This window comes from Rhodanobacter sp. MP7CTX1 (assembly GCF_014205795.1).
In the GTDB taxonomy this organism is placed as follows: domain Bacteria; phylum Pseudomonadota; class Gammaproteobacteria; order Xanthomonadales; family Rhodanobacteraceae; genus Rhodanobacter.
This window is the reverse complement of sequence record NZ_JACHCN010000003.1, coordinates 226659-284329: the sequence shown is the minus strand read 5'-3', so window position 1 is coordinate 284329 and position 57671 is coordinate 226659. Positions and strand designations below refer to the sequence as shown.

The window sequence follows — 57671 nt, the reverse complement described above, 5'->3', positions numbered from 1 at the left end:
CTTCACCGGCACCCTGGGCAAGGCGCTCGGCGGCGCACTGGGCGGCTTCACCACGGGCCGCAAGGAAGTGATCGAGATGCTGCGCCAGCGTTCGCGCCCCTACCTCTTTTCCAATTCGCTGCCGCCACACGTCGTCGCCGCGGGAATCAAGGTGTTCGACATGCTCGCATCGGCTGGCGAATTGCGTGAACGGGTAAAAGAGAACACCGCCTATTTCCGCGAACAGATGACGAAGGCCGGCTTCGATATCAAGCCCGGCGTGCACCCGATCGTGCCGGTGATGATCTACGACGCAAAGAAAGCACAGGCGATGGCGACGGCCCTGCTCGACGAAGGTATTTACGTCACCGGCTTTTTCTTCCCGGTCGTTCCACAAGGTCAGGCGCGTATCCGCACGCAAATGAGCGCAGCACACACCCGCGCGCATCTGGATCACGCGATTGCGGCGTTCACCAAGGTGGGCAAGCAGTTGGGTGTGATCGGCAACTGACGTCGACGCGTTATCGTGACTATTTATCCGGCCCGCAAATGGTTTCCCAAATGGTCCTTCGACTTCGCTGCGCTACGCTCAGGACGAACGGTTCATACGTGGTATTTGCGGGCCGGATTTATAGATTGAATCTCGAGAAACCGCACTTTGCTGGTCGTTCACGCCTTCGCAGGGACGACGAGCTCCGGTTAATCGGGGTCCCCTGAAGTCGCTTTTGCCGAGCGGCATGCTCACATCAACCGGGTTCTGGTTTACGCGCATCGAGCGCCCTAACCTCATCCTCGCTCAACAGACGCCATTGGCCTTTCGCCAATTCGCCGAGCGCCAGCGGCCCGATCGCGACCCGGATCAATCGCAGCACGTCCAAACCCAGTGCGGCCAGCAACCGGCGGATGTGCCTGTTGCGGCCTTCATCCAGCACCACTTCAAGCCAGGCGTTCTTCTCGCCGGCGCGGAGCAGTTGCGCCCGCTTCGCCCTCAGAAAATCGCCCGCATCGCTGACTCCCGTCTGCATCGCCGCCAGCATCGCGGCATCCGGCTGACCGGCCACTTGCACGTGATAGGTCTTGTCCAGATGCGTGATCGGGTCAGTGATGCCAGCTGCCCAGACCGTATCGTTACTGAGCAACAACAAGCCTTCACTGGCCTTGTCCAGCCGCCCCACTGGCCCTAACCATGGCAACCCGGCGTTGGCCAGTGCGGTGTAAACCGTCTGACGGCCGTGCTCATCGGCTGCGCTGACCACCAACCCGCGTGGTTTATTGAACATCACATAGACACGCGCGGCGGATTCCACCGGCTGGCCGTCGACTGATATCTGCTGACGGTCAATCAGCGTCGGGTGATAAGGATCACGCACCACGCGCCCATCAAGGCTGACACGCCCTTCGCGCACCCATTGCTCAGCCTGGCTGCGCGAACACGCGCCGAGCTTCGACAGCACTCGAGCCAAGCCATGTCGCGGCGCTTGAGTGGACGTTGTGGGGTGAGCGGAACGAACAGGTGGGCGCGGCATCCAGCTAGCGTATAGGCCGAGGCATAGCGCGACAAGGATCGTCTTGGCGGGCGCTGCATCGCGGTGACACGGCGAAGGTGGAGTTTGTCGCGAGGGCAAAAAAAAACCCGGCCGAAGCCGGGTTTTTTCATACTGCGTTACTGAGGTTCGATTACTGCTGAACCTGCAGTTCCGTACGACGGTTCTGAGCGCGACCGGCATCGGTGCTGTTGTCACCGATTGGATCGTTCATGCCGTGACCGATCGGGCCTTCCAGACGGCTGGCGTCGATACCATGGCTGGTCAGGTAGGTGTACACGATCTGTGCACGACGCTCCGACAGCTTCTGGTTGTACTCGGCCGTACCCACGCCATCGGTATAACCGGCGACGGTGACATGGACCTGCGGGTAACGCTGCAGGGTGTCGACAGCCTGGTCCAGGATCGAGATCGAGTCTGCACTCGGCTCGGCCAGCGACTTGGCGATGTTGGTCTCACCCTTCTTCGGGCGATCGAACTTGAAGTTCACACCACGCAGATCGATAACGACCTTCTGCGGGCAACCATCCGGACCAACGATCGTGCCTGGCGGCACGTTCGGGCACTTGACCTCCGGCGGCGGCGGCGGCGGCGGCGGAGCCGCAGGTGCCGGAGCTGCTGCAGGGGCGCCAAAGCGCGAAACGATGCTCAGACCCAGGAACTCATCACCGAAACCGTTACGGTTCGGGATGCTGCTGTCGTCAAAGTCGTAGCGATAGCCGGCTTCCAGACGAACGTCGGTGCTGTCGGTAATCGTCTTGGAAACGCCAACGCCCACCTCAACCGCCGGAGCCCAGCCGTGATCCAGCGAGCTGATGTGCTGTGCGCCCATCACGCCAGCCAGCAGATACGGACGCCATGCATTCCAGTCGCCGTAGTAGAAACGAGCGGCTACGCCGTAGTCGTTGCTGGCCCAGGAATTATCATTGTTATGGCCGCCACCCTTCAGGGGGCCATTATCGATATCACGCTTGGTACGGTCGACGAAAGCGTCGATCGAGATATTCGGCGTGAGGAAGGTGCCGAAACCGAGGCCGTAATAGAACTGACGGCTGTTGGTATCGCGCTTGGTATCGTTGTAATAACCGCCCACGGTCGGCGCGATGTACCAACGATTGTCATAACTGGCAATGCCTTCAGTCGTGGTCGTCGTGGTCGTCGTAGTCGTCGTGGTATCAGCCGGGGCTGGAGCCGTGGTGTCCTGCGCATGAACGGCACCTACGCCGCCCAGGGCCAGCGCTATCAGAAAATACAAGCCCTTACGTTTCATCAGGTGTCTCCTCTTTTTTAGGTTTTCGCGTCCGTTCCACCCTAACCGGAAACCGCGCGTCAGAACTTAAGTACGTGATTGAAGGCTCAATGCAGCCTAAAGCTTGGCATTTCTACAACAAGCGGTGGAGAGTGTAGCAAATTCGTTAAGTGGTTGGCACAGTAAAAACTGCAGGACTAAAAGATCTTGGTGAGACTCCGTTCAGGAAACCCGCGAAGGCAGTCTGCACCTACATTTTGGAGCTTGCAAGCTTGACTTGTGACACCCCCTATCCTCTTTCACATTATATTTCGGGTTACAGAGTAACCACGAAGTAGCGGCTTGGATGTGTTCAAAACCGCCACTTCGCTTCGCACGGTCTTAATCTCTCACTAACAAAGTCTTTACAATGTGAAGAGACCCAGAAACTGCTGTAACGGCATTGCATCGAGCTTCGCAGGATCTTGCGTGGCCGCCAGTATGGACTTCACCTGATGCGCCGGCAAATGCCCTCGCATCGCCGCCTCGAACTTCTTCAGCAATACAGGAATCCCCTCCGCACGGCGCTTGCGGTGGCCAATCGGATAATCGATCGAGACCTTTTCGGTGCTCGTGCCGTCCTTGAAGAAGACCTGCACCGAATTGCCGATATATCGCTTGGCCGGATCGAAATAGTCCCGCGTGAATTGCGGATTTTCGCTGACCACCATTTTGTCGCGTAGCGCATCGATGCGGGGGTCCGCGGCGACATCGTCGTCATAATCGCTGGCCACGAGGCGGCCGAAGATCAGCGGCACCGCGACCATGTACTGGATGCAATGGTCGCGATCGGCGTAGTTTGCCAGCGGGCCGGTCTTGTCGATGATGCGGCAGCCGGCCTCCTGGGTCTCGATCACGATCTTTTCGATCTGATCGACTTTGCCGGCTACCTGCGTGTGCAGCTGCATCGCGCATTCCACGGCGGTCTGGGCATGGAATTCGGCGGGATAGCTGATCTTGAACAGCACGTTCTCCATCACGTAGCTGCCAAACGGACGCTCGAACTCGAACGGTTTGCCCTTGAACGCCACGTCGTAGAAGCCCCATGTCTTCGCGCTCAGTGCCGACGGATAGCCGACCACGCCGCGGTAAACCGCGTTGATCGCGTGGGTCACCGCGCGACGGCAGGCGTCGCCAGCAGCCCAGCTCTTGCGCGGACCGGTATTCGGCGCGTGACGGTAGGTGCGCAGCGCACCGTTGTCGATCCAGCTGTGCGATACGGCAGTGACAATCTGCTCCTTGCTGCCACCGAGCATGGCGGTTGCCACGGCGGTCGAGGCCAGCCGCACCAGGATGACGTGATCCTGGCCCACCCGGTTGAAGCTGTTCAACAACGCATAGCAGCCCTGTATTTCATGCGCCTTGATCGCATGGCCCAGTACGTCGCGGACGGTCAGCGGGGTGCCGCCTTCGCGCTCGGCTTTGCGACTCAGGTAATCGGCAACCGCGAGAATCGCGCCCAGGTTGTCCGACGGATGGCCCCATTCGGCGGCCAGCCAGGTGTCGTTGAAGTCCAGCCAGCGGATCTGGGTGCCGATCGCAAACGCAGCCTGCACCGGATCCAGCTCATGACTGGTGCCCGGCACGCGTGCACCACCCGGCAGCGTCGCACCCGGTACCAGCGGACCCAGGTGCTTTACGCACTCCGGGAACTTCATGGCCAGCATCGCGGTGCCCAGCGAGTCGAGCAGCATGTAGCGCGCGGTGTCGTAGGCCTCCTTCGAATCGATCTGGTAATCGGCGACGTAGTCGGCAATATCTACCAGCGGCTGGTCTGGGTCGGGACGAACAGCGGATCGGATGTCGTGCGCACTCATGAAAGATCTCGCAACAGGGAAACCCCCATTTTAGCTGACTGCCACGCTCGACAGCAGCCCTGTCCCCTTGCTCGACGGGCACGCTTGATTCCGACGCGCAACACTGCCGCGCACTTTCCTGCCCGCGGAGCTGCGCTGAAGCACCATTGCTGGGTCACGACCGCCGGCGCAGCATCCCTGCTGCTGTTTGGAGCAAGTCCAGGTTGGACTTGTCCGAATCATCCCTAATACCTCATCGGCAGCCTGACCGTCATGTTCACATCCGGGGTATCGCGGGTGGCCCCGACGCCCAGCGTGAAGTTCAGGGTGCGCTTGTCAGAGAGCCGGTAGGCGCCACCGATGAGCAGCGTGCCTTCGGTCGTCTTGACTGAGCCGGGTACCGTCTTGTTGTTGACCTTGCTGATGCCGATCAGACTCTGGTCATAGCCGAAGCTGATGGAAGCCCGGTCATTCAGGGCCAGCCCCACGCCGATGCTGGCATCGAAGATATCGCCGACCGTGACCTTGCCGAGCGGCTCCTTGCCGCCATTGAGAATGTTCAGGCTGACGTTGTAGCGCGGGAAGTTATGCAGGTAGCTTATGTTGCCAAAAATCACGACCGGGTCGGATGGAAGCAACCAGGTCAGGCCCGGCTGCAGGGATTCGAATCCAGAACCGGTCGGTTGTTGCAGCGGTAAGCCAGTGCCCGTCGTGTTCTGCACACAGCGCACCACGCAGTCGGTGATGACTTCGAAGGGATCGGTGCCGGTACGCGACTTGTAGCGCAACCAACCTACATAGTAGGCGCTGTCGGCGCCGCCATCATTGAACTGGTAGCGCGCCGTAGCCTCGACATCACCGATGCCGCGACCGCTGGTCGTGAATACATTGTCCTCGGAACTGCCGGTGAGTATCTCGCGACTGGTCGTATAGCTGCTGGCATCGACATAGGGAACGCGAACTTCCACTTCCAGCCGATTGGTCAATCCGTAGCGCAGTGCCAACGTGGCCGTCTGCGTGGTGGTTCTGACCTCTCGCGCATCGATCAGGCCGATCAGGATCGCCGGAATGATCGTATAGCCGATCAGGTCGACGCGCTCGACCGACGAATACCCATACTGATAGCTCGGCTCCACCACCAGCACGCCGCGCGGTGTCAGCACACCGGGCTGATCGGAGATCTGCGCGACCGCTGGCGGCTTGTTGTCCGTTGGCGGCGGTGGCGCTTGACCCACCGGTTGTACAGAGGTTTGCTGGACACCGTCGGGGCCAGGCATCGGCAGCGCGCTTGCTCCACCACCGGAGGCATTGATGTTGCCGCCACGTTGCGCATCGAGCACATCCATCCCGACCGCATGACGCAAGGCGTGATAGTTCGCTTCCTGCGCAACCAGGGCGCGCTTCATCGCGTCGAGTTGTGCGGTATAGGCGTTGATCTGGCTGCGCATGGCATCCAGTTGTTCGCCCTGCTCTGCCAGTTTCTTGCTGACATCGGGCGGCATCGGTGCGGATGCAGCAGGCGTCGAACCTGGCGCCTGCGCGGATGCGGGCGTTGAACCCGATGCTTGGGGGGCTGCGGCGGTTGTCCCCGATTCCTGTGCGCTCACTACCCCGCCAAGCAGAACCAGGCCGGCGCAACCGGTAGTGCACAGACGTCGCCACGATTTTCGTTCCATCACGTTTCCTCGCAAATCGGACGCCAATCAAGGGAGCTGCACAACCACACTCTCAGCAGCCCGACAATCAGTGCCCTATCGAGCCGGCCAGTGCCGACTGCAGGGTGTTCTGCAAGTTCATGTTCTTGAACGCGTCCAGCGTGTTCACCGCCGTGCTGAGCGTCGTAAGGCTCTGGATGTTCTGGTTGCTCAAACTGTTCTGGACTACCGTTGCGGCTGTTGCGTGAGTAAGCGAAGCAGGATCGAAGCTGTTGTTTGGCCCGATCTGAACCACGTTGACGGTATTGGCCACGGCCGCAAGGGCACTGGCCTGTGCAGCATTCATCTGTCCGATATCGGGAATGTTCACGCTGTTGCTGGTCACCAGATTGCCGTTGACGTAAATGGCACGCTGGATACCAAATGAAATCTGCAGTCCCGTGTCCGTCTGGAAGCCGCCGCGCATGCTATCGAGGCGACTATTGCTGACCGCAACACCGAGGCCCGCCGTGATCACCCCGCCAACGTGTACGGCACCCACATCGATCTTCGATGTCGTGAGCGCCGCGTCCGGCACGGGGCCCGCGGCATACGCAGTGGACGCCCACGCGAACGCCACGATCGAAAAAGCGCAAAGCCCTGTGAAGCCGGGCCATGGAATGCTGAGGATCGTGTGTTTCATAGCAGTCATCCAGCCTACAAATTGAGATCGACCGGGCCATCCTTGGGTATCGTCAAGGTGCCGAGTCCGGAGCGGTCGATACCCTGACCCATGGGCGCGATCGGTGCCACATGCCAGTCGGCCGGGTTGTTGAAAACGGCCAGCGAGCGGCGGTTGTGGATCACGAAGACGAGATGGTTTTTCCACAGCTCGTTGAACTGTCGGATCGGCATGGTGCGCGTGCCTCGTGCCGGATCACCCACCAGCACGCGGTCGTCGCGAATACCCTTGATCACCACAAAATGGTGATAGCCCTTCTCGTCGATCAGCACGATGGCCGGCAAGTTTTCCTGCTGGAGTTTCGCCAGGGATACCTCGAAGCCGTCGGCGTCGAACCCGTTTGCCTCCAGGTATTCCTTGATGTCCAGCAGCGAGAAACCTTCCCTGCTGATTTTCTGCTGGTTGCCGTGGGCGTACATCTGCTCGAACGCCATTTGCTCGCTAACCGGGTAACCGTACTGATAGGTGAGCAAGGTGGCGACTGCCGCCGAACCGCAACTGAAATCGTACTTTTGCCGTATCGTGTTCCTGAAACGAGCCTCCTTGAGACTCATGATGTGAATGGCATACGTTCCGTCCTGCACGGCCTGCACCGGAATCACGGCCGCAGCGGACGTCTGCAACAAGGCCGGCAGAAGCAGGCCTGAAATCAGCAGTAGCAGGATCAACTTCACGGCTTGAATTGCACGTTGACGATCGTGGCGTTCTGGATCAGCACATTGTCGCCGCTGTTCTGGATCACCATCGGTATGCCGGCGCTGCCGGCTAAAGAACCACCGGCGATCGAATTCAGTCCGCTCATGACATCGACGTCGGTGTTGTTGCTCACGGTACCGTTGAGCGTCATGGTGTTCAGGGTGGTGGTGATGTTGGTACCCCCACTGAGCTTGGCCAGTTCGCTCGCCTTGATGGTCGGCCCAAACCCATCGACGTTGGTCGACTGGGTCGACGTCAGTACCTGGCTTGGAGCGGGCATGGTGCCGGCTGCCGGACGCTGAGGCGTCGATGCCGCGCTGGTCGAAGCTTGGGCCTGTGGCTGCGGCGGATCCGCACTCATGGCGGACAACGGCAGACAGGCCGCCAATACCATCAACAAAAGGTTTGTGACAGATCGCATGACGCTATCTCCCGCGCTGAACCGGGTATCGGTAGCTCACCCGGATCGCGTGAAGGTGGTTGTACCGGAAACATCAATCCTCTGACGCAGGAGTCAAAAACGCTGCGGGGTGCCAGCCGGCATCCCGCAGCGTCAGGACTCCACCTTATTGCGCTGGACCGACGTTCAGATTGGCTTGAACATTCACGCCCTGCTGAATCAGCGAACCGATGCCGCTGTTCTGCGAGATGACCAGAATGCCCGCTGCCGATTGCGCCGTGCCCGTCATGTTGTTGGACATGTCGAACGTGCCAGCGTCCACCGACACCATACCGCCCGCACCACCCGCGCCACCGGCCGCGCCAGTGCCAGCGCCGCCCACAGGCGAACCACCCGCACCACCGGCTCCGCCAGTGCCAGCGCCGCCCGCAGGCGAACCACCCGCACCACCCGCTCCACCGGTACCTGCTGTGGCGTCGGCCGTACCAGCTGCTCCGCCCGTAGCGGTGGAAGTACCGCCCGTTGCAGACGCTGCACCGGCTGTCGGCGAACCCGCCGTGCTGGAGTTGCTTCCAGCGGTCAGCGAGCCACTGTTGTAGTAGCCAGCACTGGCATTGCCGCCGCCCGCGTGCGAGTTACCACCGGATGCGCCACTGAACGCCCCGGAACCACCAGCGAAGCTGCCGGCGTCACCGCCGCCACCTGCGCCCGCAAACGCACCGCCAGCACCGCCGCCTTTCCCACCGCGACCACCAACAGCTATGCCACCGAGGCCGTCGCCGCCGGAACCGCCGTGCCCGCCAACAGCTATGCCGCCCAGGCCGTCGCCGCCGGAACCGCCGCGCCCACCATTGGCGCTACCGAAGTTGGCAGCAACATTGCCGATGCCATGAACATGAATGTCAGTAACCGTTCCATCAAGCGAGCTGACCGCAACGGCCTTGCTCGAGTCGAACGAATCGGATACCGATGCCGTCGCGGTGCCGCCATTGTTGGCAGCCGCGCTGCCGGCCGCGTCTGCGGCGGCGTTGGAGATCTGCTTTACTTTCGCATGGTTCTGCGCCGTCGCGGAGGCACCTGCCCCACCGGTGGCGGTCTGGCTGTTTTGCGCCATGGCTGGAAGAGTGAGTCCCAAACCAAGGCAAATCGCCGATACAAGTAGTGTCTTGCTCATCACGTTCTCCCAACAGAATAATTGCCCCCTGTTTACGGAATGCCTTTCGGCAGGAGAATCCAGCAACATCCATGCCGCTTAAGGCATGCAGAATTGCTGTGTGACTTTATGATTCGCAATCAATCGTTTACGGCACTACTTTGATGCCGGCCGAGCGCCTATTCGGGGGATTGAATGCGCGATCTGCATCAGGCGTGTAACAGGTATCCGGGCGATTTTTTCGACAGCGTCGAGAGCGCGGCGATAGTTCCTCGGGGTATTCAATGGGTTGCGTAGAATAAATCGGCGATACCCAGGAAAACACGGACTGTATCAACCCTGTTACACCTTTGCGCCACTTGTCTACACATCACTCGCTGATGCCGCGATCGACTCACACACGAAAAAGCCGGTCGGCATGCTGCCGACCGGCTTGGGCTGCGCTGATCTATCCAGCGCCTGACCTGGCGACAGGCGCCACTCAGTCGCGCTTATCGATCGCCACGTAGGCCTGATCCTCTGGACCGGTGTAGTTCGCGCTGGGGCGGATGATTTTGCCGTCCTCGCGCTGCTCGATCACGTGCGCGCTCCAGCCTGACGTACGGGCGATGACGAACAGTGGCGTGAACATGGCGGTCGGCACGCCCATCATGTGATACGCGCTGGCGGAGAACCAGTCCAGATTGGGGAACATCTTCTTCGTCTCGCCCATCACCTTTTCGATCCGCTCGGATACGTCGAACAGCGTTCGATTCCCGCCATCGATGCACAGCTTGCGCGAGATTTCCTTGATGATCTCGTTGCGCGGATCGGACACCGTATATACCGGATGACCGAAGCCGATGATGATCTCCTTGCGCTCGACGCGCGCACGGATGTCAGCCTCCGCCGAGGCGGCATTGCGATAGCGCGCGATGATCTCCATGGCCACTTCGTTCGCGCCGCCGTGCTTCGGGCCGCGCAACGCGCCGATCGCGCCGGTGATCGCCGAATAGATGTCCGAACCCGTGCCGGCAATCACGCGCGCGGCAAACGTCGAGGCGTTGAATTCGTGTTCGGCGTACAGCACCAGCGACTTGTCCAGCGAGTGCGCGTGCAGCTCACACGGCTTCTTGCCGTGCAGCAGATGCAGGAAGTGTGCAGCGATCGAGTCGTCGTCCGTCTCGGTTTCGATGCGCTTGCCGTTGTGGCTGAAGTGATACCAGTACAACAGCATCGAACCGAAGCTGGCCATCAGGCGATCGGCGATATCACGCGCGCCAGTGACATTGTGGTCGTCCTTTTCCGGCAGCACCGTGCCGAGCACCGAGCAGCCGGTGCGCATCACGTCCATCGGATGCGTGGCGGCCGGCAGCAGCTCAAGCGCGGCCTTGACCGGCGCCGGCAGGCCACGCAGACGCTTCAGCCGCGCGCGGTAGCTGTTCAGCTCAGTCCAGTTCGGCAACGTGCCGTGCACCAGCAGGTAGGCCACTTCCTCGAAGCAGCCCTTGGCCGCGAGATCGTGGATGTCATAGCCGCGGTAATGCAGGTCGTTGCCGCTGCGGCCGACCGTGCATAGCGCAGTGTTGCCCGCGGCCACGCCGGATAGCGCGACGGACTTCTTGGCCTTGGGCAAGGTTTGCGTGGTTTCGCTCATGGATGAACCCTCAATCGATGAATCTGCGCCGGCAACCCGACGAAGCAGTAGAAAAGGAATGCGGTGTCAACAGTCTTCGGCCTTGCCATTGGCAAACAGCTCATCGAGCTTGCGCTCATAAGCTTTGTAGTCGAGGAAGTCGTACAGTTCGTCGCGAGTCTGCATGGTCGGTACCGCCGCTTTCTGCGTGCCGTCGCGCCGCACGGTCTCGTAGAAATTCAACGCGGCCTTGTTCATCGCCCGATAGGCGCCACAGCAGTACAGGATGATGTCGACATTCGCGCTGGCGAGTTCCTCGCGGGTGAACAGCGGGGTCATGCCAAATTCGGTGATATTGGCGAGGATCGGCACCTTCACCGCAGCCTTGAACTGGCGATACTGCTCCAGCGTATAGATGGCCTCGGGGAAGATCATGTCGGCGCCGGCTTCGACATAAGCCTGTGCGCGTTCGATTGCCGACTCCAGGCCTTCCACTGCGATCGAATCGGTACGCGCCATGATGACGAATTGCTCGTCGGTCCTGGCGTCCACGGCAGCTTTCACGCGATCGGACATCTCGTCCTTCGACACGATCGCCTTGCCGGGGCGATGTCCGCAGCGCTTGGCGGCGACCTGATCCTCGATATGCAAGGCGCCCACGCCGGCCTTGATCATCGAGCGCACGGTGCGCGCGATGTTGAATGCGCCACCCCAACCGGTGTCCACATCGACCAGCAGCGGCAGGTCGCAGACATCGGTGATACGGCGGATGTCGGTGAGCACATCTTCCATCGTGCTGATACCCAGATCCGGCATGCCCAACGAATTCGCCGCGACACCGCCGCCGGACAGATAGATCGCCTTGAAGCCGGTGCGTTGGGCCATGCGCGCCGCGTAGGCGGTGATGGCACCGACGACCTGCAAGGGTTGTTCCTCGGCGACGGCCGCGCGAAAACGCGCGCCAGGGGATGCCATCTTCGTCATGGGGGCTGCTCCGCGTAAAACCGACATTTTAGCGCACCCGCGCGGATGAGGTCGGTTGACTTGACCGGATGGCCCGGCGGTGCGCAAAAGCTCAGCCGCCCAGCTGCGGCCCTCGCGCCAGTGCACGCCGTATCTCCTCCAGCGCCGCCGGATCGTCCAGCACGGACAGATCGCCCGGATCGCGCTGCTCGGCCAGCGCCTGCAGCAGGCGGCGCAGCAACTTGCCCGAGCGCGTCTTCGGCAGCGCGTTCACTACATAGACCCGAGACGGCTTCGCCACCGCTCCGAGCCGATTGACCACGCATTGCTGCATGGCCAGCGCGATGGCAGCGGCGCCGTCGCCGGCGTCCTGTTTGAGCGTGGCAAACACTATCGGCAACTGGCCTTTCAGCTCATCGTGGACACCGACGACCGCGGCCTCGGCGACCGCCGGATGAGTGGCGACTGACTCTTCAATTTCGCGCGTACCCAGCCGATGGCCGGCGACATTGATGACATCGTCGGTACGACCGAGGATCCAGATATAGCCCTCTTCGTCGCGGATCGCCCAGTCCAGCGAGTTGTACAACAGGTCCTTAAAGCTGCTGAAGTAGCTGACAACGTAACGTTCGTCGTCACGCCAAACGGTGGTGAGACAGCCCGGTGGCAGCGGCGGCTCGAACACCAGCACGCCCTTCTGCTGCGGAGCGACTTCTTCGCCGCTGTTCTCGTCGATCACCTTGATCTTGTAACCCGGCGCCGGCAGTCCTGGCGAACCCAATTTCACCGACTTCAGATCAAGCCCCGGCATCAGCGTGATGGCCGGCCAGCCGGTTTCGGTCTGCCAATAGTTGTCGATCACCGGCACGCCGATCGCTTCGGTAATCCATCGCGCGGTGGGCTCGTCCAACGGCTCGCCGGCGAGGAACAGCCACTGAAGACTCGACAGGTCGTACTTCTTCAGCCACGCCGGATCCTGCTTCTTCAACACACGCAAAGCGGTGGGCGACGAGAACATCGTGCGCACGCCATATTTTTCGCAGAGCTCCCACCAGATGCCGGGATCCGGCCGCGTCGGCAAACCCTCGTAAAGCAGCGATGTGGCGCCGCCAATCAGAGGAGCGTAGACGTTGTAGGAATGCCCCACTTGCCAGCCGATATCCGAGGTGGAAAACATCACCTGGCCTGGCGCGATGTCGAACACGGTACGGATCGACAACGCCATCGCCACCGCATAGCCGCCCACATCGCGCTGGATACCTTTCGGGTTGCCGGTGGTGCCGGAGGTATAAAGCAGGTAACTCGGTTCGTTCGATTCCAGCCAGGTGACCGCAACTTCGGCGCCTCTGCATTGCGCGCGCAGGCTGGCGTAGTCGAGGTCGCGTCCGGCCATGTGGGTCATCAGCGGATCCAGCTCGCGATCAACGATCAGCACATGCGGCGGAGGCGAGCGCGATTCGGCCAGCGCGGCGTCCACCAGTGGCTTGTACGAAATCACCTTGCCACCGCGCATGCCGGCATCGGTTGCGATCAGCAGCTTCGGTTGCGCATCATCGATGCGCAACGCCAGGTTGTGCGCAGCAAAGCCGCCGAACACGACGGAATGGATCGCTCCGATACGTGCGCAGGCCAGCATCGCGAACACCGCCTCGGCAATGTTCGGCAGATAGATCACCACGCGATCGCCCTTACCTACCGCCAGCTGTTGCAGCACCGCAGCGAATACATTCACCTCGCGATGCAGCTCCCGATAGGTGAATTCGCGGGTGAAGCCGGTTTCGCCGGAAATGGCCACCAGCGCAAGCTGCTCGGCACGGTGGGCAAGGTGACGATCCACCGCGTTGTAACAGAGGTTGGTGGTGCCCCCAACGAACCAGCGACGAAACGGTGGGCGTGACTGGTCGAGGATCTGTTGCGGCGGGGTTTCCCAATGGATCAGCCGCGCCTGCTCGGCCCAGAACTGCTCCGGCTGCTCGATCGACTGCCGGTAGAAATCCTCGTAGCGCATGGCCGCGTCCGCTCGTCGTGAGAGCTTCAAGCCTAGACCAGATGCAGTGCAGCAAGGCAGTCGAATTCAGCGCGCACCAATGAAAACGGGCCGGCATCAGCCAGCCCGTCGGATAGCCCCTCCCCCTGCATGCAGGGGAGGTTGGGAGGGGGTTGTCCGAGCTTGCGATACGATCAAAAGCACCCCTCCCCAACCCTCCCCTGCACGCAGGGGAGGGAGCACATCTTATTTCTGCGCGAACAGATGTTCGACGCCAGAGCGCTCTTCACGCAGTTCCTTGTCGGTGGCGTCCATGCGGGCGCGCGAGAAATCGTTGACCGCCAGGCCCTGCACGATCTCGTATTTGCCGTTCTTCACCGTCACCGGGTAGCCGTAGATCACGCCAGGAGCGATGCCGTACGAGCCATCCGACGGAATGCCCATCGAGACCCAGTCGCCCTCGGCGGTGCCGTACGCCCAGAAGTGCATGTGGTCGATGGCGGCCGACGCTGCGGAAGCTGCCGAAGAAGCACCGCGCGCCTTGATGATCGCCGCGCCACGCTGCTGCACGGTCGGGATGAAGTCGCTCTCGTACCAGCTCTGGTCGATCAGCGAGATCGCTGCCTTGCCGTTGACGGTGGCGTGGTGGATGTCCGGATACTGGGTCGAGCTGTGATTGCCCCAGATCGTCATCTTCTTGATGTCGGTGGTATGCGATCCGGTTTTTTCAGCCAGCTGGCTCAAGGCGCGGTTGTGGTCCAGGCGCACCATCGCGGTGAAGCACTTCGGATCAAGATCCTGCGCGTTCTGCTGTGCGATCAGTGCGTTGGTGTTGGCCGGATTGCCGACCACCAGCACCTTCACGTCGCGCTTCGCGTGCGCGTTCAGCGCCTTGCCCTGCGGGCCGAAGATCGCGCCGTTCGCTTCCAGCAGATCCTTGCGCTCCATGCCCGGGCCGCGCGGACGCGCGCCGACCAGCAGTGCGTAATCGACATCCTTGAAGGCGACATTGAGGTCATCGGTGGCGACCACGCCGGCCAGCGTCGGGAACGCGCAGTCGTTCAGTTCCATCACCACGCCCTGCAGCGACGGCAGCGCCGGGGTGATCTCCAGCAGATGCAGGATCACCGGCTGGTCAGGACCCAGCATGTCACCCGCGGCAATGCGGAACAGCAGTGCATAACCGATCTGACCAGCGGCACCGGTAACGGCAACTCGAACGGGGGCTTTCATCTTGGCAACTCCTTCGGGGAATAAGGCATGGTCCGCACCCTCACGGTGCGAACCTAAACGAATCGATCAGCTCAGCTCGGCAAAAAACTCGGTGATGCGTGCAAGTCCCGGCGCCAGCTGCGCGGTCGGACAGGTATAGGAAATGCGCATGGCTCGCGGCTCGCCGAATGCCGAACCCGGCACGCAGGCGACACCCTTGGCTTCCAGCAACGCCGCGCAGAAATCGACATCGTTGTTGATCTTCACGCCGCCATGGCTTTTGCCGAACGCCACCGAGATATCCGGGAACGCATAGAACGCGCCTTGTGGTCGCGGGCAGATCACACCGGGGATCGCAGCCAATGCTGCCACGACGAGATCGCGCTTGCCGGCGAACTCCCTGCATTTCGCTTGCGGGATATCCTGCGGGCCGGCGAACGCGGCCACCGCCGCGGCCGTAATCACCTCAGGCACGCTGGTGATGTGATTGGAGTTGAGCGTGGTAACCGCCGTGGCCACCGACTCGGGGCCGGCAATCAGACCGACACGCCAGCCCGGCATGCCATACGTCTTGGACACCGAATCGACGAAGATCAGCCGCTCGCGCAGTTCGGGCCGGGCGATCGCGAAGTTGTGGTAACCGATACCGTCAAACACCATCGAGTTGTAGATGTCGTCGGTGACGATCCAGGTGTCCGGATGCTTCAGGAGCACGTCGGCCAGCGCGGCGATTTCATCGCCCGTATAAACCATGCCGGTCGGGTTGGACGGATTATTGAACAGGAACACCTTGGGCTTGCGCGCCAGCGCCGCATCGAGCTGAGCCGGGGTGAGCTTGTAGTTCTGGTCGGAACCGCAGGGCATCACGTTCGCCTTCGCGCCCACGATGTCGGCAATGTCGCGGTAGGTGGTCCAGTACGGCGCCGCGAAGCAGATCTCGTCGCCTTCGTTCAACAGGGCTTCGGCCAGGTTGTACAGCACCTGCTTGGCACCGATACCGATGGAGAGATTCTTGCGGCCATAGCCAGTGAAGCCCAGCGCTTCGATGTGCTTGAGGAACGCATCCAGCAACGGTTCGGCACCGCGGTTGCTGCCGTACTGGCCGGAGTCGTGCAGCAATGCCTCGCGCGCCGCGGCGTATACGTGCTCGCCAGGCAGGAAATTCGGAACACCGATCGAGAAGCTGATGATGTCGCGGCCACTGGCCTTGAGTTGCTTGGCCTTTTCCGCAATCACCATGATCGCGCTGGGTTTGGCGCGGCCGACACGCTGGGCAAGCTGGGGCATGGTTCTCTCTGCAGTGGGGATAAAGGCAGCAAACCCGCGAATTTTAGCATGCGGTTATCGGATGTCTCGATCCAACCGCAAAAGTTTGCGAAGGCGCCTGGCATCGTCACTCGACCGGGATGGGCGTCATGGTGCATTCCGACTGCGCTGGTTGCATGATGCGGGCGCCAGCCGCGACTCACACTTGTTGCGGCGAGGGCGCGGGCCCGCAGGGATACCGGCCCATCATGTCCAGGGGAACTCACTCACCATCACATCTACAGAAGGACACCGTATATGCATTGGCTATGGGTAATCATCATCGGTCTGATCGTCGGCATCATTGCCAAGCTGATCCGTGGCGGCAGCGATCCCATGGGTTGCATCGTCACGATCATCATCGGCATCCTCGGCTCGATGCTGGCCACCTACGTGGGGGAGCAGCTGGGTCTGTGGCCCGCCACCGGATTCATTCACTTCCTGGCCTCGATCGGCGGCGCGATCGTGCTGCTGGCGATCTGCCACCTGCTGTTCAAGCCAAAAAATTCTTAGTGATTGCCTCGTCGGTGGAGCCTTGCGCTCCATCGACGCTCTCAACTCGCCGAGCAGCAGTTCAGGCTGCGTTGCCGAACAACTTGCCGGCCAGCCCAGCCAGCGAACCCAGATCAAAACCACCGGCCTGCCCCTGCGCCGGCACCTGCCCATCCGGCGTCAGGTGATCGACCGCGTGCGGCAGCACCTGCGAGAGCTGCGCGAGCAACTGGTTCGGATCCACGCCGAGCTTGCCGGCGGCTTCCTGCACCACCGAGCCCAACCCGCCATTCTGCAACGCCTGGCCGAGCTGATTGCTGGATACCGCCTGATTCGCACCGGTGCCGACCCACGACTGCACCGCGTCACCCAGACCATGCTGTTGCAGCATGCTGGTCAAGCCCTGCACGCCACCGGCACGCTCAATCAACTGGCCTGCCACTGAAATCAGCGAGCTGCCACTGACCGCATTACCCTGACTGTCGCCAAGCAGATTATCGAGAAATGACATCGCCATACTCCTTGTAGAGTGGAAGGTCAGTGGAACCTTACGATTCTAGGGCGGCAGCTACCGGGTCGTGGTGACAAATTTGTGAACAAGAAAAAGCCGCCGTTGTGACAACGGCGGCCTTTAACCGGCAACGCGACCCGCGGAAAGATCAGCCGCGCTGATCGAGCACCGCGTTCCATTCCTTCACACGATCGGACTGCGCAGCCAGTAGCGCGTCCACATCGCCTTCCACGGTGACTTTCTCGATCACGTCACCCTGCTCGATCGTGTTGACCACGTTCATGTCGGCCGCGTCGACCACTTCACCGAACACGCTGTGCTTGCCATCCAGCCACGGCGTGGGGCCATGCGTGATGAAGAACTGGCTGCCGTTGGTACGCGGACCGGCGTTGGCCATCGACAACACGCCCGGCTTGTCGTGGCGCAGCGACGGATTGAATTCGTCCTCGAACTTGTAACCCGGGCCGCCGCGACCGCTGCCTTCGGGGCAACCGCCCTGCACCATGAAATCCGCAATCACGCGATGAAACGACAGCCCGTCGTAATAGCCGCGCTTGGCCAGATTGACGAAGTTTGCGACCGTGACCGGCGCCTTGTCTTCATGCAGACGCAGATGGATCGGGCCGCGGTTGGTGGTGAAGGTGACATTGATGGTCATGGGGAATCCTTGGGTTCAAAATCTGCACCGCGCGATGGCACGGGCATGGGGCCACCAAGAATAACCCAGCGACTGCAGGCGAGACAGACCGCTCGGGAAATTGTGGCAGCGACTTCAGTCGCGATGCTTTTGACATCCGAGCAAGAGCATCGCGACTGAAGTCGCCCCCACAGGCCCCCGCGGCACGCTATGGCAAGCCCAGCTTGCCGAGATCGAGGGCGCCAGCACCGCGTGGCTGTGCTGTCGGCGTCGGTACCTCAGCTGGCCACGCGGCCCCTTCATATAGATGTGACCACAGCCGATCCAGCGCTGCATAGCCATACGGCAGCAACGGTACGTAGCGTTCGCCAAAACCGGGCAGCGACAGGAACGCGTCGAAATGCTGCGCGTACGGCACCTTCCAATAGATCGGGCGCCGCCCCTCGGCGCATAGCCATGCCACATAGGGCTCGGAACTGAACGCCGTCGGCAGCAGCCCATCGCTGGCCCCGTGCACCACCCAAACCGGCAGGTCGCGGCGCGGCAGCCGGGCCACCGTAGCGTCAATGGAGGCGTGCAAGGCCTGTGATTCATGATCATCACCCGTCCACAGCGCGCGCAGACATTCGCTGCCGATCAGGGTGGGATCCTTCGAAACGTTGATACCGCCGAACAGCCCAACGCCATTGCCCGGCGGAATGCCCGCGCCATCGGCCCACCAGGCCGCCTTGGCAGCGGGGTCGGCCACGCCCGGCTGACCATCGGCGCCAAGCGCCGCGTAGTGAAAGCCGCCTGGCATATCTGTCGCACTGCGACGCAGATAGGACGAAGCGTAACCTGCGGCAAGCACCCGCCACAGGTCGAATGCTGTGGTGCTGGCTGCCGTGCTCATCGCCTCGTCGGTCCAGCCCCGCGTGTGCAGATACTGCCAGGCCTGTCCGGCCTGTTCGGCCACGCTATTGCCCGACAGCTTGCCTTGGGCACGAAGACTGGCGCAGCGCAGAGGCCATGCCGGCGGTGGCAGGCCGTTCGGTCCGCGCGCGAATGGCGTGTTGGCGAAGCGCTCGTCGCTCAGTGCGCATGGCAACCAGATCGCCGCCTCGGTGGCGTAGTCGAACAACGTGCGGCCTTGTTCTGGCACGTGCACGTTCGGCTCCAGCGCAACCACGCCGGCGAACAGGTGATCATCATCGAGTCCGGCCGCCCGCAGCACCGCGCCACCGCCATTGGATAGGCCAGTGGCGATGATCTTCGTGTTCTGCGACGTGAACGGAGCTTCGGCCGGAAACGCGCGATCAAGCATGGCCAGACCAAACCGGGCCGCCTGGATCACATGCCGACCCCAGTCAGCCTCCGGGTTGTCTCCTGAGTTCATCTGCTTGACCGCGATACCGGCGCTGGCCGGTGCTGACGCTGGCGCGAACTCAAGCTCTGCGGTACCACGCCTGGCACGACGGCCGTCCAGCGCCACGCCGCTGTCGTCGGCGTAGTCGAAGTAACCGGCGCCGGTGCCCTTGTCGGTATACGCCACCGCGCAACCACGCGGCAGACCCCAGGCACCGGCCAGCGCGATCGCACCGTAGACGCCGCGCGAACCGGACGAGGCAGTCACCACCAGGCAGCGGCGGGTCTGGTCGAAATGATCGGGTACCTGCAGCAGCACGCGATGCGGCGAGCGTGCACCCGGAATGCGTGCGAACGCCTGATATTCGCGACCCGGCACGTCGGGTACGCCACCATAGACAGTGCCGTAACCACCCAGCGGCCCCAGATCGGCGATGCCTTTCCAGCTGGTCTGGATCGCGCGTCGACGTAGTTCGTCTGCGGTCGGTTGCAGCGGGTCGGCAAATGACGACGGTGCCCCGGCCAGTCCCTGCAGCCACAGACCTGCGCTCAACAGGTCATCGCGGCCACGATGCTCGGTGATACGCACTTCGCTGTAATCGACATCACTCATCGCGTGGTCCTTGAATAAGAGACGGCCGGCATAGGCCATGATCAATGCCGGCAGACTCAACCGACCGTGGCTAGTTTGATGCCATCGACACCAATAAAGGGGCCGACAAGGCATCTTGCGAACACCCGCCAGACGCCCCTACCTCGACGGCCGCGTCCTGGCTCGCTACTGTCCTGCTGAACCCCATGAACCGGAACCGCAGAAGCAAGCATGTCGGAAGCCAACAACAACGCCGTGTCAGAGAGCAACCTCCCGTGGCACATATCGTGGCCCGCAGATGAACTGGAGCACGTACCCGTGTGTCCCGTCTGCGGCGGTGCTGCGCGCCAGATGCTGCACGAAAATCTGGTGGACAACGTGTTCTTCGTCGCACCCGGTCACTGGACTCTCTATCGCTGCACGCAATGCAAAAACGCCTACCTCGATCCCAGGCCGGATCAAGCGAGCATCGGTAAAGCCTATGGCACTTATTACACCCATGCGGCCGGTGAAACACGGACGGGTTCGGGCAACTCCGGCCCGCTGCATCGACTGAAGCTCAGGTTGTCTAACGGATATGTGAATCAGCGCTATGGCACCCGGCGCGAACCGGCAAGCCCCTCGGGTAGCTGGCTAGCAAGGCTCTTGCCGAGACAACGGCAACGGCTGGATGTCGAGTTCCGCTATCTGCCAAAACCCCGCGCGGGTCAAACACTGCTGGACATCGGCTGTGGCAACGGCGACTTCCTGGTGAGCGCGCGCGAAGCGGGCTGGGATGTCGTGGGTATCGACCCCGACCCCAAGGCCGTCGCTGTCGCGACGCAACGCGGCCTCAATGTCAGTGTGGGCTCGGTCGAATCGCTGACAGGTCGATCGGGCTGCTACGACGCGATCACGCTAAGCCACGTTCTGGAGCATGTGCATGACCCCAGACTTGTGGTTCAGGCGATCCATCGCCTGTTGAAAGCGGGCGGCGTCATCTATGTCGACACGCCAAATATCGAAAGCAGGGGAGCGCAGTTCTGGGGAAAGAACTGGCGCGGCCTGGAAACGCCGCGGCACCTCGTACTTTTCAGCCTTCAGGGCCTGGTCGGGCTGCTTAAAGCCGGGGGATTTGAAAATCCCAAGATCAAGCGTCGGACCGCCGTGAGAAAATTCGTGTACCTGAGCAGCCTGCGCATGCAACTGGGTAAATCCCCCAATGGCCGCGAGCCCGCCAAACTTCCGTTGTTGCTGCGGATGAGATTGAAGTACACAGCCACGCGCGCTGAGCAGGAGGAATTCCTGACCTTGATTGCGTGGAAAAAGGAGGCTTGAAAGCGCCGCGTGGGTTGCAGCGATAGCTTCCGCCCGATGACCCCTGCCCCGGCCCGCCACACATGGACCCTGGACGGGGTAACTGCGATGGCCTCCCCGCGATGCGTCATCGGCTCGGCGAAAGCGCACTGGTGGTGCGGGAAGGGGCTGCCGGCAAGGCGGTCCATGAACGGAAATCGAAATGACGGGCAAGTTGTCACATAAGTCCGTATAATTGGTCGATTCACCCTTCAAGAATCCTGCGCGACGGCCACCGAGCCGCCCGAGTCGATCACATGTCTATCGAAAAATTGCGCAACATCGCCATCGTCGCCCACGTCGATCACGGCAAGACCACTCTCGTCGATTGCCTGCTCAAGCAGTCCGGCACGTTCTCCGAACGTACCGTGCTGGCCGAGCGCGTGATGGACTCCAATGACCAGGAAAAGGAACGCGGCATCACCATCCTGGCCAAGAACACGGCCATCGAGTGGAACGGCAACCGCATCAACATCGTCGACACCCCGGGCCATGCCGATTTCGGCGGCGAGGTGGAGCGCGTGTTGTCGATGGTCGACTCCGTGCTGATCCTGGTCGACGCGATGGACGGCCCGATGCCGCAGACGCGCTTCGTGACGCAGAAAGCATTCGACATGGGCTTCAAGCCGATCGTCGTGATCAACAAGATCGATCGCCCCGGCGCGCGCCCTGACTGGGTGCTGGACCAGACGTTCGACCTGTTCGATCGCCTTGGCGCGACCGACGAGCAGCTCGATTTCCCGGTGGTCTACGCGTCCGCCCTGCACGGCTACGCCAGCCTCGACAGCAATGCGCGCGAAGGCGACATGACCCCGCTGTACGAAGCGATCATGCAGCACGTGAAGGCGCCGGACGTGGACCCGGACGGCCCGTTCCAGATGCGCATCAGCCAGCTCGACTACAACAGCTATGTTGGCCTGATCGGCATTGGCCGCATCCAGCGCGGCAAGGTCAAGACCAATCAGCAGGTGTCGGTGGTCGATCGCCACGGCAAGAAGCGCACCGGCAAGGTGCTGCAGGTGCTGGGCTTCATGGGCCTTGAGCGCCGCGAAGTGCCTGAAGCCGAAGCGGGCGATATCGTCGCCATCTCCGGTGTGGAAGGCCTGAGCATCTCCGACACGGTTTGCCAGCTCGACACGCCGGAAGCGCTCGAAGCGCTGACCGTCGACGAGCCGACCATCAGCATGACGTTCCAGGTCAACAATTCACCGTTCGCCGGCAACAAGGACCGCAGCGGTGGCAAGTTCATCACCAGCCGCCAGATCCGTGAGCGCCTCGAGCGCGAGACGCTGCACAACGTGGCGCTGAAGGTTGAAGAAGGTTCCGACCCGGACAAGTTCCTGGTCTCCGGCCGTGGCGAGCTGCATCTGTCGGTGCTGATCGAAAACATGCGCCGCGAAGGTTATGAGCTGGCCGTGTCGCGCCCGGAAGTCATCATCAAGGAAATCGACGGCAAGCTGATGGAGCCGATCGAGCAGCTGGTGGTGGACGTCGAGGAAGTGCATCAGGGCGGCGTGATGGAGCGCCTGGGCATGCGCAAGGGCCAGCTGAAGAACATGGAATCCGACGGCCGCGGTCGCGTGCGTCTGGACTATGAAATTCCGGCGCGTGGCCTGATCGGCTTCCAGACTGAGTTCCGCACCCTGACCCAGGGTTCGGGCCTGCTGTTCCACGTGTTCGATCATTACGGCCCCAAGGCCGATGGCGCGATCGCCAAGCGCCAGAACGGCGTGATGATCGCGAACGCCGCCGGCGCTACGCCTGCGTACTCGCTCGGACCGTTGCAGGAGCGCGGCAAGCTGTTCGCCGCCGAAGGCGACCAGGTGTACGAGGGTCAGCTCGTCGGCATTCACGCCAAGGACAATGACCTCACCGTCAACGCGATCAAGCCCAAGCCGCTGACCAACATGCGCGCCTCGGGCAAGGACGACGCGATCCAGCTGACGCCAGCCACCAAGTACTCGCTCGAACAGGCGCTGGAATTCATCGAGGACGACGAGCTGGTCGAAGTCACCCCGAAGGAAATCCGCCTGCGCAAGCGTCACCTGACCGAGAGTGACCGCAAGCGCTCCTCGCGCGGTTGATTTGTAGAGTCATGTGATTAAGCAGAAGGCCGCCGCAAGGCGGCCTTCTGCTTTGTCCTGCTCCCTCCCCTGCTTGCAGGGGGGTGGGGTGGGGTCTCTCTTCGCCCAAGATCAAAAGCACCCCCTCCCAACCTCCGCCTACAAGCAGGGGGAGGAGCAAAGCAGTTGGCTTCACGCTACTTCTTGCTTGCCGACCTAGGGGAGATCGCCTTCTCGCCAGTCACCCGCAGCCCCGGCCGTTGCCGCGCCAGCTTGCGCAGCAGCTCGGCGAATGCCTGCAAATCGGTATGCCAGGGTGAGGCTTCGCGCCAATACAGCTCGATTTCACGGCCCGTCGCCTGCCCCTTCAGCTTGGCCAGCACGATGTTCGGCATCGAGGCCAGCCGCTCGTGCGCCAGCGCGGGCACGAGCGAGTAGCCGCCGCGAAGACTGACCAGCGCGGCAAGGCTCTCCAGGCTGACATCCTGCACATGGCCATGCTCGCTACCGTCGCAATCAAGACCTTCCGCGTGGCTCTCGGCCATCAGCGTCGCCTCGACCGGGTCAAGCTGATCCAGCGCAATGCTGCTCTGGCCCGCCAGCGGATGATCGGCACGCAACATCAGTTCCCACGGCTCGAAGAACAATGGCCGCATGGCAATGCCACTGACACCCGGCACCGGTGGTGCCAGCACCGCGTCGAGTTCGCCCTCGTGCAACCGACGCAACAGGCCGCGTGGTTTGCCTTCGGAAATACCCAATCGCGCACCTGGGAAATGCTGGGGAAACGGCGTGATCAGATGCGGCAACAAATACGGTCCCAGCGATGCCGGCACGCCAAGTCGCAATTCGCCACCAAACGCCACGGCGCCGGCACGAGCGACTTGCTGCAGATGCTCGGCGGCAGCGAGCACGGCATCGATCTGCTGCAGCAACTGCTGACCACCAGCGGTCGGCACGATGCGGCGACCACCGCGTTCGAACAACGGCGCACCCAGCGCCTGCTCCACTTTCTGCACCTGATGCGACAGGCCGGACGGGCTGATGTGCATGGCACGCGCCGCACTGTTGAAACTGCCATGGCGATGCACGGCTTGCACCAGCCCGAGATCGCGCAACGAGACAGCGGCGAGAGTCATCGAAATCATCGAACGCTGCATGTCATCAAAGGCGTTTGTGTGCGGTGGTCATCGGGCTCATCCTGTGCGGCGAGGTCACTAGCGTTGGCGCAGTTTACCCGCCGCACCATGCAGGCGTCCCGCGTGTCATTCGCGGGCGGTCTGCATCACCACCAGCGCATCGGTAGCGGGATGGGCGGATCGGTTCGCGGCCATCCGGCGTTTGCGCGATAATTGCGCTTTTGCCGAGCCAGCGAACACCCCATCGCGCATTGGCCATCGCCATTGTTCAGTTATCCCAGCCGCAGGATTCAGCCAGGAGCACTCCCATGAAAGATACCTTTTCCGTACGCGACACCCTTGAGGTCAATGGCCAGCGCCATGTCTTCGCCAGCCTGACCAAGCTTGGCGAGCGCTTTGACCTGAAGCGGCTGCCGTACTCGCTGAAAATCCTGCTGGAAAACCTGCTGCGTCACGAAGACGGCGTGGATGTGACCTCGAAGGAAATCGAGGCGATCGCCCAGTGGGACGCCAAGGCCGAACCGGCTGTCGAAATTGCGTTCATGCCGGCACGCGTCGTGCTGCAGGACTTCACCGGCGTGCCCTGCGTGGTCGACTTGGCGGCGATGCGCGATGCGGTGGTGAAGCTCGGCGGCGATGCCACCCAGATCAATCCGCTGGCCCCGGCAGAATTGGTCATCGACCACTCGGTGCAGGTCGACGTCTACGGTTCGGAAAGCGCGCTGGAGCAGAATGTCGCGATCGAGTTCGAGCGTAACCAGGAGCGCTACTCGTTCCTGCGCTGGGGCCAGAAGGCATTCAACAACTTCAAAGTAGTCCCGCCGCGCACGGGCATCGTGCATCAGGTGAACCTGGAGCATCTGGCGCGCGTCGTGTTCACCGGCGAGATCGACGGCGAGAGCTGGGCGTATCCGGATACCGTGTTCGGCACCGATTCGCACACCACCATGATCAACGGCCTGGGCGTGCTCGGCTGGGGCGTCGGCGGAATCGAAGCCGAGGCCGCGATGCTGGGCCAGCCCTCCTCCATGCTGATCCCGCAGGTGGTCGGCTTCAAGCTCAAGGGCAAGCTGCCCGAAGGCGTCACTGCCACCGACCTGGTGCTTACTGTCACCCAGATGCTGCGCAAGCTCGGCGTGGTGGGTAAGTTCGTCGAATTCTTCGGTAACGGTCTCAAGCACTTGCCGCTGGCCGACCGCGCGACCATTGCGAACATGGCGCCGGAATACGGTGCAACCTGCGGCATCTTCCCGGTCGATCAGGAAGCGCTGAACTACATGCAGTTGTCCGGCCGCAGTGCAGCGCAGATCAAGCTGGTCGAGGCATACGCGAAGGCACAGGGCATGTGGCACGACGAGAACAGCATCGAGCCGACCTTCACCACCACGCTTGAGCTGGACCTGGCCGAAGTGCGCCCGTCGATGGCTGGCCCCAAGCGCCCGCAGGATCGCGTGCTGCTGGAAGCCGTGCAGCAGAGTTTCCACGACGTTGTCGGTTCGCTCACCGCGAACCGCAAACCCAAGAGCAAAGCTTCCGACGACTTCGCCAGCGAGGGCGGAGCCACGGCGATCGGCAACCCGGCCAACGCAATCACCAATAATGGCGTGCGGGTCGAAAAGGACGGTGAGAGCTTCAGCGTCGGCGATGGCTCGGTCGTGATCGCCGCAATCACCTCATGCACCAACACGTCCAACCCGGCGGTGATGCTGGGCGCCGGCCTGGTTGCGAAGAAAGCCGCTGCGCGCGGCCTGAAGGCCAAGCCGTGGGTGAAGACCTCGATCGGGCCGGGCTCGCTGGTGGTCAGCGATTACCTCAAGAAGACCGGCCTGCTGGAGGAGCTAGAGAAGATCGGCTTCTACATCGTCGGCTATGGCTGCACCACCTGCATCGGCAACTCCGGTCCGCTGCCGGCGGAAATCAGCCACGCCATTGGCGAGGGTGATCTGGCGGTGGCCTCGGTGTTGTCGGGCAATCGCAACTTCGAAGGCCGCGTGCATCCGGAAGTGAAGATGAACTACCTGGCCTCGCCGCCGCTGGTCGTTGCCTACGCGCTGGCCGGCACGCTCGATATCGACCTTACCAAGGATGCGCTCGGCACCGGCAGCGACGGCAAGCCGGTGTACCTGAAGGACATCTGGCCGTCCAATCAGGAAATTTCCGACGCGATTGCCGGTGCGATCAATCCGGCCATGTTCGAGAAGAACTACGCCGACGTGTTCAAGGGCGACAGCCGCTGGAACCAGATCGCCTCGCCGGATGGTGCCTTGTTCAAGTGGGACGATTCCACCTACATCAAGAACCCGCCGTACTTCGATGGCATGAGCAAGGAAGCCGGCACGATCGAGGACATTCACGGCGCGAGCGTGCTCGGCCTGTTTGGTGACTCGATCACCACCGACCACATCTCGCCGGCCGGTTCGATCAAGAAGGACAGCCCGGCGGGCCGCTTCCTGATCAGCAAGGGCGTCGAGCCGAAGGACTTCAACTCCTACGGTTCGCGTCGCGGCAATGACGATGTGATGGTGCGCGGCACATTCGCCAACATTCGCATCAAGAACCTGATGCTCAACGGTGTCGAAGGCGGCTTCACGCTGCACGTGCCGAGCGGCGAGCAGCTGGCGATCTATGACGCTGCGGTGAAGTACAAGGCAGCGAAGACGCCGCTGGTGGTGTTCGCCGGCAAGGAATACGGCACCGGTTCTTCGCGTGACTGGGCGGCCAAGGGCACCCTGCTGCTGGGCGTGAAGGCAGTCATCGCCGAGAGCTTCGAGCGCATCCATCGCTCCAATCTGGTCGGCATGGGCGTGCTGCCATGCACGTTCAAGAACGGCGAGAACGCCCAGTCGCTGGGTCTGACCGGCAAGGAAACGTTCGACATCACCGGTCTGGACGACGGCAAATCGAAGGAGGCCACGGTCACCGCCACGGCCGCCGACGGCAGCAAGAAACAGTTCACCGTGCAGGTGATGCTGCTGACTCCGAAAGAGCGCGAGTTCTTCCGCCACGGCGGCATCCTACAGTACGTGCTGCGTCAGCTGGCCGGCAAGAAAGCGGCCTGAGTCTCGGCCACGCTATGTGCAAAACAAAAACGCCTCGGATTTCCGGGGCGTTTTTTTTGTCGACTAGACAGAATGCTTCCAGCTCGCCGTGTAGCAGCGCCACTTGCCGTCCTCATTGCGCCACGCCGACTCTATTTGATAGACGCCAAGCTGGTCGGGAAACAGATGACTGCCGCTGCTCAGCGTGACCGTAAACGTCGCCACCATCCGTTCGCCACGATGCTCGATCGCGATCGGCCCGATCGCCACGCCGATATGCTCGCCACGCAGCGCGATCAACCTGACCATATTGGCCAATGCGCGGTGGTCCAGTTCGCCGGCGTTGCCGTCGACATCGTTGCCAACGAAATCGTCGCTGAGTGGCGCGACAACGTCGCTCGCTACGTTCGCTTCGGCAGCAATGGCGATTGAGGCAATCCCCTGACGCACCTGCACCTCGTCCGGCGTACGTCGACAGCCCGGCAGTGCTATGGCGCACTAGGCGAGGACAATCAACAGGCGGGCGGCTTTTCTCAAACGGAACATATTCGATACTCGATACTCGATGCAGTGCGGCTTGCTGCTGTACGCAGGCGTATGCTCCAATGATCCACGCGCGTGGATCATGATCGAGCACTCACTTTGAAGCCATCATCGACCCGAAGTCATCGACAAGAACAGGGACCCCCAAGCATGAGCAATGAACGTCCGTGGCTGGCCAACTATCCGACGGGAGTCCCCGCACAGATCGACCTCGACACATACGCTTCAGTGGCCGCCGTCATGGAAGAGGCCTTTACGCGTTTTCGTGACCGCCCAGCCTTCACCAACTTCGGCAAGACGCTCGATTATGGCCAGATCGATACATTGAGTCGCCAGTTTGCCGGCTATCTCACTGGCGAGCTCAAGCTTGGCAAGGGTGACCGCATCGCGATCATGATGCCCAACGTGTTGCAGTATCCCATCGCGCTGTTCGGCGCGCTGCGAGCCGGGCTGGTGGTCGTCAACACCAACCCGATGTACACCGCGCGCGAACTCAAGCATCAACTGGAGGATTCCGGCGCCAAGGCGATCGTGGTGCTGGACAACTTTGCCGCGACGCTGCAGCAGGTCGTTGCCGAAACCCACGTGCAGCACATCATCACTACCGGAATCGGCGACCTGTTGGGTGCCAAGGGCGTGCTGATCAACTTCGTGCTGAAGCACGTCAAAAAAATGGTGCCTGCGTTTCATCTGCCGCAGGCCGTGCGCTTTAGCGATGCGCTGACGCGCGGCGCGGCGCATCCGCTGACGCCGGTAGCACTGACTCACGATGACGTCGCGTTCTTGCAGTACACCGGAGGCACCACCGGCGTAGCGAAGGGCGCCATGCTGACCCACGGCAACATGGTCGCCAACATGCTGCAGGCGGGAGCATGGTTCGCTTCGAAGATCCACCCTGGCGAAGAGATCATCATCACCGCGTTGCCGCTGTATCACATCTTTGCGCTGACTTGTAACTGCCTCATCTTCCTGCGCTTCGGCGGGCGAAGCATCCTGATCACCAACCCACGCGACATGCCGGCCTTCGTCAAGGAACTGGCCAGCATCAAGTTCACCGCAATCACCGGCGTGAATACCCTGTTCAATGGTCTGCTGCACACGCCGGGCTTCGACAAGGTGGACTTCTCGCGCCTGCGCATGAGCTTTGGTGGCGGGATGGCGGTGCAGCGCGCGGTCGCAGACAAATGGCAAAAGGTTACCGGTTGCGTCCTTATCGAGGGCTACGGCATGACCGAAAGCTCGCCGGTGGCCACCATCAATCCGCTGGTGGACGGTGCCCGCTTCAGTGGTTCGATCGGCCTGCCGATTCCTTCGACGGACATCAGTATTCAAGACGATGACGGTAAGCAGCTGGCGCTCGGCGAAGTCGGCGAGATTTGCATCCACGGCCCTCAAGTCATGAAGGGCTACTGGAATCAGCCGGTTGAGACCAGCAAGGTGCTGAGCAGTGACGGTTGGCTGCGCACCGGCGATATCGGTCGTATCGACGAGATGGGGCTGGTCTATATCGTCGACCGCAAGAAAGACATGATCCTGGTGTCCGGTTTCAACGTGTATCCCAATGAAGTCGAGGACATCGTCATGCAGCACCCTGGCGTGCTCGAGGTGGCGGCCATTGGCGTTCCCGACGAACATTCCGGCGAGGTGGTGAAGCTGTTCGTGGTGCGCAAGGATCCGAATCTGACCGAAGAAGCGCTCAGGCAATTCACCCGCGAGAATCTGACTGGCTACAAGCGGCCCAAGCTGATCGAGTTTCGCGATGCGTTGCCCAAGAGCAATGTGGGCAAGATCCTGCGTCGCGAGTTGCGCGACGAGAAAAAGACACCGGCTTGAGCGATGGTCCTGGGTGTCCGGGCGGCTCGCGTTGAGCCGCTCAACGGTTCAGACCGGATCTTTCTGATTCCATCCGGTGTGAATCATCATGCCACCTGCGGCACAGGCAGCATGGGTCGCCGCAATCAGCGGTCTTTCCAGTTCTCGAGGATGTCGGCATAGCCGCCCAGCAGGTTCCACAGAGGGACCTGCTTGTCCTCCGGAATGCGGCTGTACGAAAAACCGATGTAATGGTCGGAAATACGCACGACCGCTGCCTCAAGATGAATATGCAGGTTGTGTCCGAAAATCATGTCGAGCACCCAACTCTGTCCGACTTCGCCAGACCAGCCCAGCGGGCGCCGCAACAGCGCGCCGGTGGCGGAGATATCGACCAGTTCGGTCGGGTGCGACTCGCCGCGGCGGCTCATCAGTACCGTCGTTTCGATTTGCATGCGCGCCGGACGCAGCTGCTCCGGTTCCCCACCGCCCATTCCGTTTTTTTCGATCGTCATCGTCGTACCGTCCATTTACGCTTGCGCCACTGGCAAGACGCCAACCCAATCATCCTGAGTCATTCCGACACGTCACTTAACCGACGCACCAGCACTTCTCTCTTCATCAATCCTGGTCATCCAGAGCTCTAGTGAAGTCGCCAGAACGCTTCAAGATAGCCGCAAACGCGATCGCAACCATGCGTGCCCTACCCTCCCCAAGCAATACCGATGCCAGCGTTCGAATGGCGGCGCCAATGCTCGGATTTCATCATGTCGCCGTGTGCGAACGGAGCATCTTGCCCGGGCGGATTCGTTCCCTCGCGACCCGGTCTGGACCAGCCACCTCCCCGTAAGCATGCGTTTCCACCACAGTGCACAGCAAGCTGCCGCAAATCCGCCTGACCCATTCAACCCTGCCCATGCCGAGGGAATATTTGACTGGCTGCGGCTGGACGCAACGTGGGCTCACCCCACGACCATGCACGCCACCACGATGCGTGATGTCGTCGTACCCTGGACAGACACTTTAGGTCACATATCGCCACCTAGTGGCGACGCATTCGGACGGACATCCAACGATCAGCGGCTCAACTGCTAGACTTGTCGCCGCGCAGTCGCTACTCTTCGTCCACGCGTGGCTCCAAGGAAATACGTTTGTCGGTCAACCCGACAGCCCCATGGCGTCCACCCGATGCTCTCAAACCGACCCAATGAACAGTCAAAGGCGTCGCCTTTCACCTTTGACTTGCGCCTTTGCCGTGGCTGACAACCCGGAGCTGGCGTGGCATGGTCGCTCGCGGCCCGCCTGATCGAACCACCAACGAGTGGCTTCATCATGCCCGTTTCGGCGATGGCGCCCGATGCGCCTCGGTTGAAGATGTGAAAGACAGGGCTGTACCTTGGGAACGCCGCCTCACCGCTACGTTTCGAGCACGGACATTCCGCGGGTCGGGCCGACGGTGGAATGAATCCGATTGTGATGAACGCACTGCCAGCCGCTGAAGGCGGCCCAACGACATGTATTGATGAGCACTGAGCCAATCGAGTCTCAGCCGATCGCGGTAACGCAGGACGCGTTTGCGTCGGTACCGCAACAGCAGGAAATGCCGCTAGCCATGGTACGTGGCCAGCCGATGCTGCAAATGCCGCAGGATTTGTACATCCCGCCGGATGCGCTCGAGGTCATTCTCGAGGCGTTCGAGGGGCCGCTGGATCTGCTGCTGTATCTGATACGCCGCCAGAACCTCGACATCCTGGATATCCCGGTCGCCGAGATCACCCGGCAGTACATGACTTACATCGAGCTGATGCGGGACTTGATGCGGCTTGAGCTGGCCGCCGAATACCTGCTGATGGCCGCGATCCTGGCCGAGATCAAATCGCGGTTGCTGCTGCCGCGGCCGCCGACCGAGGAAGGCCTGGAGGACGACCCCCGCGCCGAACTGGTACGGCGTTTGCAGGAATACGAGCGGTTCAAGCGCGCGGCGGAAGACATTGAGGCCCTGCCCCGGCTGGAACGCGACACCGTGGTGGTGCATGCCGAGGTGGGCGAACGCAACGTGATCAAGTTGCCGCCGCCGCTGGAGCTGCAGGAACTGTTGCTGGCGCTGAAAGATGTGATGCATCGGGCCGAATTGTTCGGGCACCACGCGATCAAGCGCGAGGCGCTCAGCGTGCGCCAGCGTATGGGTGAATTGCTGAGCCGGCTCGACGACAACAGCTTCCATCGTTTCGAGAGCCTGTTCGACATCACCGAGGGGCGCCTTGGCATCGTGGTGACGTTCCTGGCGATGCTGGAACTGGGCAAGGAAATGCTGGTGGAAATTCTCCAGGAAACACCGCTGGGACCGATCTACGTGAAGGCAAAGGCAAGCCATCCCGAGGAATCGGTTGACCCAAATGACGACACGCAACCGGGCGAGCCGGCACTGATCGAATCGTCCAACGAATGAAGCTGCACCCATTGAATCGGCATCCGACCTAAGGCTTATGCAGATCGAGCAACTCAAACCGATTATCGAGGCCGCCTTGCTGGCCTCCAGCCAGCCGATGACGATTCATCAGCTGGGTGACCTGTTCAACGAAGCCGACGACGTCGGCCAGGAGCAGATCGCCAAGGTGCTGGAAGCGCTGACCGAAGATTGCGAAGGCCGCGGCGTCGAACTGAAGCAGGTCGCCTCCGGTTTCCGCTATCAGGTACGCCAGGAAGTACATCCGTGGATCTCGCGGATGTGGACCGAAAAGCCCAGCCGCTATTCGCGTGCGCTGCTGGAAACGCTGGCGCTGATCGCCTACCGCCAGCCGATCACCCGCCCCGAAATCGAACAGATCCGCGGCGTGGTGGTGTCCTCCAACATCATCAAGACGATGGAGGAGCGCGAATGGATCCGCGTGGTCGGTTACCGCGATGTGCCCGGCAAGCCGGCCTTGTTTGGCACGACTCGCGCCTTTCTCGACTACTTCAATCTGAAATCGCTGGATCAGTTGCCGCCGCTGTCGGAAATCCGCGACATGGAAGATCCGCAGCTGCGCTTCGAGCAGGAACCGCTGACCGTCCGCATTGCGCGCGATCTGCCGATCGATCCGGACGAAGAAACTCCGGCAGACGACGTCGATGTTGTCGACGCGGATACTGCCGAAATTGATATTGCTACTGACGACACCACCCAGATTACGGCCGACGCCCCTGCGACGGCCACTTCATCCGAGACCGACGAATCCAGCCCCGAAACGAGCTCATCCGCCGAGATCCCGACTACCACTGCCGACGAGGCAGCGAACCCCGCCGCGGATGTCGAACCCGACACTGCCGAGCAAGATACTGAGGAGTACCGCGCATGACTGCGCCGCAAAAATCCGTTTTATCCCTGAAGCGCGAAACGCGCACCGAGACCGACGCGCCCGCGCTGGAAGAGCGCCTGCACAAGGTGCTGGCGAACGCCGGCCTCGGTTCGCGCCGCATGCTTGAAGTGCGCATCCAGTCCGGCGAAGTCGAACTGAACGGCAATCCGGCCGAAATCGGCAACAGCGTGCACGCTGGCGACCGGGTCGTGATCGACGGCAAGCAGTTCGTCGTCGCCACCGACAGCCGCGACGACACCGAAGTGCTGGTTTATCACAAGCCCGAGGGCGTGCTGACCACCCGCGACGACCCCGAAGGTCGCCCCACCGTGTTCGAACAGCTGCCTCGCCTGAAGGGCGCGCGCTGGGTCGCCGTGGGCCGGCTGGACATCAACACCACCGGCCTGCTGCTGCTGACCACCGATGGTGAGCTGGCCAATGCGCTGATGCATCCGAAGAGCGGTCTCGAGCGCGAATACCTGTGCCGCGTGCACGGCGAAGTGCCCGACGAGATCATCGAGAAGCTCAAGGCCGGCGTGGAACTGGAAGACGGTCCCGCACGCTTCGACGAAATCGCTGTGATCAGCCGCGGCGGTAGCCACAGCTGGTTCCGCGTCGTGATCCGCGAAGGCCGCAACCGCGAAGTTCGCCGCCTGTGGGATTCGCAGGGTTTCCTGGTCAGCCGCCTCAAGCGCATCCGCTACGGCAAGATCGAACTGCCGCGCAATCTGCGTCGCGGCGACTGCGAGCCACTCGACGCGGAAACCGTCAAGCAGCTGCGCCAGACCACCGGCCTCGGCGTACCGCAGCCGGTGCTGACGCTGAGCCCGGTGCTGCATCAGCGCCGCGCCAATCGCAGCGTCACCGAATATCGCCCCGAAAGCGGCAGCAGCAAAGCCTGGACCGGTGGTCAGGACGAAGCCCGCGAACTGCGCGCCTACGACCGCATCCGCGAAGAGCCGGTGCGCGGTCGCAAGCCGCCCCGTCGCGATGGCAAGGAAGTGAACGGCAATCTCGTGCGCCCCGAGCGCGGTGCCGGCGGCCCCAACCGTGGTGGCGGCAAGGGTCGGCGCGTGGCGCCGGGTCAGGAACTGCCGTCGGTACGTACCTGGTTTGCCGGCGAAACCCGCGAAGGCGGTGGTCGCCATACCGGTGCACCGCGTGGCAATGCCGCAGGCGCCGCAGCGCCGGGCAATCGTCGCCCAGCAGGTGCCGGTGGCAAGCCGTTTGGTGCGCGTACTGGTGGCGAAGGCCGCGGTGCTGGCAGCCCCTACAGTGGCTTTGGCGGCGAATCACGTGGCACCGGCGGCGGCAATCGCGCGCCCGGTGGCCGACCTGCACATGGTGGTCGTCCGCAAGGCCAAGGCAATCAGGCGCACGGTAATCAGTCACATGGCAATCAAGCGCATGGCAACCAGGCGCACGGCAATGCACCGCCTGGCAACACTTCCTACAGCAACCAGGCACACGGCAACGCGCGCCCATTCGCCCAGGGTGGTGCACGTCCGCAAGGCCAGGGTGGCAATCGTCCGCAAGGTGCCGGTCGCCCGCAGGGCCAGGGCGGCAATCGATCGCACGGAGGTGGTGGTGCCAGACCACAAGGTCACGGTGGCCCCGCCGGCGGACGTCCGCCAGGCCGCGGTGGTAGCGGTGGTGGTGGCAATCGTTCGGGCAATCGCTGAGCCACGACTCGACATGACCATTCGAGGCAGTTGAGCGATGGTGCGCATCTATCACAATACCCGCTGCTCCAAATCGCGCGCGACGCTGGCGTTGCTGGAGCAGCACGTCGGCACATACGAAGTGATCAACTACCTCGATTCGCCCCCGAGCACTGCCGAACTGGACGTGTTGTTGAACCAGCTCGGCATGACGGCGCGCGAACTGCTGCGCACTGGTGAGGCCGAGTATCAATCACTCGGGCTGGACGATCCTGCATTGGACGATGCAACGTTGATTGCAGCGATGGTGGCGCATCCGAAACTGATCGAGCGCCCCATCGTGGTCGTCAACGGCAAAGCGGTCATCGGCCGGCCTCCGGAAGCGGTGCTGGCGATACTCTGAGGCTCGTACTGGTAGCGCGTATCCGGCTGGTAGCGCCTATCCGGCGGAAAGCCGCTCGCCCAGGCGTACAGGCGTGGAGCTGCAGTGCCAAAGTCGAAGGGTGTACCTCGAGTGCCTTCGACTTCGCTGCGCTACGCTCAGGGCGAACGGAACGTGCGCGAAGGGTGCGCAAAGTGGAGCTCGCCTTGGTGGACTTGGAGGCTTGCAGAAACTGCGGTCAAAGTTCAGTTTGAAGTGCTGGCAATAGAGTGCGCGATGCGTAACAGATGCTCGCCCAGCTCGCTCAACTCAGGTCTAGTGTGAATGCATCCGCATCCATCCATGCCGGGAAACGTTCGCGCTGAGCGAGCAGTGGCGCCGGATCAAGCGTCACCGTCACCACCTGTTCCTGGCTGCCCAGTTCCAGCAACGTCTCGCCGAGCGGATCGATGACTGAACTGTCGCCGGCATACGGCAGGTCGTTGCCATCCACGCCCACCCGGTTCACGCCAATCACATAGCTGAAGTTCTCGATCGCCCGTGCGCGCAGCAGTGTGCGCCAGTGCTGTCGACGCGGTGCTGGCCAGTTTGAGGGGAACAAGGCGAGATCGTAGTCCATGCCACCGTTGGCGGAGGCCAGCCGGCGATTGCGTATCCACACCGGAAAGCGCAGGTCATAACAAACCTGAGGCAGGATACGCCAGCCCTTCAGCTCGACAATCAAGCGCTCGTTGCCGCCACCGTAGCGGGTGTGCTCGCCGGCCATGCGGAACAGGTGGCGCTTGTCGTATTGCGCATAGCTACCTTCCGGTGTGACCCACAGCAACCGGTTGTAGACGACGTCGTTTTCGCGGATCGCCAGGCTGCCGCAAATCACCGCGCCGACCTCGACCGCCAGCGCGCGCAACCAGGCCACGCTTTCGCCGTCCATGCTTTCGGCGCTGGCGCGGGTATCGTTGCTGAAGCCGGACAGGAACGTTTCCGGCAGCACGATCAGATCGCTGCCGATCGATTGCCGAACCAGGGCCCCGTAATACTCACGATTGGCCGGCGCGTCATGCCAGCGCGTGGCGCCCTGCACCAGCGAGACCTTCAAAGTCTGCATATTCACTCCAGATGCGCTCATAGCTGACCTAGCCGCTCTGCTGCTGCATCCATCGTCGCATCGCTCTTGGCAAAACACAGACGCAACAGACGTGTATTCGGCGCGCTGTCATAGAACGGCGTCAGCGGAATGGCGGCCACTCCGCCGTGCTGCACCAGCCAGCGGCTGAACGCGAGATCGTCTTCATCGCGGATCGCCGAGTAGTCGACCAGCTGGAAATAACCACCCAGCACATCAAGCAACTTAAAGCGCGATGGCTTGAGCAGCGCGCGGAAGCGATCGCGCTTGGCCTGATAGAACGCCGGCAATTCCAGATAGTGTTCCGGATGGCTGGCCATAAACTCAGCAAAGGCCACCTGCGCCGGATGGAATGTGCAGAACGTCAGGTACTGATGCACCTTGCGGAACTCGGCCGACAGCGCTTTGGGCGCCACCGCATAGCCCACTTTCCAGCCGGTGCAGTGGTAGGTCTTGCCGAACGAGGAAATCACGATGCTGCGCTCGGCCAGTTCCGGATGACGCAACACGCTTTCGTGCTGCGCGCCGTCATAGACGATATGTTCGTAAACCTCATCGGACAACACGACGATATCGGTGTCGCGCACAATCGCCGCCAGCTCTTCCAGATCGGCCGCCGACAGCACCGCACCCGAAGGGTTGTGCGGGCTATTGATCAGGATCATCCGCGTCTTCGATGTGAGCGCATCACGCACGCGTTGCCAATCGACGCCAAAGGCCGGAACGGTCAACGGGATATGCACCGCCCGCGCACCCTGAAGCTCGATCGCAGGTTCGTAACTGTCGTAGGCCGGATCGAACACGATCACTTCATCGCCGGCACGTACGACCGCGGCGATCGCCGAGAACAATGCCTCGGTGGCACCCGAGGTGACGGTGATTTCGCTGTCGACATCGACCTTGCGTCCGTACAGCCGCTCGGTTTTCGCTGCGATCTGTTCACGCAGCGCGGCGATGCCATGCATGGGCGCGTATTGGTTGCGACCTTCGTTCATGGCCCGGGTCAGCGCGTCGCGCAGAGGCTGCGGCGGCTCAAAATCCGGAAAGCCCTGACCAAGGTTGACCGCCTTATGTTCCAGCGCCAGCTGGCTCATAACGCTGAAGATGGTCGTACCGACTTTCGGGAGTTTGGTTGATATCATCGTTCGGCCGTCTGGATGTCTATAAAGTTCGCAGCGTACTGCATCAGCGATGTCGCGCGCATCCTGCGGCACACATCGCTTGTGCACATCAGGGTTTGCCAGGCAGATCGTTCAGCGGGCGCGTCTTGCATTGCTCATGTTTCAGCAAGGTCGCTTCCGGCAGCCGCTCGGCGAGAAAATCGACCAGCGCCCGCACTCCTGGCAACATGCCGCGCCGGCTGGGGTAAACGAAATGCATGATGCCTTCGGGCACGCTCCAATCCGGCAGCACCACTTCCAGGTCGCCTCGCGTGATCGCCGGCGCACAGACGAAATCCGGCAGCAGGGTCACCCCCATGCCGCGACGAGCTGCCTCCAGCAATACGGCAAAGTCCCCGGAGATCAAGCGTGCCTGCATTTCCACGTTGACCTGCTGTCCTGCGGCGCCAACCAGCTCCCACAGCTGGGCGCCTTCATGCTCACGCATCGAGAGGCCCGGCAGTTTTGCCAGTTCGTCAGGTTTGCTGGGACGCCCAAGCGTATCGAGCAAGGTCGGGCTGGCCACCAGCAGGGTGCGCGACTGGCCAAAACTGCGGATCACCAGGTTGGCGTCGGTATCCAGTTTGGTGCGCACGCGGATAGCGAGATCGCACCCCTCGCCGATCACGTCGACGCGGCGATCGCTGGACATCACGCGCACCTGCATCTTCGGATATAGCGCGAGAAAATCCGGCAGCACATGGGCCAGCACGGTTTGCGTCAGCGAAACGGGACAACTCAGGCGCACCACGCCACGTGGCTCGGCACGCAACTCGTCCACCGCGTCCTGCGCCGCCTGCGCCTCTTCCAGCACCGCACGGCAATGCGCGTAGAAGCGCTCGCCGACTTCGGTGACCACGAAACGTCGCGTGGTCCGCTGCAGCAGGCGCACCCCAAGCCGCTCCTCCAACTGGGCCACTCTTTTGCTCAGGCGGGATTTCGGCACGCCCAGAGCACGTCCAGCGGCGGAAAAGCCGCCGTGTTCGACCACGGCTGCAAAAAAGTACAGGTCATTGAGATCCTGCAGGGCACCGCCCAACACGGTCATGATCGTTTCCATTCAAGAACGATAAGTCTGATTCTTGCCATCTTATCACCGCATTGTTCCAGACGTAGGCTGATCACATCGCCGGTCAACCGGCTCAGTCAGGAACCTCATCATGAAACTGTTGCATATCGATTCCAGCGCCCTGGGTAGCTATTCGGTCTCGCGCCAGCTGACCGCCGACATCGTAGCCGAGCTGAAGCGCCGCACGCCGGGCATCAAGGTCCAGTACCGCGACCTGGCTGCCGAACCGCTGCCGCATTGGACACCCGTGGCTGATGCCAGCGACCCCGCTGCCGTATTGGGTACCCAGGTGCTGGAGGAATTCCTGGACGCCGACGTCGTCTTGATCGGCTCGCCCATGTACAACTTCGGCATTTCCAGCCAACTCAAAGCGTGGATCGACCGTATTTCCGTGGCTGGCAAGACCTTCCGCTACACCGAGAAGGGCCCTGAAGGCCTGGCTGGCGACAAGCAGGTGATCATCGCCTCCAGTCGTGGCGGCCAGTACAGCGAAGGTCCGGCTGCAGCCTTCGACTTCCAGGAAGCCTACCTGCGCGCCGTGTTCGGGTTCATCGGTATCACCGAGCCGGAGTTTGTCCGCGCCGAAGGACTTGCCATCAGTGACGAGCACAAGGCGGGCGCCATTGCGTCTGCACGGGCCTCGATCGGCGCGATCAACGCACTGACGGCTAAAGCCGCCTAAGCTTTCACCGAATAGTGTGCGCAACGGCCCTTCGGGGCCGTTTGCGTTTGTGTCGGCGGGTGTCTGGAGCAGGTCAAACCACTGAATGAAAGGCCCTGGCGCGTGAGATCCAGGATCGCCGCGGGCCAAGCAAATACTGGCCGCGCCAGAGCTAACGCGGAACGCGGCGAGAAACTTGCCGCCTCACCTGCCCGCCCCCACCAAGAAACCCTACTGACGATGTCTGTCAGCGGCGACGATTGATGGTCGCCCCCCCCCCGGCCGCGCCCGGCGGCCCTGCTGTGGCTATCACGACGTAACGGCGCTCTCTCCTGATTCGGCGCCAGCCAATCCACCCCTTCTTTCGCCATATAGGCCATCAGTCATGTTGAAAAACGCAAATCGACTGTTGACAGCTCGAAAGTCGGTGTTATAGTTCACTACAACACCACCCAACGAGCTCACTAAGGAGACACGTCATGAAAGCGCAAAACGTCATCGCCATCGCCGCTGCCGTGTTGTTTACCAGCGCCAGCTTGTTCACCACCGTCAGCCTGAGCGGCACACATTCCAATGGCAGCCCGCAGGCGCCGAGCGAAATCAACGGCCGCAAAGTCATCGACCTGGCACCCGTCAATGTTTACCCGAGTGCCGAGGAACGTCGCGCCGCCGCCCTGCTGGCAGACATCGACGTAGTAGGTATCGCAACGATTCCGGCCTTTAGTCGCATGGGCGGCGCCGAGCAGGCAAGCCTGGCCGGATCCCCGTTGGCCATGCCCTACTATTCGTTTGGCAAATTCGGTCGCATTGGCAAGGAATAACTTCATGTCCATTACCTGGAACGACAGCGTCCCGATCTACCGCCAACTGCATCAGCACGTGGTCGCGATGATCCTGGACGGCGCCTTGAACGAGGGCGACCCGCTGCCGTCGGTACGCCAAGTGGCCGCGGATTTTCAAATCAATCCGCTGACCGTCTCCAAGGCGTACCAGGAACTGGTCGACGAACAACTGGTTGAAAAACGGAGGGGATTGGGCATGTTCGTCATCGAAGGCGCCCGCGAGGCGCTGCTGAAATCGGAACGCGAGCGGTTCCTGCGCGAAGAATGGCCAGTCCTGTTTGCACGACTGGAACGACTGGGACTGGATCTCAAGACGCTGATGCGCGAAGCACACGCCGACAAAGACCAGGCAAACAAGGAGGATCAATCATGAGCGCGGTGATCACGGCCAGTGGCCTGAGCAAGCAGTACAAGTCCTCGCTGGCGCTGGACAACGTGAGTTTTCAGATCGCACCCGGTCGCATCGTGGGCTTGATCGGCCCCAACGGGGCCGGCAAGACCACCGCGCTGAAGGCCATTCTTGGCCTCACCGACTTCACCGGCGAACTCAACGTGCTTGGCTTCGATCCACGCAAGCAGCGCGACAGTCTGATGGGCGAAGTCTGCTTCATTGCGGATGTCGCGGTGCTGCCACGCTGGATCCGCGTGCATGAGGTGGTCGACTTTGTCGCCAACGTGCATCCGCGCTTCGACCGCAAGAAATGCGAGGCATTTTTGGCCCGCACCAAACTCACGCCCAACCAGCGCGTGCGGCAGATGTCGAAGGGCATGATCGTGCAGCTGCACCTGGCGCTGGTCATGGCGATCGACGCCCGCTTGCTGATCCTGGACGAACCGACTCTCGGCCTGGACATCCTCTATCGCAAGCAGTTCTACCAGAACCTGCTGGAAGACTACTTCGACGAGAACAAGACGATCATCGTCACCACTCATCAAGTGGAAGAGGTCGAACACATCCTCACCGACCTGATGTTTATCCGTGACGGCAAGATCGTGCTGGACGCCGACATGGACGCGATCGGCGAACGCTTTATCGAAGTGATGGTGAACGCCGACAAAGCCCCCGCCGCCCGTGCATTGAAGCCATTGGACGAGCGCCAGGTATTCGGCAAGAGCATTTTTCTGTTCGACGGTGTCGAGCGCGCGCAACTGGAGGCCATGGGCGAAGTCCGCCGGCCTTCCGTCAGCGACCTGTTCGTCGCCACCATGAAGGAAACCTACGCATGAAAACCTTCTATTGGCTGGTCAAGCGCGAGTTCTGGGAACATCGGGGCAGCTTTCTGTGGGCGCCCATCATCACCGGCGGCGTCATGCTGCTGCTGACCTTGATGAGCCTTGTTACCAGCGAAGTGTTCCGCGCGCGTCGCGGTGTGCAAGTCCAAGGTATCGACTTCAACACGATCACGGCGCACATGGGCCCCGATGCACTGCAAACCATCGGCAAGGCACTGGACGTAATCATCCTGGCGCCCATTGTGTTGATCGGCATCGTGATGTTCCTGGTGGTGTTCTTCTACTGCCTGGGTTCGCTGTACGACGATCGTCGTGACCGCAGTATCCTGTTCTGGAAATCGTTACCCATCTCCGATCGCGATACAGTGCTTTCCAAGGCTTTCTGCGCCACCGTACTGGTACCGGCCATTGCCATCGTCACTAGCGTGGTTACCGGTTTGCTGATCATGGTCATGATGGCGATCACCGCCTCGCTGCATGGTGCAAACCTGTGGCAGATGCTGTGGACACTGCCGCATCCATTCAACATCGCTGCCAGCATGCTCAGCTGCATCCCGTTGTATGTGGTCTGGGCGCTGCCCACCGTGGGTTGGTTGATGCTGTGTTCGGCATGGGCTCGCAACAAGCCCTTCCTGTGGGCGCTGATCATCCCGATTGGTAGCGGCATCTTCGTCAGCTGGTTCAACCTGATGGGTCTGTTCAACCTGAGCGACAAGTGGTTCTGGGGCAATATGGTGGCGCGTTCACTGCTCAGCGTGATTCCTGGCGGCTGGATCCCCGGACAGCTGTTCGACCATGGCAACTCGCAGATCGATCTCGCTGGCGCCGACGGGCATCAAGTCTTCTCCAGTGCGCTCGCCGTGTCGCACAACTATGCGCTGCTGGCTTCACCTGAATTCCTGGTCGGTGCGGTGGCAGGTGCAGCAATGATCGTCGGCGCCATCTGGTTCCGCCGCTGGCGCGACGACAGCTGATGCGACGGGCAGCCGTGCAGGGAGCAACCTGCCCGGCTGCCGCCATGGCAACGACGCACACCGCCATACTGAAGGAGTCCAAGATGAGGCCTTACCTGTTACCTCTAATGTTTCTGATCGTCGTAGGCGTTGCCGGCTGCAATATCAGTGACAACGACGACACCGTCACCGACCACATCAGCATCCACGAAGGCAGCATCGCGGTTCATGCACCCGGCCGTGCCGATGCCGATATCACCGCCGCAGGTGACCTGAGCATCGCCGGTACAAGCGTCCCGGTAACGACGCCGGAGCGCGACCTGCTCACGCATTACTACACCACGGCACTGACCCTGCGCGATCACGGCATAGCCACCGGCAAGGCAGGCATGGCTACGGCAAGCAAAGCGCTCAGCAGCGTGGCGTCCGGCCTGGCCAGCGGCAACACCGACAAGATCGACAGTGAAGTCAACGCCAGTGCAGCCAAGGTCGAGGCTCAGGCGGCCCTGGTATGCAACGATCTGGCTGACCTCAGAACAACCCAGGAAACATTGGCCGGTCAACTTTCGGCGTTTCAACCCTATGCGTTGATCAAGGCCCATGAAGCCGATGACTGTCTGCGTGGCCTGAAAGACCACCATCGCGGCTGATCACCGAGTCGCCCGAATAAAAAGCCGCCTACGGGCGGCTTTTTATTCGCCTGCATCGGATTACTCGCCGTGGATGCTACCCCCAGGCAGGGTCAGCGGGTCGAGCAAACGTTTCAGCTTTTCCTTCAACAATCCGGTGGCTTCCAACGCCACGTCCATGATCGGTCGTTTTTCCTTGAGGCCCTGCTTGGCAGTCGCTGCACCCTTCCTCGCTGCACGGCGCCAACCTCCGGCAGATGCTGTGGACACCCGCATCGGTTCGAGCGAAAGGCTATTTTTTTTCCTTGAGTGCATTCACGATCTTAAGCAGGTGCGGCGGCGAACGGCCGAGGCGGTCCAGCTTCCAAACGACGAGCAAATCGCTCGGTAGGACGAACGCCAGCGCTTGGATCAAACCCGATCGATCATCCTTGGCACCAGAGGCGTGATCCTCAAACAGATGTCGAGCATCAAAGCCAGCCCCCAGTAGGGCATCGCGTTGCAGATCTGCGCTCTGTTGGCCTGAGTCTGAGAGCTCTGTCAGCCTGCGACTTTGTGCTCTGTCAGCCTGAGTCTCTGTATTCTGTCGCCCTGAGTCATTTTGCTTTGTCGGCCTGATTCTGAGTTCTCTGTCGGCCCGAGCCTGAGTGCTCTGTCGGTCTGAGTCTTTGTGCTATGTCGGTCTGAGTCCGATGAAATGCGCATGTAGTCGACCAATATAGACAGATAGCCACCAAAATTTGGTTTCTGCACAGTAATGAATAGCGACATAGTTTCCGCACGCAAAAAAAGGCTTCGCAAGAGCGATTTCATCAGTCGCTTCAGGCATGCCGTAAAGCACGTGTCTCACGACACGTCTGTCACCGAGAGACGCCCTATAACTACCTAGGTATCGCTTTACTTAGATAGCTTTGTAAACACGACGTAACGCTGCGAGTGAACTACTGCTAGCTCTGTCCCGAACGGTATGAGCTATCATGTCAAGCAGTGAAATCCGGCGAAAATATGCCTCGTCGTTCAAGGAGCTTCGAAAAAACTCGCATCTTGCTTCGGCGGCGATCCTTTTTTCTTACATGATGCAGATTATTGTCGCGATTCAGGCCGGTATATTTTTCTTGCATACGAATAGAATTAATATGGTTTTCATTCCGTTGCCGATGATTTTCATCGGCACGCGTCTCCGGGGAATAAACAACATTGTGCATGAATGCGCTCATTTCGCCTTCTCTGAAGACCGCGTGGACAATGACTTCTTCGGTAAATTGTCCTCGGCCCTGATCCTCAAGTCATTCGCCGCCTATCGCAAAGATCACCTGTCCCACCACACCTATCTGGGCGACTATGATAGAGACCGCGACTTCGGCAATCTGAGGCAGTTCGCGTTCGAGCACGGACTGACATGGCGAGTGCTGGGGAGGCATATACTTACACCACTGCTCGGATTGCATTTGCGCCGCTACGTGAGCCTCGATTTGACGGCGAGGGATGGGCAGAACTTTGCCGTATTCAAGCTTGGACTGGTTATCGGTGCTGTAGTCTTCGCGTGGTTCGCGCCACTAGCCCTACTTTTGTTCGTCGTTATTCCGTTCGTCTGGATCAATCCAGCCATCAACTACTGGACCGATTGCGTCGATCACGGTGGACGAATCCATTCTGGCGACGACATATTGAAATCGCGCAACCTGATCGTTCCGGCACCATTGCGCGTAATCCTGTTTCCACGTAACGACTGCTATCACCTTATCCACCACCTGTTTCCCAGCGTTCCAATTGACCATTTCGACCGCTGCCATACACACCTGCTGTCGCACCCCGACTACCGCAAGACGCTCAGTCGATGATCAACGCGACGGCCTATATTACGGGACTCACTACGGGACTCACTCTTATTATGGCGATCGGCGCGCAGAATGCTTTCATTCTGCGCCAAGGTCTCCGGAATGAGCATGTCCTTGTGGTTGTTATGACTTGCGCATTGTCAGATGCGATCTTGATCTCGTTCGGGGTCAGTAGCTTTCACAAAATCATCGCCGCCGCTCCCTGGGTCGATTCGGTTATGCGCTACGGTGGCGCAGCCTTTCTTATCTGGTATGGATGCAAGAGTCTCATATCTGCTTTTCGATCGACCGGCTCACTCGTGACGTCAGACCAGGCCGTCAGTTCACTTCGCAAAACAGTAATGACCTGCTTGGCGTTTACTTGGCTCAACCCGCATGTCTATCTCGATACGGTCATGTTGATAGGCACCATTTCAACCCGCTTTCCGGGGGCAGGACTGGCGTTTGCATTGGGTGCCATCACGGCTTCGTTCCTTTTTTTCTTCTCGCTCGGCTATGCCGCAAAATGGTTGCGACCACTGCTGGCAAAGCCGGCGTCATGGCGCTTTATTGAAGGCTCAATAGCGCTAGTGATGTTTTTTCTCGCGAAATCTCTCCTCTTCGGACGATAAGTCCTGGTCATCCGGAATAAAAAGCCGCCTATGGGCGGCTTTTTATGGGCTTGCATCGGATCACTCGCCGTGGATGCCACCCCGAGTCAGGGTTAGCGGGTCGAGCAAACGTTTCAGCTCTTCCTTCGACAATCCGGTGGTTTCGAGCGCCACGTCCATGATCGGCCGATGTTCCTTATAGGCCTGCTTCGCGGTCGCGGCTCCTTTCTCGTAACCAATCACCGGGTTCAGCGCTGTGACCAGAATCGGATTCATCGCCAGCGCCTGATTCACCCTTTCAGTGTTGACCTTGAAGCCAGCGATGGCCTTGTCGGCAAGCAGTACGCTTACATTGGCCAGGATATCGATCGACTGCAGCAGGTTGTAGGCGATCAGCGGCAACATCACGTTGAGCTGGAAATTGCCGGACTGACCCGCAATCGTGATCGTCGCGTCGTTGCCAATCACCTGTGCGGCGACCATCGCGGTGGCTTCCGGAATCACCGGGTTGACCTTGCCCGGCATGATCGACGAACCCGGTTGCAACGCCGGCAACTCGATCTCGCCCAGACCCGCCAACGGACCGGAATTCATCCAGCGCAAGTCATTCGCGATTTTCATCAGCGCCACCGCGAGCGTCTTCAACTGCCCGGACAGCTCGACCGCGGCGTCCTGCGATGCCATCCCCTCGAAATAGTTCTCGGCCGATTCGAACTTCACTCCGGTGAGTTTCTTCAGCTGTACGGCGACCGCCGGGCCGAACTTTGGATCGGCGTTGATGCCGGTGCCCACCGCCGTACCGCCCTGCGGCAGATGGCGCATGCGCTTCAGCGCATCCTCGATACGCTCGATCGCCGAGGCCAGTTGTGCGGCCCAGCCGGAGAGCTCCTGGCCGAACGTGATCGGCATCGCGTCCATCAAATGCGTGCGACCGGTCTTGGGAGTATTCCTGAGCTCGCGGGCGCGCTTGTCGATGGCCTTTTTCAGATGTTTCAACGCCGGCAGCAGTTGCTCGGTGGTAGTGAGCGTGGCGCTGACGTGAATCGCCGTCGGGATCACGTCGTTCGAGCTCTGCCCATAATTGACGTGATCGTTAGGGTGCACCTTGGTGCCGCCTTCAACGGCTAGGTGCGCGATTACCTCGTTCGCATTCATGTTGGTACTGGTGCCCGAACCGGTCTGGAAGATATCGATCGGAAAATGCGCGTCATGCTGACCGTCCGCCACAGCCAGCGCGGCTTTGCGGATCGCCGCCGCCTGGCTCTTTTTCAGGTAACCCATCGACAGGTTGACTTCGGCCGCCGCTGCCTTGATCAGGCCCAGCGCGCGGATGAACTGACGCGGCAGGTGCAGCCCGGAGATCGGAAAATTGTCGATCGCGCGCTGGGTCTGCGCGCCATACAAGGCGTCGACCGGTACCTGCAATTCACCCATGCTGTCGTGTTCTTTACGGAACGTGTTCATCTGCAGCTGTCCTGTGCTCTTGGAAGGGTTCACGAGTTTGTCGACGTTTTGCATGATTCAGGATAGGAATGATTCGCAACAATTCAAGATCCCGCCACTCGGGCCGGCAAAAACGGATGGGAATCCACACGTTGTAGAATGCGCGCTTTCCCGCTTTACGGAACAGTCGATGTCCTCCCATGCCCTGACCGCCCTATCACCACTGGACGGCCGCTACGCCAGCAAGGTCCAAGCATTGCGCCCGATCTTCAGCGAGTACGGCTTGATGCATCGCCGCGTGCAGGTGGAGATCGAATGGCTGTTGGCGCTGGCTGCCGACACGCGGATCGTTGAACTGGCGCCGTTTACGGCGAGCCAAATTGGCACGCTCAAAGCCATTTCCGCCGATTTCAGCGTGGACGACGGCGCGCGGATCAAGGCGATCGAAGCGACCACCAATCACGACGTGAAAGCGGTCGAGTACTTCATCAAGGAACGCATCGGCACCGATGGCAGCCTTGCGCAAGCGAAGGAGTTCGTGCACTTCGCCTGCACCAGCGAGGACATCAACAACCTGTCCTACGCACTGATGCTGCGCGATGCGCGCGAGCAGGTACTGCTGCCGATGTTCGACGTGGTGATCGCCCAGCTGCGCGAACTGGCGCATGCGAACGCCGCGTTGCCGATGCTGTCGCGCACGCACGGACAGACTGCCTCGCCCAGCACGCTGGGCAAGGAAATCGCGAATGTGGTGGCGCGCCTCGAACGCCAGCGCGCACAGCTTGCGGGCGTGGAAATCTCCGGCAAGATCAACGGCGCGGTCGGCAACTACAACGCCCACGTCATCACCTATCCCGAAGTGGACTGGCAGGCGTTTTCGCAGCGTTTCGTGGAGAGCCTTGGCCTCGGTTACAACGCCTACACCACCCAGATCGAACCGCATGACGGGGTCGCCGAATACTGCGACGCGGTGCGCCGCGCCAACATCATCCTGATCGACCTCGCGCGCGACATCTGGGGCTACATTTCTCTCGGCTATTTCAAGCAGGCGCTGAAGGCTGGCGAAGTCGGTTCGTCGACCATGCCACACAAGGTCAACCCGATCGACTTCGAGAACGCCGAGGGCAACTTCGGCCTGGCGAACGCCCTGCTCGGCCACTTCGCCGAGAAGCTGCCGATCAGCCGCTGGCAGCGCGACCTGACTGACTCCACGGTATTGCGTGCGCTCGGCACCGCGTTCGGCCATACGCTGGTCGCACTGGAATCATTGAAGAAGGGTCTAGGCAAGCTCACCATCAACCCGGAGCGGATCGCCGCCGACCTCGACGCCAGCTGGGAAGTGCTTGCCGAAGCCGTGCAGACCGTCATGCGCCGTTACGGCCTGCCCGAGCCCTATGAGCAGCTCAAGGCACTCACCCGTGGCCAGGGCATCACCCGCGAGTCGATGCACGCCTTCATTGATAGTCTGGATCTGCCGGCGGATGCGAAACAGCGGCTGCAGGCGCTGACGCCGGGCAGCTATATCGGGCGGGCGATCGAACTGGCAAAGGCGATCTGACCTAGTGCCTCTCCGCCAGCGTGGAACGCCATGTCGCCGGTAGCTGAGTTCTTCACTTACGTGGCTGTCGGCGCTGCCGCCCAGCTGATCGATGGCTCGCTTGGCATGGCTTACGGCGTGACTTCGGCCGGCATGCTGCTGAGTCTCGGCATGCCACCGGCAATGGCGAGTGCCAGCGTGCATTACGCCGAGACTTTTACCAGTGGCGCATCCGGCATCAGTCACTTGATTGCCGGCAACGTGCGCTGGAAGTTGTTTTTCATGCTGGTGATACCCGGCGTGATCGGCGCGGTAATCGGCGCACGCCTGCTGACTCATCTGCCGGTCCACTGGGTGCGAGTGCTGTTGACGCCGTACCTGTTGCTGATCGGCCTGTTCCTGCTGCTTCGGACAAGTCGTGCTGACGAGTTTCAAACCAACGTGCCTCGCGATACCGCCCCGCTGGGTCTGGTGGCAGGCTTTCTCGATGCCGTCGGCGGTGGTGGCTGGAGCGCACTGACGGTGACCACCCTGGTCGCCCGCAAAATGGAACCGCGTCGCGTGATCGGCAGCGTGCATCTGGCCAAGTGCGTGGTGAGCGCGGCGGCCAGTGCCACCTTTCTGCTCAGCATCGGCGCCGGCAAGCCCATCGTGATGCTGGGCCTGATCGTCGGTGGTGTCGTCGCCGCGCCGTTTGGTGCGTTGCTGGCGCGCCGCATGCCGCCACGGATAGCTACCCTGCTTGCCGGTTTGACCGTGTTGGCGCTGGGCATCAACAACGCCATCAGCTTGATGCGCTGAGCGGCACGCCACAGCCCGACGACGCGCCGCTACAATGGCGCATGGCCATCTCCAAACCCTCTCGCAAGACCCTTCCACTCGAAGTCCGTGGAACCGCAAGCCACCCGCTGGGCATGAGTCCGGCGCAGTTCCTGCGCGACTACTGGCAGAAACGGCCGCTGTTGATCCGCAACGCATTCGCCGATTTCGTGCCGCCGCTGGAACCGAACGACCTGGCCGGACTGGCCTGCGAGCCGGCCGCGCTGGCACGACTGATCGTGCATGACGAAAAGCGCGACCGCTGGCACGTCCACCCCGGTCCACTGAGCGAGGACGACTTCGCCAAGACACCGAGCACCCACTGGACCCTGCTGGTGCAGGATGTCGACAAGTGGGATGCGGATGTCGCGAAATTGCTCGAGCACTTCAACTTTTTGCCGAGCTGGCGCGTTGACGACATCATGATTTCCTACGCCGAAGCGGGCGGCGGTGTCGGCGCCCATGTCGACCAGTACGACGTGTTCCTGCTGCAGGGCCTCGGCCAGCGCCACTGGGGCATCAGCGATGATCCCCTGGCACCGAAGGAGTTTCGCCACGACGTCGAGCTGAAACAGCTCGCTCATTTCGAGCCGACCCACGAATGGCTGCTCGATCCGGGCGACATGTTGTATCTGCCGCCGGGTGTGCCGCATGACGGCGTGGCGTTCGGCGGTCCGTGCATGACGTTCTCGATCGGCATGCGCGCACCGTCGCAGGCCGAGCTGACCGGCGACCTGGCCGACCATATCGCGGAGCACCTGCCGGAAGAATTGCGCTACGCCGATCCCGATCTGAAACCGGCCAAAGCTACAGGCGAGATCGACCGCGCCGCCATTGAACGCCTGCGCACCGCGTTGCCTTTTGCCGCCGCGCTCAGCGACGACATGTTGCGTGACTGGTTTGGCCGCTTCATCACCCGCTATCGCAATGCGCAGGTGCCCGCGGCGCTAGACAAACCGCTGGATGCAGCAAGCCTGGCCAAACAACTCAAGGCTGGCGCACAACTGCTGCGCCACCCCTGGTCGCGGCTGGCCTGGAGCCGTGGCAAATCCGCTTGCACGCTCTATGTGAGCGGTCACGCGTACCCAGCGACACCGTCCCAGGCACAGCAGTTGTGCGAGCAACGCTCGCTCGACATTCCACGCAAGCCCGGCAGCGACGAACTCGCGCTGTGGCTGGCACTGGTCAACGATGGTCACCTGCTGCTGCAAAAATCCCGTCGTCGATGAAGCTGGAAAACTTCCATGTTGAAGTTGCCGACTGGTCGCGTGAGGATCAACGCGCGGCCCTGCTCGACCTGCGCCACACCGTGTTCATCCAGGAACAGGGGGTGCCCGAGGCGCGCGAGCGGGACGGACTCGATCCCGATTGCTGGCATGTACTGGCGCGCGATGATGCTGGCCTGCCGATCGGCTGCGGGCGGCTGACGCCCGAGCACAAGATCGGCCGCATGGCGGTACTGCAGGAATGGCGCGGCGGCGGTGTAGGCCGAGCCTTGCTGCGCGAACTGATCGGACGCGCCCGCGCCCACGGCTGGGCCGAAGTGGCGCTGGACGCGCAGGTCAGCGCGATCGGATTCTACGAACGCGATGGCTTCAGCGCGTACGACGACGTGTTTGAAGATGCCGGCCTGCCGCATCAAAAAATGCGCCTGATCCTGTCATCGATCGTCGATGACCTCGACCAGGCAAATGAAAGCGTGACGCGTGACATCGGCCCGCTGCCCACCGGTAGCCGCAACGAAACCGCGGCGACCCGGCTGCAGTTGCTGCAAGAGACGCGGCATCGGCTGGCCATCTATCTGCCACTGCTCGACAACGACAGCTATGCCAGCACGGAAGAACTTGCCGAGCTGCGCCGTATCGCGATTTCCGGTCGCGGCGCGCAGATCCGGGTCCTGCTGCACGATCCGGCAGCGGCCCTGCGCAACGACCACCGGCTGGTCGCCCTGGCACAGCGCCTGCCAAGTGCATTGCAGATCCGCATGCCGGTGGAGGAAGCAGATCTCGCCTACCTCTCGGCCTACCTGCTCAACGATGTCGGCGGCTACCTATTTCTGCCCGAGGCGAACCGGCCGCAAGGCCGCGCTGCCTGCCGCGACCGAGCGGCGCAGGCACCGCTGCAGCAGCATTTCGATGAAGTGTGGGAGCGAGCGGAGCGGGCCAGTGTGCTGCAGGCGCTGAATATCTAGCCGACCATGTTCAGGGGCGCGCTGGCGACGTGCGGGCCCGGCTGAACACCAGCAGACTTGACGGGTTTCCCGTTTTGGCGATCAACGGCGCATAAAAACCGCTACTTGCGGCGAAAAGTGAGTCTTCTCGGGTCCCAACCGCCCGTCAGCAGCCCATCCCGCGCACCTTCAAGGTTGCCGCCTCGCCGCAGGGCAAGGCTATAATTGACCGGATTCCCTCCAATCATCCGTTTGAAGGCTCGGTCGGGCTTGAATCCCGACAGATAGCCGCGACTTCAAGGCCACACGGATGGTTGCAAGCATCCCTTCCCTGCCGGTGGTGACGTGAGTACAAATCTGATCCGCGAGTTTTCCGAGTCCTCCCAACTCGCTGGCGGCAACGCCGACTATGTCGAATCGCTTTACGACGCATGGCTGGCCGACACGTCGTCGGTACCCGCCGAGTGGAGCAAATATTTTGAGACGTTCAAGGGTCGCGAGTCGGGGGATGTATCCCACACCGCGGCCATTGCGCGTATCGAAGCGGCGCAGAAACAGCGCTATACCAATGGTGCTACCGCCGCGCCGATGAGCGACGAGCACGCGCGCAAACAGGCCGGTGTGCTGCGCCTGCTGACCGCCTACCGTTCGCGCGGCCATCTCGCCGCCAATCTCGATCCACTCGGCCTGACCGAGAAGATGGCGGCGCCGGATCTCGGGCTCGCCTTCCATGGCTTGAGCGATGCCGACCTGAATACCGAATTCGATACCGGCAACTACGCCGGCAACGGCCAGCGGCTGAAACTGCGCGACCTGCTGGCACGTCTGCAGAAGACCTACGCCAGCACGATCGGCGCCGAGTTCATGTACATCAGCAATCATGAGCAGCGCAACTGGATCTACAGCCGGCTGGAGCAGGCCGCGGGCACGAGCACCCTGGACAAGTCAGGCAAGCAGCGCGTGCTGGATGGCCTGACCGCAGCCGAAGGTCTGGAGCGCTACCTGCACACCAAATATGTCGGCCAGAAGCGCTTCTCGCTGGAAGGCGGCGACAGCTTGATCCCGATGATCGACGATGTCGTGCGCGCGGCCGGCGACAACGGCATCAAGGAGCTGGTGATCGGCATGGCCCATCGTGGCCGCCTGAACATGCTGGTCAATATCCTGGGCAAGCCGCCGAAGACTTTGTTCGATGAGTTCGAAGGCAAGTTCGAACATCCGGATGACCCGGCCCATTCGGGCGACGTGAAGTACCACTTGGGCTTCTCCGCCGACGTCAAGACGCCCAAGGGTGGCGTGCACGTGGCGCTGGCGTTCAACCCGTCGCACCTGGAGATCGTCAATCCGGTGGTGGCTGGCTCGGTGCATGCCCGTCAGAACCGTCGTCGCGACACCACGCACACGCAGTCGATGGCCGTGCTGATCCATGGCGACGCTGCGCTGGCCGGCCAGGGCGTGAACATGGAGCTGTTCAACATGTCGCAGGCCCGCGGTTTCAAGATCGGGGGCAGCTTGCACATCGTGATCAACAACCAGGTCGGCTTCACCACCTCCAATCCGCAGGACGCCCGTTCCACGATGTACTGCACCGACCTGGCCAAGATGGTCAACGCGCCGGTGCTGCATGTGAACGGTGATGACCCGGAAGCGGTGATTGCCGTCACCCGCCTCGCCTACGATTTCCGCAAGCAGTTCCGCCGCGACGTGGTGATCGACCTGGTCTGCTACCGCCGCCACGGCCACAACGAGGCCGATGAGCCGGCCGCCACGCAGCCGGTGATGTACCAGGTCATCCGCAAGCTGCCCACCACGCGTGACCTTTACCAGCAGAAGCTGGTCAAGGAAGGCGTGCTGGCCGAAGGTGATGCGCAGAAGCAGTTCGAGGCCTATCGCGAGCGGCTCGAAGCCGGCGCGCCGATGACCGACCTCGATTCGTCGCCAACGCGCGACGGCCATGTCGACTGGGCCCGTTTCATCGGTGGCAAGCTGTCGACGCCGACCGACACCACGGTTCCGATAGCGAAGTTGCACGAACTCAACAACAAGATCCTCGCCTTGCCCGCCGACATCGCGTTGCAGGCGCGCGTAGCGAAGATCTACGACGACCGCCGCAAGATGGCCGCCGGCGAGCAGGCCGTGGATTGGGGTTTCGCTGAAAACCTGGCCTACGCCACGCTGATCGATGCCGGTTGCGACATGCGCCTGGTCGGCCAGGACTCTGGCCGCGGTACATTCTTCCATCGTCATGCCGTGCTGCACGACCAGAAGGACGGCCATACTTACATGCCGCTGGCGACGCTGCGCGACGGCGCCGACGTGGAAATCATCGATTCGCTGCTTAGCGAAGAAGCGGTGATGGCATTCGAGTACGGCCACTCCACGACCGATCCGGACACGCTCAACATCTGGGAAGGCCAGTTCGGCGATTTCGCGAATGGCGCCCAGGTCGTCATCGACCAGTTCATCAGTTCCGGTGAGGCGAAATGGAACCGCCTGTGCGGTCTGGTGCTGTTGCTACCGCACGGTTACGAAGGCGCGGGCCCGGAGCATTCGTCGGCGCGTATCGAGCGCTTCCTGCAGATGTGCGCGATGGAAAACATGCAGGTCTGCGTGCCGACTACACCGGCACAGGACTTCCACATGATCCGCCGCCAGATGCTGCGCGCGGCGCGCAAGCCACTGATCGTGATGACGCCGAAATCGCTGCTGCGCCACAAGCTGGCGGTGTCCACGCTGGACGAGCTGGCCAACGGCAGCTTCCAGCTGGTGATCGGCGAACATCGCGAGCTGCCGGCGAAGAAGGTCAAGCGCGTGGTGCTGTGTTCGGGCAAGGTCTACTACGACCTGCTGGAAGAAGCCGACAAGCGCGGTATCACCGATGTCGCGATTGTGCGCGTCGAGCAGCTGTATCCGTTCCCGCGTGCCGAAGTCACCGCTGAATTGAACAAATATCCTGCCACCAAGGAAGTGATCTGGTGTCAGGAAGAACCAATGAACCAGGGTGCATGGTTCCAGATCCGTCATCACCTGCAGGCCTGCATCGGCAGCAAGCACAGCCTCTCCTACGCGGGACGCGCGCGCTCGCCGGCACCGGCCGCCGGTCATCTCAACACCCATCTCGCCGAGCAGGCAGCGCTGGTTGAACAAGCGCTGGTTGCGGCAGTCGGCACCGATCACTCGGCTGAGTAAAACCCAAGGATCATTTATGTCCATCGAAGTCAAAGTCCCTGTTCTGCCCGAGTCTGTCTCCGACGCCACCATCGCAAGCTGGCACAAGAAAGCCGGTGATGCGGTCAAGCGCGATGAGAACCTGGTCGATCTCGAAACCGACAAGGTCGTGCTTGAAGTGCCCTCCCCGGTCGATGGCGTGTTGAAGGAAATCCGGCACCAGGTCGGTGACACGGTGAACAGCTCGCAGATCATCGCGATCATCGAGGAAGGCGCTGCTGCTGCGCCAGCCCCTGCGAAGGAAGAGCCCAAGGCCAGCGTTGCCGCGGCCGCCGCCGCGCCTGCTGTTGCCGCACCAAAGGCTGCCACCAAGGGCGCTGAAGATCTCTCCCCGGCCGGCCTGCGCGTCGCTACCGAAGAGAAAATCGACCCATCCAAGGTTGCTGGCACTGGCCGCGATGGCCGCGTGACCAAGGAAGACCTCGTCAACTACGGCAAGGGTGGCAACGTTGCCGCGCCGGCTGCGAAGCCGACTCCGGGTGCACGTCCGGAAGAGCGCGTGCCGATGACCCGCATGCGCGCGAAGATTGCCGAGCGCCTGATGCAGTCGAAGAACTCGATCGCGATGCTGACCTCGTTCAACGAAGTGAACCTCGCTGAAGTCGTGAAGATGCGCAAGTCGCTCGGCGATGCGTTCCAGAAGGAACACGGCATCAAGCTCGGCTTCATGAGCTTCTTCGTCAAGGCTGCCGCTGAAGCACTCAAGCGCTACCCGGTGGTGAATGCCTCGGTCGATGGCAACGACGTCATCTATCACGGCTACCAGGACATCTCGATCGCCGTGTCCACCGAGAAAGGCCTGGTGACGCCAGTACTGCGCGACGTGCAGAACATGGGCTTCGCCGATATCGAACAGGGCATCGCCGACTACGCCAAGAAGGCGCGCGACGGCAAGCTGTCGCTGGATGATCTGCAGGGCGGCACGTTCACGATCACCAACGGCGGCACGTTCGGTTCGCTGCTGTCGACGCCGATCGTCAATCCGCCGCAGAGCGCCATCCTGGGCATGCATACGATCAAGGATCGCGCGATTGTCGAGAACGGCCAGATCATCGCCGCACCGATGATGTACATCGCGATCTCTTACGACCATCGCATCATCGACGGCAAGGACGCGGTGTTGTTCCTGGTCGACATCAAGAACCAGCTGGAGAACCCGCAGCGCATGCTGCTTGGCCTTTGATCGCTTTGCGATCAAAGATCGGGACGAGGGGCGAGTAGCGAGGGCGCGACAAGCGGCACCTCGCGCTTGCCAAGAACCATCGAACTTGCGCCCTCGCTACTCGTCTCTCGCTACTTGTCCATCCCCAAAGACACGCTCCCCAAGGAATCCCTCACCATGAGCGACAAATTCGACGTTATCGTCATCGGCGCCGGCCCGGCCGGCTATGTGGCTGCGATTCGCGCCGCACAGCTGGGCCTGAAGACGGCCTGCGTCGACGCCTTCGCCGGCAAGGACGGCAAGCAGGCGCTTGGTGGCACCTGCCTCAACGTGGGCTGCATTCCGTCCAAGGCGCTGCTCGATTCCTCGCGCCAGTTCCACAACCTTACGCATAACTTCGGCGTGCACGGTATCAGTGCCGACAACGCGCGCATCGACGTGCCGACGTTCGTCGGGCGCAAGGACAAGATCGTCAAGCAGTTCACCGGTGGCGTGGCGCAGTTGTTCAAGGCGAACAAGATCACGCCGTTCTTCGGCACCGGCAAGCTGCTCAAAGGCAACGACGTCGAAATCACGGGTCCAGACGGCGCCAAACAGACCATCAGCGCGACCAACGTGATTCTCGCCTCCGGCTCGGTGCCGATCGAGCTGCCGTTCGCGAAGTTCGACGGCAAGTCCATTGTCGACAACGCCGGCGCGCTGGATTTCACCGAAGTGCCGAAGCGCCTTGGCGTGATCGGTGCGGGCGTGATCGGCCTGGAACTCGGCAGTGTATGGAAGCGCCTCGGCGCCGACGTCACCATCATCGAAGCGTTGCCGGATTTCCTCGGCGTCGCGGATGCGGACATCGCCAAGATCGCGCAGCGTGAGTTCGCCAAGCAGGGCCTCAACATCAAGCTCGGCGCGAAACTCGGCAAGGCCGAAGTCAAGAACGATGGCGTGCACCTCACGTACACCGACAAGGACGGCGAGCAGAGCCTCGTCGTCGACAAGCTGCTCGTCGCCGTCGGCCGTCGTGCCTACACCGACGGTCTGCTCGCTGCCGACACCGGCGTGAAGCTGGACGAGCGCGGCCGCATCGTGGTCGACGAACACAACCACACCGGCGTCGACGGTGTGTGGGCGATCGGTGATGCCGTGCGCGGCCCGATGCTTGCGCACAAGGGCTCCGAGGAAGGCGTGGCCGTCGCCGAGTGGATCGCCGGCAAGGCTGGTCACGTCAACTACGACACGATCCCCTGGGTGATCTACACCGAGCCCGAGATTGCATGGGCCGGCAAGACCGAGAAGGAACTCAAGGACGCCGGCATTCCGTACAAGGTCGGCACCTTCCCGTTCGCAGCGATCGGTCGTGCGGTAGCGATGAATGAAGCCGTCGGTCAGGTCAAGGTGATTGCCCATGCCGACACCGATCGCGTGCTCGGTGTGCACATGGTCGGCCCGGGCGTGTCCGAGCTGATCGCCGAAGCCGTGGTCACGATGGAGTTCAAGGGTTCGGCCGAAGATCTGGCGCGTATCGTCCATGCGCATCCGACCTTGTCCGAAGCCGTGCATGAGGCCGCGTTGTCGGTCGACAAGCGCGCGATCCACAAGGGCAATTGATGACGGCAGATGTGAACGTTCACTCCCTGTTCGCATGACCCGCGACCCGTCCCGAGAACCTGTACAAGGCTCTCGGGACGGGTTTCGCGCTTCTGGAGGTAATGAGTTTTGGCTGAAGTGACTTCCCTGTGTGTCTACTGCGGCTCCAGCAGCGGCAAGCACCCCGAGTACGTCGAGCGGGCACGCGCCTTCGGCACCGAAATGGCGCGTCGCGGAATCGCGCTGGTCTACGGCGGCGGCAAGGTTGGCCTGATGGGCACCCTGGCCGATGCGGTGCTGGCCGCCGGTGGCAAGGTGATCGGCGTCATCCCGCGTCAGCTGGTGGAGCGCGAAGTGGCGCATCCCGGCCTGACCGAAATGCACGTGGTCGAGACCATGCATCAACGCAAGACCCGCATGTATGAGTTGTCC

Annotated in this window: 50 protein-coding genes and 1 pseudogene (2 of these 51 cut by a window edge); 26 read left to right on the top strand and 25 right to left on the bottom strand. The window is 61.6% G+C overall.

Features of this window, described 5'->3' with window-relative positions; all coding sequences use genetic code 11:
* Window positions 1-490: the 3' end of a glycine C-acetyltransferase gene (gene kbl / locus HDE77_RS06130; RefSeq protein WP_184416268.1), read on the top strand. Its footprint begins 710 nt before the window's first position; 490 of the gene's 1200 nt are visible here — the last part of the coding sequence; the start codon falls outside the window, past its left edge; its stop codon occupies window positions 488-490.
* A gap of 235 nt (window positions 491-725) precedes the next feature.
* Here kbl and HDE77_RS06125 read toward each other — a convergent pair whose 3' ends face one another.
* From HDE77_RS06125 to HDE77_RS06065, 13 genes are all read right to left on the bottom strand, one after another.
* Entirely contained in the window at window positions 726-1505 is a 780-nt protein-coding gene (locus HDE77_RS06125) for a pseudouridine synthase (protein WP_184416267.1), read from the bottom strand.
* A gap of 151 nt (window positions 1506-1656) precedes the next feature.
* Complete coding sequence (locus HDE77_RS06120; protein WP_184416266.1) at window positions 1657-2793, bottom strand: OmpA family protein; 1137 nt, start codon at window positions 2791-2793, stop codon at window positions 1657-1659.
* Between the two features lie 383 nt (window positions 2794-3176).
* Window positions 3177-4628 (bottom strand): bifunctional 2-methylcitrate dehydratase/aconitate hydratase, encoded by a 1452-nt coding sequence (locus tag HDE77_RS06115; protein WP_184416265.1) that lies wholly within the window; start codon window positions 4626-4628, stop codon window positions 3177-3179.
* 224 nt (window positions 4629-4852) lie between these two features.
* Window positions 4853-6283: an acetate kinase gene (locus HDE77_RS06110; protein ID WP_184416264.1), complete on the bottom strand. Its 1431-nt coding sequence runs from the start codon at window positions 6281-6283 to the stop codon at window positions 4853-4855.
* Window positions 6284-6350: 67 nt separating this feature from the next.
* Window positions 6351-6944, bottom strand: coding sequence for a hypothetical protein (locus HDE77_RS06105; protein WP_184416263.1), 594 nt, complete (start codon window positions 6942-6944; stop codon window positions 6351-6353).
* Between the two features lie 14 nt (window positions 6945-6958).
* Window positions 6959-7657 carry a C39 family peptidase gene (locus HDE77_RS06100; protein ID WP_343206063.1) on the bottom strand — a complete coding sequence of 233 codons (699 nt, stop codon included), beginning with the start codon at window positions 7655-7657 and terminating at the stop codon, window positions 6959-6961.
* On the bottom strand, window positions 7654-8100 hold the full coding sequence (locus tag HDE77_RS06095) for a hypothetical protein (RefSeq protein ID WP_255482561.1): 447 nt from the start codon (window positions 8098-8100) through the stop codon (window positions 7654-7656). Before HDE77_RS06095 ends, HDE77_RS06100 begins: the two co-directional genes overlap by 4 nt.
* A gap of 145 nt (window positions 8101-8245) precedes the next feature.
* Window positions 8246-9253, bottom strand: a complete 1008-nt coding sequence (locus tag HDE77_RS06090) for a hypothetical protein (RefSeq protein ID WP_184416262.1) — start codon at window positions 9251-9253, stop codon at window positions 8246-8248.
* 460 nt (window positions 9254-9713) lie between these two features.
* Entirely contained in the window at window positions 9714-10868 is a 1155-nt protein-coding gene (gene prpC, locus HDE77_RS06085) for a 2-methylcitrate synthase (RefSeq protein WP_184416261.1), read from the bottom strand.
* A gap of 66 nt (window positions 10869-10934) precedes the next feature.
* Entirely contained in the window at window positions 10935-11831 is an 897-nt protein-coding gene (gene prpB / locus HDE77_RS06080; RefSeq protein ID WP_184416260.1) for a methylisocitrate lyase, read from the bottom strand.
* Between the two features lie 91 nt (window positions 11832-11922).
* Entirely contained in the window at window positions 11923-13818 is a 1896-nt protein-coding gene (prpE, locus tag HDE77_RS06075) for a propionate--CoA ligase (RefSeq protein WP_184416259.1), read from the bottom strand.
* Between the two features lie 225 nt (window positions 13819-14043).
* Window positions 14044-15030, bottom strand: coding sequence for a malate dehydrogenase (locus HDE77_RS06070; RefSeq protein WP_184416258.1), 987 nt, complete (start codon window positions 15028-15030; stop codon window positions 14044-14046).
* 66 nt (window positions 15031-15096) lie between these two features.
* Window positions 15097-16296, bottom strand: coding sequence for an aminotransferase class I/II-fold pyridoxal phosphate-dependent enzyme (locus HDE77_RS06065; protein ID WP_184416257.1), 1200 nt, complete (start codon window positions 16294-16296; stop codon window positions 15097-15099).
* Between the two features lie 276 nt (window positions 16297-16572).
* Between HDE77_RS06065 and HDE77_RS06060 the strand changes: the two genes are divergently transcribed.
* Window positions 16573-16827, top strand: a complete 255-nt coding sequence (locus tag HDE77_RS06060; RefSeq protein WP_184416256.1) for a GlsB/YeaQ/YmgE family stress response membrane protein — start codon at window positions 16573-16575, stop codon at window positions 16825-16827.
* 61 nt (window positions 16828-16888) lie between these two features.
* Here HDE77_RS06060 and HDE77_RS06055 read toward each other — a convergent pair whose 3' ends face one another.
* The 3 genes from HDE77_RS06055 to HDE77_RS06045 form a co-directional block, all read right to left on the bottom strand.
* Window positions 16889-17317, bottom strand: a complete 429-nt coding sequence (locus HDE77_RS06055; protein ID WP_184416255.1) for a YidB family protein — start codon at window positions 17315-17317, stop codon at window positions 16889-16891.
* Between the two features lie 148 nt (window positions 17318-17465).
* The gene (locus HDE77_RS06050) at window positions 17466-17975 is read right to left on the bottom strand and encodes a peptidylprolyl isomerase (protein WP_184416254.1); all 510 of its coding nucleotides are present in this window, start codon (window positions 17973-17975) and stop codon (window positions 17466-17468) included.
* 187 nt (window positions 17976-18162) lie between these two features.
* Window positions 18163-19911: a 3-hydroxybutyrate oligomer hydrolase family protein gene (locus HDE77_RS06045; protein ID WP_184416253.1), complete on the bottom strand. Its 1749-nt coding sequence runs from the start codon at window positions 19909-19911 to the stop codon at window positions 18163-18165.
* Between the two features lie 210 nt (window positions 19912-20121).
* Between HDE77_RS06045 and HDE77_RS06040 the strand changes: the two genes are divergently transcribed.
* Entirely contained in the window at window positions 20122-21207 is a 1086-nt protein-coding gene (locus HDE77_RS06040) for a class I SAM-dependent methyltransferase (protein WP_184416252.1), read from the top strand.
* Window positions 21208-21482: 275 nt separating this feature from the next.
* Complete coding sequence (gene typA / locus HDE77_RS06035; protein WP_184416251.1) at window positions 21483-23309, top strand: translational GTPase TypA; 1827 nt, start codon at window positions 21483-21485, stop codon at window positions 23307-23309.
* Between the two features lie 176 nt (window positions 23310-23485).
* Here the strand turns inward: typA and HDE77_RS06030 are convergent, their stop codons facing one another.
* A complete protein-coding gene (locus HDE77_RS06030) occupies window positions 23486-24448 on the bottom strand; it encodes a LysR family transcriptional regulator (protein WP_184416250.1) in 963 nt (320 codons plus the stop codon).
* Window positions 24449-24735: 287 nt separating this feature from the next.
* Between HDE77_RS06030 and acnA the strand changes: the two genes are divergently transcribed.
* A complete protein-coding gene (acnA, locus tag HDE77_RS06025) occupies window positions 24736-27486 on the top strand; it encodes an aconitate hydratase AcnA (RefSeq protein WP_184416249.1) in 2751 nt (916 codons plus the stop codon).
* A gap of 63 nt (window positions 27487-27549) precedes the next feature.
* On the opposite strand, the gene HDE77_RS06020 is transcribed toward acnA, so the two are convergent.
* Entirely contained in the window at window positions 27550-27915 is a 366-nt protein-coding gene (locus tag HDE77_RS06020) for a hypothetical protein (RefSeq protein ID WP_343206062.1), read from the bottom strand.
* A gap of 243 nt (window positions 27916-28158) precedes the next feature.
* Between HDE77_RS06020 and HDE77_RS06015 the strand changes: the two genes are divergently transcribed.
* Window positions 28159-29841 carry a long-chain-fatty-acid--CoA ligase gene (locus HDE77_RS06015; protein WP_184416248.1) on the top strand — a complete coding sequence of 561 codons (1683 nt, stop codon included), beginning with the start codon at window positions 28159-28161 and terminating at the stop codon, window positions 29839-29841.
* A 125-nt stretch (window positions 29842-29966) separates the two neighbouring features.
* Here the strand turns inward: HDE77_RS06015 and HDE77_RS06010 are convergent, their stop codons facing one another.
* Complete coding sequence (locus HDE77_RS06010; protein WP_184416247.1) at window positions 29967-30335, bottom strand: PilZ domain-containing protein; 369 nt, start codon at window positions 30333-30335, stop codon at window positions 29967-29969.
* Window positions 30336-31342: 1007 nt separating this feature from the next.
* Here HDE77_RS06010 and HDE77_RS06005 point away from each other — a divergent pair.
* From HDE77_RS06005 to arsC, 4 genes are read left to right on the top strand one after another with little or no spacing between them, the layout of a single operon-like run.
* Window positions 31343-32269 carry a ScpA family protein gene (locus tag HDE77_RS06005; RefSeq protein WP_184416246.1) on the top strand — a complete coding sequence of 309 codons (927 nt, stop codon included), beginning with the start codon at window positions 31343-31345 and terminating at the stop codon, window positions 32267-32269.
* A 37-nt stretch (window positions 32270-32306) separates the two neighbouring features.
* Window positions 32307-33158 carry an SMC-Scp complex subunit ScpB gene (gene scpB / locus HDE77_RS06000; RefSeq protein ID WP_184416245.1) on the top strand — a complete coding sequence of 284 codons (852 nt, stop codon included), beginning with the start codon at window positions 32307-32309 and terminating at the stop codon, window positions 33156-33158.
* Window positions 33155-34840, top strand: coding sequence for a pseudouridine synthase (locus HDE77_RS05995; protein ID WP_184416244.1), 1686 nt, complete (start codon window positions 33155-33157; stop codon window positions 34838-34840). Before scpB ends, HDE77_RS05995 begins: the two co-directional genes overlap by 4 nt.
* 37 nt (window positions 34841-34877) lie before the next feature.
* Entirely contained in the window at window positions 34878-35222 is a 345-nt protein-coding gene (gene arsC / locus HDE77_RS05990) for an arsenate reductase (glutaredoxin) (protein ID WP_184416243.1), read from the top strand.
* Window positions 35223-35505: 283 nt separating this feature from the next.
* Here arsC and HDE77_RS05985 read toward each other — a convergent pair whose 3' ends face one another.
* The 3 genes from HDE77_RS05985 to HDE77_RS05975 all read right to left on the bottom strand — a co-directional run bounded on the left by HDE77_RS05985 (window position 35506) and on the right by HDE77_RS05975 (window position 38532).
* The gene (locus HDE77_RS05985) at window positions 35506-36306 is read right to left on the bottom strand and encodes an amidohydrolase (RefSeq protein WP_184416242.1); all 801 of its coding nucleotides are present in this window, start codon (window positions 36304-36306) and stop codon (window positions 35506-35508) included.
* A 17-nt stretch (window positions 36307-36323) separates the two neighbouring features.
* Window positions 36324-37466: a pyridoxal phosphate-dependent aminotransferase gene (locus tag HDE77_RS05980; RefSeq protein ID WP_184416241.1), complete on the bottom strand. Its 1143-nt coding sequence runs from the start codon at window positions 37464-37466 to the stop codon at window positions 36324-36326.
* A gap of 88 nt (window positions 37467-37554) precedes the next feature.
* Window positions 37555-38532: a LysR substrate-binding domain-containing protein gene (locus HDE77_RS05975; RefSeq protein WP_184416240.1), complete on the bottom strand. Its 978-nt coding sequence runs from the start codon at window positions 38530-38532 to the stop codon at window positions 37555-37557.
* Between the two features lie 112 nt (window positions 38533-38644).
* Between HDE77_RS05975 and HDE77_RS05970 the strand changes: the two genes are divergently transcribed.
* The 6 genes from HDE77_RS05970 to HDE77_RS05945 all read left to right on the top strand — a co-directional run bounded on the left by HDE77_RS05970 (window position 38645) and on the right by HDE77_RS05945 (window position 42892).
* Window positions 38645-39235, top strand: coding sequence for an FMN-dependent NADH-azoreductase (locus HDE77_RS05970; RefSeq protein WP_184416239.1), 591 nt, complete (start codon window positions 38645-38647; stop codon window positions 39233-39235).
* 458 nt (window positions 39236-39693) lie between these two features.
* Window positions 39694-40035, top strand: coding sequence for a hypothetical protein (locus HDE77_RS05965; protein ID WP_184416238.1), 342 nt, complete (start codon window positions 39694-39696; stop codon window positions 40033-40035).
* A gap of 4 nt (window positions 40036-40039) precedes the next feature.
* The gene (locus tag HDE77_RS05960; protein WP_184416237.1) at window positions 40040-40429 is read left to right on the top strand and encodes a GntR family transcriptional regulator; all 390 of its coding nucleotides are present in this window, start codon (window positions 40040-40042) and stop codon (window positions 40427-40429) included.
* On the top strand, window positions 40426-41283 hold the full coding sequence (locus HDE77_RS05955) for an ABC transporter ATP-binding protein (RefSeq protein ID WP_184416236.1): 858 nt from the start codon (window positions 40426-40428) through the stop codon (window positions 41281-41283). Before HDE77_RS05960 ends, HDE77_RS05955 begins: the two co-directional genes overlap by 4 nt.
* On the top strand, window positions 41280-42263 hold the full coding sequence (locus HDE77_RS05950; RefSeq protein WP_184416235.1) for a hypothetical protein: 984 nt from the start codon (window positions 41280-41282) through the stop codon (window positions 42261-42263). The genes HDE77_RS05955 and HDE77_RS05950 overlap by 4 nt, the downstream gene beginning before the upstream one ends.
* An 83-nt stretch (window positions 42264-42346) precedes the next feature.
* On the top strand, window positions 42347-42892 hold the full coding sequence (locus HDE77_RS05945) for a hypothetical protein (RefSeq protein WP_184416234.1): 546 nt from the start codon (window positions 42347-42349) through the stop codon (window positions 42890-42892).
* Window positions 42893-42952: 60 nt separating this feature from the next.
* On the opposite strand, the pseudogene aspA reads toward HDE77_RS05945, so the two are convergent.
* Together aspA and HDE77_RS05935 are read right to left on the bottom strand one after the other, a co-directional pair.
* A pseudogene (gene aspA, locus HDE77_RS05940) lies at window positions 42953-43099 on the bottom strand (aspartate ammonia-lyase); the annotation flags it as partial.
* A gap of 64 nt (window positions 43100-43163) precedes the next feature.
* A complete protein-coding gene (locus tag HDE77_RS05935; protein WP_184416356.1) occupies window positions 43164-43415 on the bottom strand; it encodes a recombinase family protein in 252 nt (83 codons plus the stop codon).
* 433 nt (window positions 43416-43848) lie between these two features.
* On the opposite strand from HDE77_RS05935, the gene HDE77_RS05930 reads away from it, so the two are divergent.
* Window positions 43849-44712 carry a fatty acid desaturase gene (locus HDE77_RS05930; protein ID WP_184416233.1) on the top strand — a complete coding sequence of 288 codons (864 nt, stop codon included), beginning with the start codon at window positions 43849-43851 and terminating at the stop codon, window positions 44710-44712.
* Window positions 44709-45320, top strand: coding sequence for a LysE/ArgO family amino acid transporter (locus HDE77_RS05925; protein WP_221444139.1), 612 nt, complete (start codon window positions 44709-44711; stop codon window positions 45318-45320). Before HDE77_RS05930 ends, HDE77_RS05925 begins: the two co-directional genes overlap by 4 nt.
* A gap of 60 nt (window positions 45321-45380) precedes the next feature.
* On the opposite strand, the gene HDE77_RS05920 is transcribed toward HDE77_RS05925, so the two are convergent.
* Window positions 45381-46763 (bottom strand): class II fumarate hydratase, encoded by a 1383-nt coding sequence (locus HDE77_RS05920; protein WP_184416232.1) that lies wholly within the window; start codon window positions 46761-46763, stop codon window positions 45381-45383.
* A gap of 169 nt (window positions 46764-46932) precedes the next feature.
* Between HDE77_RS05920 and purB the strand changes: the two genes are divergently transcribed.
* The 8 genes from purB to HDE77_RS05880 all read left to right on the top strand — a co-directional run.
* Complete coding sequence (gene purB / locus HDE77_RS05915; protein WP_184416231.1) at window positions 46933-48300, top strand: adenylosuccinate lyase; 1368 nt, start codon at window positions 46933-46935, stop codon at window positions 48298-48300.
* A 30-nt stretch (window positions 48301-48330) separates the two neighbouring features.
* A complete protein-coding gene (locus HDE77_RS05910) occupies window positions 48331-49080 on the top strand; it encodes a sulfite exporter TauE/SafE family protein (protein WP_184416230.1) in 750 nt (249 codons plus the stop codon).
* A gap of 41 nt (window positions 49081-49121) precedes the next feature.
* The gene (locus HDE77_RS05905) at window positions 49122-50327 is read left to right on the top strand and encodes a cupin domain-containing protein (protein ID WP_184416229.1); all 1206 of its coding nucleotides are present in this window, start codon (window positions 49122-49124) and stop codon (window positions 50325-50327) included.
* Window positions 50324-51289: a GNAT family N-acetyltransferase gene (locus HDE77_RS05900; RefSeq protein WP_184416228.1), complete on the top strand. Its 966-nt coding sequence runs from the start codon at window positions 50324-50326 to the stop codon at window positions 51287-51289. Before HDE77_RS05905 ends, HDE77_RS05900 begins: the two co-directional genes overlap by 4 nt.
* A 324-nt stretch (window positions 51290-51613) precedes the next feature.
* Window positions 51614-54457, top strand: a complete 2844-nt coding sequence (locus HDE77_RS05895) for a 2-oxoglutarate dehydrogenase E1 component (RefSeq protein ID WP_184416227.1) — start codon at window positions 51614-51616, stop codon at window positions 54455-54457.
* Window positions 54458-54473: 16 nt separating this feature from the next.
* Window positions 54474-55679, top strand: coding sequence for a 2-oxoglutarate dehydrogenase complex dihydrolipoyllysine-residue succinyltransferase (gene odhB, locus HDE77_RS05890; RefSeq protein ID WP_184416226.1), 1206 nt, complete (start codon window positions 54474-54476; stop codon window positions 55677-55679).
* Between the two features lie 156 nt (window positions 55680-55835).
* Window positions 55836-57260, top strand: coding sequence for a dihydrolipoyl dehydrogenase (lpdA, locus tag HDE77_RS05885; protein ID WP_184416225.1), 1425 nt, complete (start codon window positions 55836-55838; stop codon window positions 57258-57260).
* A 108-nt stretch (window positions 57261-57368) separates the two neighbouring features.
* Window positions 57369-57671 carry the 5' portion of a TIGR00730 family Rossman fold protein gene (locus HDE77_RS05880; protein ID WP_184416224.1) on the top strand. It continues 294 nt past the right edge of the window, so only the first 303 of its 597 coding nucleotides appear in the window; it begins with the start codon at window positions 57369-57371; its stop codon lies off the right edge, out of view.

Bases quoted from the DNA above. Each gene is read 5' to 3' on its own strand.
- HDE77_RS06125 (WP_184416267.1), bottom strand. From the start codon at position 1,505: ATGCCGCGCCCACCTGTTCGTTCCGCTCACCCCACAACGTCCACTCAA.
- HDE77_RS06120 (WP_184416266.1), bottom strand. From the start codon at position 2,793: ATGAAACGTAAGGGCTTGTATTTTCTGATAGCGCTGGCCCTGGGCGGC.
- HDE77_RS06115 (WP_184416265.1), bottom strand. From the start codon at position 4,628: ATGAGTGCGCACGACATCCGATCCGCTGTTCGTCCCGACCCAGACCAG.
- HDE77_RS06110 (WP_184416264.1), bottom strand. From the start codon at position 6,283: ATGGAACGAAAATCGTGGCGACGTCTGTGCACTACCGGTTGCGCCGGC.
- HDE77_RS06105 (WP_184416263.1), bottom strand. From the start codon at position 6,944: ATGAAACACACGATCCTCAGCATTCCATGGCCCGGCTTCACAGGGCTT.
- HDE77_RS06095 (WP_255482561.1), bottom strand. From the start codon at position 8,100: ATGCGATCTGTCACAAACCTTTTGTTGATGGTATTGGCGGCCTGTCTG.
- HDE77_RS06090 (WP_184416262.1), bottom strand. From the start codon at position 9,253: ATGAGCAAGACACTACTTGTATCGGCGATTTGCCTTGGTTTGGGACTC.
- prpC (WP_184416261.1), bottom strand. From the start codon at position 10,868: ATGAGCGAAACCACGCAAACCTTGCCCAAGGCCAAGAAGTCCGTCGCG.
- prpB (WP_184416260.1), bottom strand. From the start codon at position 11,831: ATGACGAAGATGGCATCCCCTGGCGCGCGTTTTCGCGCGGCCGTCGCC.
- prpE (WP_184416259.1), bottom strand. From the start codon at position 13,818: ATGCGCTACGAGGATTTCTACCGGCAGTCGATCGAGCAGCCGGAGCAG.
- HDE77_RS06070 (WP_184416258.1), bottom strand. From the start codon at position 15,030: ATGAAAGCCCCCGTTCGAGTTGCCGTTACCGGTGCCGCTGGTCAGATC.
- HDE77_RS06065 (WP_184416257.1), bottom strand. From the start codon at position 16,296: ATGCCCCAGCTTGCCCAGCGTGTCGGCCGCGCCAAACCCAGCGCGATC.
- HDE77_RS06060 (WP_184416256.1), top strand. From the start codon at position 16,573: ATGCATTGGCTATGGGTAATCATCATCGGTCTGATCGTCGGCATCATT.
- HDE77_RS06055 (WP_184416255.1), bottom strand. From the start codon at position 17,317: ATGTCATTTCTCGATAATCTGCTTGGCGACAGTCAGGGTAATGCGGTC.
- HDE77_RS06050 (WP_184416254.1), bottom strand. From the start codon at position 17,975: ATGACCATCAATGTCACCTTCACCACCAACCGCGGCCCGATCCATCTG.
- HDE77_RS06045 (WP_184416253.1), bottom strand. From the start codon at position 19,911: ATGAGTGATGTCGATTACAGCGAAGTGCGTATCACCGAGCATCGTGGC.
- HDE77_RS06040 (WP_184416252.1), top strand. From the start codon at position 20,122: ATGTCGGAAGCCAACAACAACGCCGTGTCAGAGAGCAACCTCCCGTGG.
- typA (WP_184416251.1), top strand. From the start codon at position 21,483: ATGTCTATCGAAAAATTGCGCAACATCGCCATCGTCGCCCACGTCGAT.
- HDE77_RS06030 (WP_184416250.1), bottom strand. From the start codon at position 24,448: ATGCAGCGTTCGATGATTTCGATGACTCTCGCCGCTGTCTCGTTGCGC.
- acnA (WP_184416249.1), top strand. From the start codon at position 24,736: ATGAAAGATACCTTTTCCGTACGCGACACCCTTGAGGTCAATGGCCAG.
- HDE77_RS06015 (WP_184416248.1), top strand. From the start codon at position 28,159: ATGAGCAATGAACGTCCGTGGCTGGCCAACTATCCGACGGGAGTCCCC.
- HDE77_RS06010 (WP_184416247.1), bottom strand. From the start codon at position 30,335: ATGACGATCGAAAAAAACGGAATGGGCGGTGGGGAACCGGAGCAGCTG.
- HDE77_RS06005 (WP_184416246.1), top strand. From the start codon at position 31,343: ATGAGCACTGAGCCAATCGAGTCTCAGCCGATCGCGGTAACGCAGGAC.
- scpB (WP_184416245.1), top strand. From the start codon at position 32,307: ATGCAGATCGAGCAACTCAAACCGATTATCGAGGCCGCCTTGCTGGCC.
- HDE77_RS05995 (WP_184416244.1), top strand. From the start codon at position 33,155: ATGACTGCGCCGCAAAAATCCGTTTTATCCCTGAAGCGCGAAACGCGC.
- arsC (WP_184416243.1), top strand. From the start codon at position 34,878: ATGGTGCGCATCTATCACAATACCCGCTGCTCCAAATCGCGCGCGACG.
- HDE77_RS05985 (WP_184416242.1), bottom strand. From the start codon at position 36,306: ATGCAGACTTTGAAGGTCTCGCTGGTGCAGGGCGCCACGCGCTGGCAT.
- HDE77_RS05980 (WP_184416241.1), bottom strand. From the start codon at position 37,466: ATGATATCAACCAAACTCCCGAAAGTCGGTACGACCATCTTCAGCGTT.
- HDE77_RS05975 (WP_184416240.1), bottom strand. From the start codon at position 38,532: ATGACCGTGTTGGGCGGTGCCCTGCAGGATCTCAATGACCTGTACTTT.
- HDE77_RS05970 (WP_184416239.1), top strand. From the start codon at position 38,645: ATGAAACTGTTGCATATCGATTCCAGCGCCCTGGGTAGCTATTCGGTC.
- HDE77_RS05965 (WP_184416238.1), top strand. From the start codon at position 39,694: ATGAAAGCGCAAAACGTCATCGCCATCGCCGCTGCCGTGTTGTTTACC.
- HDE77_RS05960 (WP_184416237.1), top strand. From the start codon at position 40,040: ATGTCCATTACCTGGAACGACAGCGTCCCGATCTACCGCCAACTGCAT.
- HDE77_RS05955 (WP_184416236.1), top strand. From the start codon at position 40,426: ATGAGCGCGGTGATCACGGCCAGTGGCCTGAGCAAGCAGTACAAGTCC.
- HDE77_RS05950 (WP_184416235.1), top strand. From the start codon at position 41,280: ATGAAAACCTTCTATTGGCTGGTCAAGCGCGAGTTCTGGGAACATCGG.
- HDE77_RS05945 (WP_184416234.1), top strand. From the start codon at position 42,347: ATGAGGCCTTACCTGTTACCTCTAATGTTTCTGATCGTCGTAGGCGTT.
- HDE77_RS05930 (WP_184416233.1), top strand. From the start codon at position 43,849: ATGTCAAGCAGTGAAATCCGGCGAAAATATGCCTCGTCGTTCAAGGAG.
- HDE77_RS05925 (WP_221444139.1), top strand. From the start codon at position 44,709: ATGATCAACGCGACGGCCTATATTACGGGACTCACTACGGGACTCACT.
- HDE77_RS05920 (WP_184416232.1), bottom strand. From the start codon at position 46,763: ATGAACACGTTCCGTAAAGAACACGACAGCATGGGTGAATTGCAGGTA.
- purB (WP_184416231.1), top strand. From the start codon at position 46,933: ATGTCCTCCCATGCCCTGACCGCCCTATCACCACTGGACGGCCGCTAC.
- HDE77_RS05910 (WP_184416230.1), top strand. From the start codon at position 48,331: ATGTCGCCGGTAGCTGAGTTCTTCACTTACGTGGCTGTCGGCGCTGCC.
- HDE77_RS05905 (WP_184416229.1), top strand. From the start codon at position 49,122: ATGGCCATCTCCAAACCCTCTCGCAAGACCCTTCCACTCGAAGTCCGT.
- HDE77_RS05900 (WP_184416228.1), top strand. From the start codon at position 50,324: ATGAAGCTGGAAAACTTCCATGTTGAAGTTGCCGACTGGTCGCGTGAG.
- odhB (WP_184416226.1), top strand. From the start codon at position 54,474: ATGTCCATCGAAGTCAAAGTCCCTGTTCTGCCCGAGTCTGTCTCCGAC.
- lpdA (WP_184416225.1), top strand. From the start codon at position 55,836: ATGAGCGACAAATTCGACGTTATCGTCATCGGCGCCGGCCCGGCCGGC.